Origin of the sequence: Corynebacterium neomassiliense (assembly GCF_900626215.1) — a bacterium.
GTDB classification, from domain to species: Bacteria; Actinomycetota; Actinomycetes; order Mycobacteriales; family Mycobacteriaceae; genus Corynebacterium; species Corynebacterium neomassiliense.
On record NZ_LR131106.1, the window covers coordinates 802,529 to 860,199 of the forward strand.

Consider the following 57,671-nt stretch of genomic DNA (forward strand, 5'->3'; position numbering starts at 1 on the left):
GTGTCACCGCAGGGCGCCGCAAGGGCGTCGCAGGGGCGTCGCAGGGCGAAGGTCACCGGGTGAGGTCGGCGGCCAGCTCATCGAAGGCCGCGACGTAGGCGTCCACCGCCTCGTCGGTGTGGGTGACCGACAGGGTCCACTCCTCCTCCCTGCCGGGGGTCATGAAGATGCCCCGGTTGAGGTTGTAGAGCCAGGCCAGGTCCGCGAGGTCTCCACGCTGGCTGGCCTTGTAGGTCTCGTAGTCCACGACCTTCTGCTCAGAGAAGGTCACACAGCCTTTTGAACCGATGCCGAGCGCGTATCCCGGCAGCCCGTGGCGGTCGATGACCTCCTGGCATCCGGTGACGATCCGGTCGTTGAGGTGCGCCAGGTGTGCGTAGGCGGCGGGCGTGAGGACCTGCTCCAGGGACGCCCGTGCGGCGGCCATGGTCAGCGGGTTCCCCGAGTAGGTCCCGACCTGGTAGACACTGCCGTCTCCGACGACGGACATGACTTCCTCACTTCCGCCGATCGCTCCGGACGGCAGTCCACCGCCGAGGGCCTTGGCCAGCGTCACAAGATCGGGGGTGACGCCGAACTTCTCGGTGGCGCCGCCGGCCGCGATACACAGCCCTGTCTTGACCTCGTCGAAGATCAGCACGATGCCGTGCCTGCGGGTGATGTCCCTGACAGCTTCGAGGTACCCGGGTTCGGGCAGGACGACGCCGAGGTTCATCATCGCCGCCTCCATGATGACGCAGGCGGGTTTGTCGCCTTCCCGGATGAGTCTCTCGATGCGCCGTTCCATCGCCGGGGCGTCGTTGAAGGGGACGGGTACGGTCATCCGGACGGTGGCGTCCGGGATGCCGGCACCGTAGGGCAGGGAGGCGAGATTCTCGTGGTCGCCGATCTGGTCGTACTCCACTCCGATGGAGACCATCACCGTGTCGTGGTGTCCGTGGTAGGAACCGAAGATCTTCACCACGGTGTCGCGGCCGGTGTAGGCCCGGGCGATACGGATCGCGTCCATCGTGGCCTCGGAACCGGAGTTGGTGAAGCGCCACTTGGGCAGTCCCCACCGGGCGGAGAGTTCGTCGGCGACGACGATGTCGTCTTCTGTGGCGCACCCGAAGTGGGTTCCCCGGGGGTACCGGTCGGCGATCGCCTGACCGATCGCCGGGTGGGCGTGACCCTGGATCATCGATCCGAATCCGTTGTGGAAGTCCCACATTTCGTTGCCGTCGACGTCCCACACCTTCGGACCGTTCCCCCGGTCGATGTAGATCGGCCACGGGTCACGCAGCTGGTAGGAGGAGGCGACGCCGCCGCTGAGATGCTTTCCCGCGCGCTCGAACATCGCCTTCGAACCGAGGGTGCGGGCATTGAGTTTCTCTGACTCGATCGCGGTGAGTTCTGCGATGCGGTCACTACTGATGGCAGAGGCCATGACTGTCTCCAGACATCCGGTCGGCCTGGCACCGGGATCCGTGAGAGAACGCGGCGCCGACCGGCCTGGCGTCTGACTGCCGCTGAAACGGTCCGGCGAACCTGTCGACCGGGACCTTTCACCGACGATACCGCCGGGGCAGAGGGCGGTCCAGCAGTTCTTCCACTGTTCCGCCCCCGCCTCTCACCCCTGCAGGCGGGCGGCATCCACCGAATCATCGACGGCGAGATCGATGAACTCCTCGCCGTCCTCCCCCACGGTCGTGATGTTGTGGGCACGCTGTCCGACAAGTTCCCGCACGGCGGTCTGCAACCGGTCAAGCTCGGAATTGGCGAAGAGGTCCACCGCGGCGCCGGGCCGCGATCCCGGAGCGACGTCGACCTCCTCGATGTGCATCATGTACCGGTCGAGTACGTCCTCCATCGGGTACTGGGCTTCCTCCCCCAGCTCAGGCACGTATTCCAACGCGACGACGAAGTAGCCGTCATCGAGCTTCTCGTGGATGTGCGCCACCCCGCTCGGTCGGAACCGGTCGGTATCGGTGAGAAGATCAGCGTCGACGATTCTGGTGATGATCACAGGTATGCCTCCGGGGCCAAGGTCGCAGGAAGGGGCTCTTGTCAGGGTACCGCAATGATCCGGTGGTGATCTCCACAGGAAAAGCATGCGCAGATGCCCGTTCAGGACGCCGAACTGTGTCGCAGCGCATGCCTTTTTGTGCCCGCACCCCCGTACACGGCGCCCGCACCCCGCACACTGCGCCGCACCCCGCACGGAACGACAGAAGCCCTGCACCGTGGAGACGGTGCAGGGCTTCTTTTTCTGGTACCCCGTACGGGATTTGAACCCGTGTTACCGGCGTGAGAGGCCAGCGTCCTGGGCCGCTAGACGAACGGGGCAGGACTTGCACCACTTCGGGCATGACGCCGTGGTGTGCAACGGGGAGAACTATATAGGAGGCCCCGTCCGATCGCATAATCACCACGTCATCCCTACCCGACCGGGAAGTATACGCGTATACTTCCCGGCTGTGACCATCACCGGAGACCTCCGTCCTGCCCTACCCCGGCTCCTCACCGCCACCGCCCTCGCAGTCACCTCCGATCTTGCCGGGCTGGCAGCCCTGCTCGCCCTCTGCAGGGTCGTGGGAGCAACCGCCTCCGGCGACAGCGTCACCGGCCCCCTCAGCGCCACCCTGGTTCTCTGGACACTCACGGCCCTGCTCGGCCCGCTCGCGGACCTGCTCTCCCACCGTGCGGAGGCACAGTTCGAGGCCTCCCTGCGCCGGCACCTGGCACGGCACATTCTTCTGCTGCCCTGGTCCGTCAGGACCAGGTACCCCGCCGAGGTGCTGCGACGCCGCGTCACCGACGATGTCCACGCCCTCCACCACCTCGTCGCCCACGCCCCGGCCGACGTCGCGACATTCCTCGTCGTCCCGGTGGCCGGCGTCACCGTGCTGGTGGCGTCCTCCGGTCCGGCTCCCCTCGTGGCCCTCGTTCCTGCCGCTGTCGCGGCTGTGTTCCATCTGGTCCTCCTGCCCCGGATCTCTGCCGCGCTCAACGACCGCAGGGTCACCGCGGTCACCGGTGTCGTCACGGCCGCTGAGGACTACGCCCGCGGTGCTCTGGTCCAGAGGCTCTACGGGGCCGGCGCGGGGGCCGCCCGCCGTTACCGGGAACAGGTCTCCGAATTCTCCACCGCGATGGTCGCCTGGGTGAACCGGTCGGCGCCCGCCGCAGCCGTCGCCGAGGGCCTGCTCAGGGCCGCCACCACGCTCGCCCTCGCCTATGCGGTCGCCCATGACCGACCGGCAGAGGACCTGGCGCGCGTCATGCTGCTCAGTCTCGCTGTCACTGCTCCCGCCCTGAAACTGGGTCACGGGGTGGACCACATCCGGGCAGGTGCCGGCGCATTCCGGCGCTTGTCGGCGCTGCTGGGCGAACCCGCACTTCCCCGCGGCACCCTGTCCACCCCGGACGCCGCCGACGGTCACGGGGTGGACCTCCGGGTCGGGAACGTGACCGTCCGTGCAGGGGGGAGAAAGGTCCTCGACGGTCTTTCCGCCGATTTCCCGCCGGGGTCGTTCACCGTGGTCACCGGGCCCAGCGGTGCGGGGAAGTCGACACTGCTGCACACTCTCGCCGGCCTGGAGGTGCCCGAGTCAGGCTCGGTCACCCTGGACGGGGTGCCCGTCACCCGGTTCGACGCAGACACCAGACCCCGCACCGTCCTGTGCACGGGGCAGGACGCCCAGGTCGTCGACGGCACTGTCCGCGACAACCTCCTGCTCACACGGGCGCATCCGTCACCTGACGGCGCGGAACTCAACCGCGCACTGGAGCTGGCCGGAGCGCCGGAGCTTGACCTTGACCGGCAGGCCACCACCCTCTCCGGCGGGGAGCGCCAGCGTGTCGCCGTCGCCCGGGTGTTCCTGTCGGACGCCCCGGTGATCCTCCTCGACGAACCCACCAGCGCACTGGATCCGGAGCGCGCACGCCGTCTGGTCGCCTCCCTGCGCGCCCTGCCCCGCACGGTCGTCATGGTCACCCACGACCACTCCCTGACCGAACCGACCGACCACAGACTGGAACTGAAGTGAACACTGCACGCCGACTGCCGGACGCCACCGTCACCGCCACCGCCGTCATCTGTGCCCTCGTGGCCGCCGTGGAGGCTGTCGCGTACCTGGTCCTCGCCCGGGCCGTGGTCCGTGGCGGTCCCCCGGCCCCTGTCCTCCTCGCCGCCGGCGTGTCCCTGCTGGTGACGGTCCTCGGAGCTCATGCGGGCTTTCTCGGGGCGGCACGCTACGCGGGCCGTCTCTACGCGGCGCTCGGCGAAGGACTGGTCCGTGCGCGCCTGGGGTGGTTCACGACCTCCTCCCGCGCCCTTGTCACCACCGCCGCCGGCCGCTCCGTGCCCGCGCTCATGGCCCTGCCCGCCCACCACCTGCAGGTCATGGTGCCGGCGGTGGTGGTTCCGCCGGTACTCGTCGGCGGACTCCTGGTGCTGGTCTCCCCCGGCGCGGCAGGGCTTGTGGCACTGTCTCTTCTGCTGTCACTGGGCCTGCACCTGTGGTCCCAGTACAGGCTCCTGCGGGCGGACGCCGGCAGGGCCGATGCCGGGTCCGCCGCGGACGAGGCCACCCTGTCACTCGTGGACCACCTGGACCTTGCTGTGACGACTGTCGGTCCGACACGCACCCTGGCGTCACTGGAACCCGGCTGGCGCCGTGCGGAGGACGCCCTGGCCACGACGACCCGTGCAACGGTGCCCGCCGGTGTGACCGCCGCGGTCGCCAACCGGCTGCCGGTTGTCGGCGTCCTCGTCTGGTCGGTCGTCACCACTCCGACGGCGCCGGTGCTGCTCGCCGCTGTTGTCCTCGCGCTCAGGGCTGGCGCCCCACTGTCTCAGCTGGCGTTGTCCGGCCTCACTCTCGGGGAACTGTCGGCTGCCCGTCGGACACTGGAAAAGGTCGTCGGGGCGCCACGGCTGGAGTCACCGGGCACGGTTCCAGCTCCGGTACCGGCCCCGGAACGCGACCGGGACACCGCCGGGGTCCGTCACGGGCTGGTCCTGACCGGGGTGACGTCACGGGGTTCGGATCCGGTCACCGCTGTCGTGGAACCCGGGTCGGTGGTCCGGGTGACCGGCCCCTCGGGTGCAGGCAAGAGCACCCTGCTCGGACTGCTCATGCGCTTCGAGGATCCGGAGACCGGGTCGGTCACACTCGACGGCACCCCGCTGCCCGCGATCGCCCTGCCGGAGTTGATGCGACGGTTCGCTTTCGTCCCGCAGGAACCGACCCTGTTCTCCGGGTCGCTGGCGGACAACGTCACCATGGGCGCGAAGGCGTGCCCCGGTTCTGGACCCGGTTCTGATCCCGGTGACGCCCTCGCCACGGCCCTGTCGGTGGCGGCGCTGGACGACCTGGTGTCCGGCCGTCCCGACGGTGTCCTGACGGACACCGGTTCGCGAGGTTCCGCACTGTCCGGCGGTCAGCAGCAGCGGGTCGCGCTGGCCCGGGCGGTGCACCGCATCCTGACCACCGACGCCGACTACCTTGTCCTCGACGAGCCGACCGCCGCGCTCGACGGGGACACGGCGTCCCGCGTCATCGACGGTCTGCTGGGACTGCGCCGCAGTCTCGCTGCGGCGTCCGGCAGGCGGCTCGGCGTCATCGTGGTCAGTCACCGTCCGGAGGAGGACTGGCACGAGGACGCCCGGATCACCCTGGGCCGGGTCAGTGGCCCACCTTCTCCAGGGCGGGGCGCAGCTGCTCGATGAGCCACGGAACAGAGACCACGTTGGGGTCCTGGAGGGCGGTGGCCGTCTCCTTGTCCAGGGCAGTGTAGCGGTCTTCCATGACGGTCAGGCGCTTCACCGTCGCGGAGTCCTCGAAGGATCTGCGGTCGTCGTCACTCTGGAAGGTCATGAACAGGAGGTCCGCCGAGTCGACCAGGTCGATGTTCTCCATCGACAGGTCCACGGTCCCGGGGGTCCTGCCTTTCGCGTCGATGCCGGCGACCTCGGGGGCCGGGACGAGTCCCAGGGTGGACATGAACCTGGCGGTGGCGTTGTCACTGTCGGTCACTGCGGCGATGCTGGTGCCCCGGTACTGCCCGTAGACGTAGCTTCTGTCCTTCAGTCCCGGCAGTGCCGCGGTCAGTTCCTCGACCGCCCGGTGCGCCCGGTCGACGAGTTGGCCGGCCTTCTCCGGTTCGCCGAGCGCCTCACCGATCCGGAGCGCGCTGTCTTCCGGGGACGCCGCATAGAGCTGCCTGTCATAGGTGACGACGGGGGCGACCGCGGAGAGTTTGTCGTAGGTGTCCTGGTCGATGGTGAAGGCACTGGTGGCCAGGATGATGTCCGGTTTCTGACCGGCAACGGCCTCCACGTCGATGCTCATGGGGTTGAACCAGACCGGTTCCGTGTCCGGGTGCAGGTAGGGCAGCATGCGGTCTTGGGCGGTGCCGTCCTGACCGTCGCCTCCGGCGGCGCCGGATCCGCCGCCGCCGATACTCGAGTAGGTCTGGGGCGCCATGACCACGTCAGCTCCGAGTTCGGTGGCGACCGCCTGGTCGGACCATCCCAGGGCGACGACGCGCTGCGGCCGGGACTCGACGGTGGTGGTGCCGAAGGGGCTGGTGAAGGTCACGGGGAACGAGGCACTGTCGGCACCGGAGGCGCTGTCGGCACCGGAGGCTGCACCGGAGGAGCCGGACGTGCCTGCGGTGGTGCCGGAGGTGTCGTCTGAACAGGCCACGAGGGCGGCTGTCGTCGTGACGGCGAGCAACAGCGGGATGAATCTGGTTTTCACGGAGGAAAGGTCCTTTCGGGGATCAGCCGCGGAGGATTTCCGCGACCGTGGTGAGCACCTCGACAGGTCCCGTCGCCCGGTCCAGTTCCCCCCACCGTGTCGCGAGCTGTGCCGGCACGGCATCCGTGGCTTCTGCGGGGTCCGCGTCCGCCTCCGCGTTCTTCCTGGCTGTGATGGTCGCCAGTCCGAGGATCGTGGCGAACACCGTGCGGTAGAACACGAAGGCCTCGGCTTCACCGCGTCCTGCCCGGCCGGCTGCATCGAGGAACCGCCGGGCGAAGGCGAAGCCCCGGGGGCTGGCAAGGCGGGCGGTGGCGATGAGCCGGATCATCCAGGGGCGTTCCACCAGGAAGTCGTGGAGGTAGAGGGCCGTCTGCACGGTGTCCGCCACGGGGTCCTCCAGTGGTTCGGGCAGGTCGAGCTCCCGGGACTTCTCCTCGACGATATCGGCGAGCAGGGCGTCCTTTCCGGGGTAGTGCCGGTACAGGGCCATCGGTGTGACGGAGAGGCTGGACGCCAGTTTCCGCATCGACACGTCTCCGTCGGCGTCGACCATCGGCAGGGCGTGGCGGAGGATCAGTGGTCTGGTCAGTCTGGGCAAGGGGGTTCTCCTGATGAGGTGCACACGGAAGTATACGCGTACACATGATGGGCTGTACAGAGCTCGGACACGGTCTCCACCGTATCGTCGTGCGCCGAAGGTGCACCGGGAACCCGCCTCAGCGGGAGAGGATCCTCGCCTGTTCCTCGGCCTGAGCCAGCAGCTCCTCGTTGGTGAGGTAGCGCCGGTCGAAAGACTTCCAGTCCTGGACCTGCATGCGCCACTGACCGGTCTCCGGGTCACACCGGGGATGGGCGAACCTGACCCAGCGGATCTTCGACTCCTCGACCCCCGTATGAGGGTTGATCCGCGTGTAGTGCACCACCGAACAGTTGTGGATCGTCATCGACGGGTCCTTGTCGTACCGCAGGAACTGCTCGTCACTCCACCGCTCCAGCACCAGCCTGGTCGACCACATGAAATCCCCGTGGGAGACGACCAGCACATTCTGCTCACTGCTCTCCCGGTGCAGGGTACTCAGCAGATTGCGCACCCGGTTCTCCGCGACATCGGCGATCGACTCCCCCGCCGGAGGCGCCCAGTACAGCGGGTCCTTCCTCTTCAGGAGGGCATTGTGGGAGTACTGCTCCTCGAAGACGGCACGTGGAAGCGGTGAGATCTCACCCCATGAACGCTCCCGGACGACACGGTTCTCCTCCCACCTGGCGCCCCTGATCCCCAAGGACGCCGCAGTCTCCCTCGTCCGGACGAACGGAGAGGTGATGCACCGGTCGAAGGAGTCGATGTTCTCCCGGATCCACCTGCCGGCGGTGCGCGCCTGCGCCACCCCGTCCTCGGTCAACCGCCAGGAACGGTCGGCGACGAGCATGGTCTCTTCCGTGAACAGGCGTTGGTCGCCTGCCTTGTCCCGTTTCTGGATGACATTGGCCTCACTCTGTCCGTGACGGACGAGGACAAGGTTCCTGGGCATGGTCATGCCACAACATTAGTCCCGCCGCCCGACCCGTCACCGGGTACGTCGCCGGACTCCCCGCAGGACGCCTCCTCCTGCTGACCCCCAACCCAGGACGACAGGATCCCGCCGGGCACGAGGGCGCCCGACGGGATCCTGATCTGGTACTCCGTACGGGATTTGAACCCGTGTTACCGGCGTGAGAGGCCAGCGTCCTGGGCCGCTAGACGAACGGAGCATGAAACACTCCGGAGAGCATTTCCGCTGGCCTACCAGGACTCGAACCTAGAACGACGGTACCAGAAACCGCTGTGTTGCCAATTACACCATAGGCCAAAACTTCCGCATCCCCGACAGCAGATGCGTGGTACTCCGTACGGGATTTGAACCCGTGTTACCGGCGTGAGAGGCCAGCGTCCTGGGCCGCTAGACGAACGGAGCATGAAACACTCCGGAGAGCATTTCCGCTGGCCTACCAGGACTCGAACCTAGAACGACGGTACCAGAAACCGCTGTGTTGCCAATTACACCATAGGCCAATCATCACCACGGCAGGTGTGAGTCCGGAACCGGTTCCCCTGCCGCGCAACGGGGACAACTATAGGCGCGCGGCAGGATCGGGTGCAAACCTGCAGGTCGGCAGTGTCTACTGCTCGGCCACGTGCTCGGCCACGTCTACTGCTCGGCCACGGTGTACGGGGTGACCTTCCGGGCCGCCCGCAGACGCGCCAGGGTGGAGTCCCTGCCCAGCAGTTCCATCGACTCGAACAGCGGGGGCGAGACCTGTGCCCCGGTGACCGCCACCCGCAGGGCACCGTAGGCCTTGCGCGGCTTCAGCCCCATCGAGTCGATGAGACGGCCGCTGATCTTCTCCTCGACTGTCGCGGTGACGAACTGGTCGTCATCCAGTGCCTCAAGCTCCTCGACGGTCGCGTCAAGCACCTCCACGGCGTCCTCCCTGAGGTTCTTCTTCGCCGCCTTCGGGTCCAGTTCCAGCTCCTCGTCCGGGGTGACGAGGAAGCGCAGCAGAGCGTCGGCGTCACCGAGCACCTTGATGCGGGTCTGCACGAGTTCGGCGGCGAACGCGAACTTCCCGGCCGGGTAGTCGGACGGGAAGTCCTTGTACTCCTCCAGGTAGGAGCGCAGCCGTGCCGCGAAGTCGGCGGGCTCCAGCAGGCGGATGTGGTCGGCGTTGATGGCCTCGAGCTTCTTCTGGTCGAACCGGGCAGGGTTCGGCTTGACGTCCGCGACATCGAAGTTCGCCACCAGTTCCTCGCGGGAGAAGATGTCCCTGTCCGCCGACAGTGACCAGCCCAGCAGGGACAGGTAGTTGATCATGCCCTCGGGGATGATCCCGGCGTCCCGGTGGTTGAACAGGTTGGACTGCGGGTCACGCTTGGACAGTTTCCTGTTGCCCTCACCCATGACGAAGGGCAGATGACCGAACTCGGGGGTGAACCCGGCCACACCGATCCTCTCCAGCGCCTCGTAGAGAGCCAGCTGGCGGGGGGTGGAGGGCAGCAGATCTTCTCCGCGCAGCACGTGGGTGATCCGCATGAGCGCATCATCCACCGGGTTGACCAGGGTGTACAGCGGAGCCCCGTTGGACCGTGCGACGACGAAGTCCGGGACATTCTCCGGTTCGACACTGACCTCCCCACGGACCAGGTCGTTCCAGGTCCAGGTCTTCCGGGGCATCCGCAGACGCCACACAGGCCTGCGTCCCTCGGCCTCGAATGCGGCGATCTGTGCGTCGGTGAGGTCACGGTCGTAGTTGTCGTAGCCGAGCTTCGGGTCGCGCCCGGCGGCGCGGTGCCTCTCCTCGACCTCTTCCGCGGTGGAGTAGGCGGGGTAGACCTCACCGGCGTCCTTCAGCTTCTGCAGGACCTCGGCGTAGATGTCCATGCGCTGGGACTGACGGTACGGGGCGTCGGGGCCGCCTACCGGGTCCACTCCCTCGTCCCAGTCGAGGCCGAGCCAGTTCAGGGAGTCGACGATCGCCTGGTAGGACTCCTCGGAGTCACGGGCGGCGTCGGTGTCTTCGATACGGAAGACCAGCCTGCCGCCGGTGTGACGGGCGTAGGCCCAGTTGAACAGTGCGGTGCGCACCATGCCGACATGCGGGGTCCCGGTCGGTGACGGGCAGAAACGGACGCGAATGTCACTCATGGTCCCCTATTTCACCACACCCACTCTCCGGCGATGTCGCCTGTGTAGCCCGCCGCCCTCAGCGCCGACACCCAACGGCCCAGCGGAAGGACGCCACTGCCCGGTGATCCACGGCCCGGATCATCGGCCAGCTGCACGTGGGCGGGCACAGTGCCGGACTCCGCGAGGTCCCGCAGCCAGGCGTCCGCCAGCTCGGGGACATGCCAGAAGTCCATGAGCAGACCGGTGCCGGAGACCGCGCGGATGACACGGTCGGCGTCCTCCGGGGTCTGCACCGGATAGTCCGCGGGTCCCGGCCCCGGACTGCGGCTCGGTTCGATGAGCACGGTCCCCGGAATGCGGGAGGCGACAGAGTCCGCCACGGCGGCGACCCTGTCGAGCTGAGCTGCGGTGGTACGCCGGCCACCCCGGCCGACCAGGAGGTTGAACCGGTCCGCGCCGGTGGCCTCCGCCACCCTTGCGTGGATGTCCAGGTGCCGTTGCGTCAGGGCATGCCGGTGGAGGACGCCCCGGTCGCCGACGGAGGTGTCCCCGCCCCAGAAGTTGAGTGCGACCAGGGTGAGCCGACGTCGGGACAGTTCGGCGAGCAGGTCATCGACCCGGTCGTCCGGGGGTTCCGGGGTCGTCCACGGCCACCACAGTTCGATGCGGTCCAGGCCGAGGGCACCTGCCCTGTCCAGGTCCGGGTCGCCGGCCGGACGCCCCACCGAACAGTTGACGGCGGTGCAGAGACGGGCGGGGGAGGTCTCAGGCGCGGGCGGCTGGGTCATGCGCGGATTATAGGTGCCGGGGGCGGACAGGGACGGGTGCGGACAGGACAGGGACGGGGTGCGGACGGGCACTGCCGTAGAATCCGGTCGCATGAGCACCGACACCACCCCGGTCCCGCGACCGGACAGCGGCGTCCCCCGCGTGGCCGTCGTCACCGGCGCCGGCGGCGGACTCGGCCGGGCGTTCTCCACCGCCCTGGCCCGCGCCGGGTGGACGGTGGCCGCCCTCGGCCGGTCACCGTCCACTCTCGAGGCGACCGTAGCCGCCTGTGCGGCGGCGACGCACGATGACAGTCAGGGTGACAGTCACGGTGACAGTCACGGCCGCCTTCACAGCGCAGTCGTGTGCGACGTGGGCGACGAGGAGTCGGTGACCCGGGCGTTCTCCGAGGTCACGGACCGCTACGGACGGCTGGACCTGCTGGTCAACAATGCGGGTGTCCCCGGTCCGACCGGACGGATCGACGAGGTGGACCCCTCCGGGTTCACCGCCACAATGCGCACCAATGCTGCCGGGACTTTCCTGTGCACCCGGGCCGCGTTCGCGTGGATGGCGTCGCACGGCGGCGGCAGGATCATCAACAACGGTTCGGTCGCCGCCCGAGTCCCCAGGGCACATGCCGCCGCGTACGCCGCGTCGAAGGCGGCGGTGGCGTCCCTGACGGTATCCACCGCCCTGGACGGCCGTGACTGCGGGGTCACCGCCACCGAACTGGACATCGGGAACGCCCGGACGGGGTTGCTGTCGTCTTTCACCGGTGCCGAACCTGTCTTCGACGCCGCAGAGGCCGCCCGTCTCCTCGTCACGGTCGCTGACCTGCCCGCCGGCGTCAGTGTCGACAACGTCACTGTCACAGCGGCGGGCATGCCCTTCCTCGGGCGTGGATGAGCGTTCCCTCCCACAGAGGTCGACGGGTGATTTCTGTCACCCTGTAACCACTGGGTACGGTTGACAGCGTGACCAACCTCGACCGTCCTGTGACAGCACCGGATTTCCTGCTGTCGCGTCATTCCGGGAGTCTGCGCTCCAGCGGGTCCCGGTCGACATGGCCGGACCCGTTCGAGGCCGCGACGATGCTGCGTGACGGCGACGCGGAGATCCTCGTGGGGGCTGTCCCCTTCGACACCGGCAACCGTGCCGCCCTGACTGTCCCGGAGCGGTACTCCACCTCGGACTGCCCGTTGGAGCCTCCCGCCCACTACCGCGGTCAGACGGCGGCCCGGCGCGCCGAGGTTGTCTCGGTCTCACCCCTGACCACCCTGGAGGAGCACCAGTCCACCGTCGCTGCGGCGATAGGCACCATCCACGCGTCCACCCTGGAGAAGGTCGTACTGGCCCGCGCCGTGGACGTGCAGTTCGCCGACGAGGTCGACCCCCTGCTCATCGCCGCTCGCATGATCGACCTGTCCGCGGAGCGTGACGGTTTCGCCGTCGACCTCGGGGCCACCGGACGCCACGATGACCGGGGGTCGATGCTGGTCGGTTCGTCTCCCGAACTCCTGGTCCGCCGGCGGGGCACGGTCGTCGAGGCCCTGCCCCTGGCAGGATCGGCGCCCCGGTTGCGGGACAGGAACGCCGACGCCGGGGCGGGACGCCAGCTGCAGGAGTCCACCAAGAACCTTGCCGAGCACCGGTGGGTCACCGACCACTACCGCCGGGTGCTGTCGACGGTGTGCACCGAGCTCGACATCCCGGATACCCCCGGGCTGATACGGACCAACGAGATGTGGCACCTGGGGACGCGGATCCGTGGGCGGGTGCCGGCGGACGGCCCCTCGGCCCTGGACCTGGCGCTGATGCTGCATCCGACCCCGGCGGTGGGGGGCTGCCCCACAGAGGCGGCGCTGGGGATCATCGACGAGGTAGAGGAACCGCGGGACTTCTACGGGGGGGTTGTCGGATGGGGCCGGGCCGACGGCGACGGTGAGTACATGGTCTCGATCCGGTGCGCCGAGGTCGCCGGTGCCGGGGCGAGGGCCTGGGCGGGGGGCGGGATCGTGGCGTCCTCCTCGGCAGCCGAGGAGACCGCGGAGACGACCGCGAAGCTCCAGACCGCGTTGCGGGCGCTCAACGTCCCGGCGTCGATGCGGTCGGTCTAGTACCGCTCGACGGGGTTGACCAGGTGCCCCAGTCCGGGGATCTCGATGTCGATCGAGTCACCGGGGACCATCTCGGCGGTTCCTGCCGGGGAACCGGTGCAGATGACGTCTCCGGGCAGGAGGGTGAAGGCGGCGGACACCCATTCGATGATTTCCGGGATGGACTTGATCATCTGGTCGGAGTTGGAGTCCTGGCGGGTTTCGGTGGTGCCGTCGTGGGTGAGGTGCGCCTTGATCGGCAGGTTGTCGAGTTCGGCGAAGTCCAGGTCGGTCTCGATCCACGGGCCCAGCGGGCAGAAGGTGTCCAGGCCTTTGGCACGGGCCCACTGGCCGTCGGCGAACTGCAGGTCCCGGGAGGAGACATCGTTGACGATGGTGAAGCCGAGGACGACGGACTTCCAGTCGTCACGGGCGACGTCCTTGCAGGGCCGGCCGATGACGATGGCGAGTTCTCCCTCGAATTCCACGCGGGTGGCCCACTCCGGGATGCGGATCGGCGCGCCCGGGCCGATGACCGCTGTCGGCGGCTTGATGAAGATCGTCGGGGGAAGGTGCTCGGCGGACTTCTTGAAGACCTCTTTGACGTGGTCGGCGTAGTTACGCCCCACGGCGACGACCTTCGAGGGGAGGATGGGGGCCAGCAGACGGACGTCCTCGACGGGCCAGGTGCGGCCGGTGAACTCCGGCTCGCCGAAGGGGTGGCCGGCGATCTCGCGGCAGGTCGCTCCTGAACCGTCCGGCTGGCCCCCTTCCAGGACTGCGAAGGCCATGCCTTCAGGGTGGGCAATACGGGAGATACGCATGTAATGACACACTACATAGGTGCCCCTGAGCAGGTGTCACCGCCCGGCGCGGTTCGGGACGCAACGGGCGCAAATGCCCACATGATGGGACACCATGTGTGAAATATCACACCTGTGTCGAGCGCAGGGTGATGAACTTCCGGGCCCCCTCACCTCCCGCGGTGAGTGCGAGGAAGAGCTCGGCGGCCGCCAGCGCGTCAGCGGAGGCACTGTGGCTGCGGTAGGTCGGCAGACCGTATCGCTGCCGGACCCGGGCCAGACGGAGGTCCTCCCCCCGCGGATACGTGCCCATACGTTCCATGTGCCTCCGCTCCAGCTCGAGAGTGTCCACCACGGGCACATCCAGGCGCACTCCCAGCTCCCGCCTGCACGCCTCCCCGAGAAACCCGGTCTCCACCACGGCGAAGTGCGCCAGCAGGGCCCGCCCCTGCAGGGCGGCGAGAAACTCCCCCAGCGCCTCCGCCGCCGGGACCCCGGCGGCCAGGACGTCGTCGGTCAGGCCGTGCAGTGTCACCGACTCCCCCGCACCGGACGTGTCATGCAGCACCACCTCCCGTGCACCCGACAGGTCGATCACCCTCCCGTCGACCGGCACCCACCCGATCGACAGCAGCCGGTCCCTGCCCGGTCGCAGTCCGGTCGTCTCGACGTCCACGGCGAGCAGGGGCAGCCTGTCCAGTGGAGTGTCCGGGGCGGGCGGGTGCTCCGGGACCCGGACGCCGCGGCCGGCGGACAGGGGTCGCGCCAGTCCCCTGCCCAGCACCCGCAGTCTGTCCGCCAGTGCCATCAGGTGCTCCTGACCGGGTACGCCGTCGCCAGGGACGACTGGATGGACTTGATGATGCCGAAGGCGTCCCGCAGGTTCTCCCGCTCGATGCGTCCCAGGGAGTCGGGACTGACGGCGTAGTCGGCGGGCTCTCCGAGCCGCAGCTGCCTGGCCTGGTGCCGCAGCGCCAGACCCGTGAGCACCCCGAAGGCGTCGGTGAGGTCACGCGCGCCCTGCTGCGACAAGACCCCCGCCGCGGCCGCGGCGGACAGACGCTGCCCGGTCCCCACCGCCGTCACCCCGGCGACCAGCGCATACAGCCTGGCGATCTGCACGACAGCGGCGATGCCCCCTTTCTTCAGGTCGAGGGTGTTGGCGTAGTCGCCGCCACGGCGGACCACCAGCCCACGGAACACGCCGAGCGGTGGCTCCCTCCTCACGGCGAGCGCTGCGAGCTGGGCGTGGAGTCTCCCGGAGCCTTTCGCCGACGCGACCGCCGACCTGTGCACGGACTCGACCAGTTCCCGGGAACCGTGGACCACGCGCATGTCGTAGAAGGTCTGCGCGTGGAGCACCGCGTCGGGCTCCGGGGCCGTCGTCCAGGTATGGAAGGTCCGGGCCCAGTTGCCCGCCGTCATCCGCCACGCCGGGTTCGACGCCATCATGTCCCCCAGGCACCTGACCTGGCCTGCTTCCGCCAGTCCGTCGCACACCCGGTCCGACAGCGACCTGAAGTAGTCACCGTGGGCGTCCGGGTCGTAGTCGTCGGAGAGCACCAGGCAGTTGTCCTGGTCCGAGGCGAAGCCGGCGGCACGGCGTCCCTGTGACCCGACGACGGCGAAGCCGTAGGCGACCGGCGGCGGACCGAGTTCCTCCTCCGCCAGCACCAGCAGCCGGCGGGCCAGGGAATCCAGTCCTACGGTGAGCAGGCCGCTGACCTCGTCGGGCGAGGCTCCCCGTTCGATGAAGCCCGCGGCCATCTGTGCGGCGTCCTTCACGATCCGCCGCATCTGCGCGGCGGTGGTGGCCTTGGACAGGTCGGCGGCGAGGTAGATCGGGTCCGATCTCAGGGTGCGCATGACGTCCGAGGCCGCGAGCATGCCGACGGGTGCTCCCCCGGCCTCCGGGTCGGTGACGGGAAGATGGTGGATGTCCAGGTCACTCATCCGCAGCATCGCCTCGAAGACCGTCGTGTGCGGTTCCACCGTGACAGGCCCGGGGGTCATGACCTCACTCACCGGGGTTGCCGCGTCACGACCTTCAGCCAGGACGCGGTTTCTCAGATCACGGTCGGTGAGGATGCCGACCAGCCGGTCACCCACCACCACCGGCAGGCAGGAGACGCCGTGGCGTGCCATGGTCTGCGCCGCGACCGCCACCGTGACACCGGAGTCCACGGTGACCAGTGCCCTGCCTCCGTCCCTCGCTCCTGCACCGGTGCCGGCCCCGCTGCCGGTGCCGAGGTCCGCGACGGTACGCCGGAGCATGTCGGCACCGGAGCTGCTTCTCAACCGTTCCGAATCCGCGCGGATACGCACCGAAAGGCCTGAGTAGTAGCGGGCGATGTCCGGATGCCTGCCGACAAGATCGACGAGCGCTTCGCCGGGCAGGACCAGCAGGAGACTGTCCTCGACCGCGACCATCGTGTAGCGGGACGGCCCGTGGTCGTCGACGGCGGTGCCTGGGCCGCTGCCGGCACTACCGGCACTACCGGCACTGTTGCCGCCATGTTCGCCGCGGCCGGGCAGCATCGTCGAATACCCGAAGGAGTCGCCTGTGCCGCGTCGGTCGAGCAGCACCCCGCTGTCGTCCATGACGTCCACCGCCCCGGACCTGACGATGTAGAGGTGGTCATTGTCCTCTCCCGAGGTGATGACGGTCTGCCCGCGGCGGACGTAGGTCATCGTCATGGAAGACGGGAGGGAGCGCAGTTCGGCGTCCGGCAGGTGGGTGAACGGTTCCTGACCGGCGAGGAAACGGCGGACTTCGTCGAGTTCCACACTCATGGAGCCCACACTACCGGCGCATGTCTCCCCCTCTGTCCGGTTTTCACCCCCGGGTCGGGGATATGCAACTTGTTGCACATGGCCCTGTGATGTGCGTTACAGTCCAGGTATGGCGTTGGACCACGCGATCATGATCTCACTGGCTGAACGACCCGGCACCGGTTACGAGCTGGGACGGCAGTTCGCCACGTCACTCGGCCACTTCTGGCCGGCGACCCGACAGCAGATCTACCGCACCCTGTCCCGCCTGCACGCCGACGGCCTGATCACCTGCCGCGACGTCGTCCAGGAGGGACGTCCGGACAAGAAGATCTACACACTCTCCCCCGCCGGCGAGGACGCCCTGGCGTCCTGGATCGACCAGCCGACCACGGTCACCACGCTGCGTGACGAACTCGGCGTGAAACTCCGCGGTGCCGGGCACGGAGACATGGCACGTGTCCTCGACGACGTGAGACACCACCTCGAAGTCCATTCCGGACGCCTCGCCCTGTACCACCACTACGCACGGACCCAGTTCCCCGATGCAGTGGTCCCCACGGGGCAGACCCTGACCCCGGCGCAGATCCCGACCGGCCGGCGCCTGCACCAGTACCTCGTTCTCCGCGGCGGCATCCGCCTGGAGGAGGCGTTCGTCGACTGGTGCAACGAGGTGCTGACTGCACTTTCTCCTGAACCAGCCCCTGCAACGACCCCTGAGAAGAGTCCGACATGAGCTCCCTTTACCCGAATCTGTTCCGCCCGCTGGACATCGGCGGCATCACTCTTCCGAACCGGTCTGTCATGGGTTCCATGCACACCGGACTGGAGGACCGGATCCGACACGCTGACGAGCTCGGCGAGTTCTATGCCGAACGTGCCCGGGGCGGGGTCGGTCTGATCATCACCGGGGGAATCGCACCGATCCGCTCCGGAGACCTCATGGCGATGGGAGCGCGGATGGCCACGCCGTTGGCGGTCCGTCACCACCGCCGGGTCACCGACGCCGTCCACGGGGCGGGCGGGCTGATAGCCATGCAGATCCTCCACGCCGGGCGCTACGGGGTGACACCTTTCAAGGCCGCTCCCGGGTCCGAGCCTTCGCCGATCCACCCGTTCAGGCACATCCGGATGACGGAGGGGATGATCCGCCGTACGATCCGTTCCTTCGGTCGCGCCGCCCGCCTGGCCCGCCTGGCGGGGTATGACGCCGTGGAGATCATGGGGGGCGAGGGTTACCTGGTCAACCAGTTCCTCTGCCCCCACACCAACGACCGGACCGACCGCTGGGGCGGGTCCACCGTCAACCGGCAGCGCTTCCTCATCGAGGTCATCGATGAGATCCGCCGGCAGGTTCCCCGTGAGTTTCCGGTGATCCTGCGCCAGTCCGTCGCCGATTTCGTGGACGGTGGCCAGACGTTCGAGGAGATTGCACTGCTCGCCCGGCGTGCCGAGAGACACGGGGTGGACGCCGTGAACACCGACATCGGCTGGCATGAGGCGAAGGTCCCGACGATTGTCACTTCGGTTCCGCGCGCCGCTTTCGTGAAATTCACGGAGAGACTGCGTGACGAGGTTTCGATCCCGCTCATCGCGTCGAACCGGATCAACACGCCTGAGGTTGCCGAGCAGGTCCTCACCGACCACCGGGTGGACGCGGTCTCCATGGCACGCCCGTTCCTCGCCGACCCTCGTTTCATGGAGAAAGCGGCACAGGGACGTCCTGGGGAGATCAACACGTGTATCGGCTGCAACCAGGCCTGCCTCGACCACATTTTCGTCGGTAAGAGAGTTTCCTGTCTGGTCAATCCGCGGGCGGGGCGGGAGACGACTCTTGTGCTCTCCCCGACCCGTTCCGCGAAGAGGATCGCGGTGGTCGGTGCCGGGCCTGCGGGTCTGTCTGCGGCGGTGTCCGCGGCGGAGAAAGGACACCGGGTCACGCTTTTCGAGGCACGGGACCATGTGGGCGGGCAGTTCGCTATTGCTGCCCGTATTCCGGGGAAGGAGGAGTTCCACGAGTCCATCCGGTATTTCCGTACCCGGTTGGCGGTACTCGGGGTGGATGTGAGGCTGGGCACGAGGGTTTCGGCCCAGGAGTTGACGGAGGAGAACTTCGACCATGTGATCCTGGCTACCGGGGTGACCCCGCGTGTCCCACGGATCGAGGGGGCGGATCATCCGATGGTGATGACGTACGCGCAGGCTGTGCGTGGTGAGAGGGAGATAGGTCACCGGGTGGCGGTGCTCGGTGCCGGGGGGATCGGCTTCGATGTCTCGGAGTTTCTCACCACTCCCTCGGGCCCGGATTCCCCTTCCCTGCACCTCAAGGAGTGGGAGCAGGAGTGGGGGGTCACCGAGGATCTGGACACCCCGGGCTTCCTGACGACCCCGCGGCCGGAGGCTCCCCTGCGCGAGGTGTACATGGTGCAGCGTAAGCCGACCCGTCAGGGAAGGACGCTGGGGAAGACCACCGGCTGGGTCCACCGCGCCGCGGTGAAGGCGAAGAAGGTCGAGCAGATCAGCGGGGCGACCTACGAGAGGATCGACGACGACGGACTGCACCTGGCCTTTTACGAGGAGAAGAAGGACAGGAAAGGAAGGGTGGTGTCGAAGGTGCTCACGGGTCGTCGTGTCCTCGCCGTCGACAACATCGTCCTGTGCACCGGACAGGAGTCCGTCAATGATCTGGCGGAGCCGCTGGCTGCCGCGGGAGTCACCTTCGACATCGTCGGTGGCGCGGACCTTGCCGCAGAGTTGGACGCCAAACGTGCGATCCGTCAGGGCACGGAGGCCGCGGCACGTATCGCGTGACGCTGTCGCCCTGTTTCCGGGCGTGCCGGCGTCCCGGTGGGTCGGATGACCACCGGGGTGCGAGGACCGGCTAACTGGAACGCAGGGGCGCCAGGGGCCCGTCGGCTTCGGTGGAGTCGGTGTAGCCGTCGGGTCCTGTCCGGTCCACCGTCACTCCGTCGTCCGGAGTTGACGCTGACCACAGTCCTGCGGTTTTCAGGGCGTGGTGGGTGCGGCACAACAGCATGCAGTTTGAGACGGAGGTCGGACCGTCAGATTCCGGGGTGGTGTGCGGGGAGCTGATGATGTGGTCGTGTTCGCATCTGCCGGCCGGCACGGCGCAGTGGGGGAACCTGCAGTGTCCGTCCCTGCCTTGCACTGTCGCTTTCTGGAGCGTGGTGAAGGTGTACCCACGCGCCTGCCGGTGATTGATCTCCTTCCGGGACGGGAGTTCGCGAACCAGGGTCGCCACACCTTCAAGTGCGCTGGCGGTGAGGTCGGAGACATATCCGACTCCGGGAATGAACGCACCTCCGACACCGTGTCTGCCGTCGAGTGTCGGGCGGTAGAAGTTCACCGTGATCTTCATGGTGGCCGGAGTGTCACCCAGAAGGTCGAGCAGGACCCTCGCCCTGCACTGGGCCATCGAGGGGAGTCCGGAGAACGCGGCATTCTCATCGGAGCACAGGGCCTCCTCAGTGCCGTCGTGTTCCGCCCGACGGGCTTCCCTCAGCAGGTCCAGGGCACGGTCCCCCACCGTGGACCAGACGGCGTCTGCCGTCACGGCAGATCCGCAGTCGAGGATCAACCGGTTCTCCCGCCGGTACAGCCGTTGTGTGTCCTGTTCACGCTGTTCCGTGGCGGACACGATGTTCCCTGCGACTGCCGCCAGAGTCTCATCCGTCACCTGGGAGAATGCCTCCAGAGTGGCGGGTCCGCCCTCTCTGATCCAGTCCGAGAGAGCCTCAGAGACTGCCGCGTCAATCAACGGGCGGACCGATTCGGCCACACGGGTCTTGAGCCCCACCAGGTGCCTGTTGATTCTCAGCCACACCGTGTCCAGGTGATCCACAGTGATTCTTCCGTCATCGAACAGAAGTTCAAACAGTGCCGGCATACGTTCGGCGATTCCCGCCCCGTGGACGTAACGGTAGGCCTCCGACCGGGACCGTCCGCGTGCCGCCAGCACGCTCGAGGCCCGCAGCTCCGGCACCACCGTCACCAACCATGACACGAGTGAAAGCTCCCGCCTGTTCAGGTCAGTCACGAGCTGCCGGGCCGGATTCTCCACCCCCACAACGGATTCCGGATACAGAGCATCCATCTTCGCCCCCCCCCGTCCAATCTCGCCCGGCCCCCTGCCGGCTCCCCAACTTCCTGGTATGTACGTTAGCAATACTACCCGAACCAATCCACGGAGTCAAACATATGTTTGACTCCGCCAGCCGACCGGGCCAGCCGGCCGGGCCCCACAGTCCCGCACCGCCAACCGCCCCTCCCCCCGCGCCTACACTCCCACCGCAGCGGCGATCCGGTCACCGACCTCGGCAGTACGGATCTGGGATCCGTCCCGTCCCGCAACTTCAGCGAGCACTGCAGCCTCGATCTTCTCGGCCTGAAGGTTACGCAGGGTGGCGTCCTCCCCCTCGTTGCCCGCGAGATGCCGCAGCAGCAGTGCCGTGGACAGGATCGCCGCACACGGGTCGGCGATGCCCTTGCCGGCGATGTCCGGCGCGGAGCCGTGGACCGGCTCGAACATCGAGGGATTCTTCCGGGACGGGTCGATGTTGCCGGACGCCGCCAGACCGATTCCACCGGTGACGGCCCCGGCCAGGTCGGTGAGGATGTCGCCGAACAGGTTGTCGGTGACGATCACGTCGAAACGGCCCGGATCCGTGACCATGTAGATGGTCGCCGCGTCGATGTGACAGTAGTCAACCTCCACGTCCGGGTATTCACCGCCGACGGTCTCCACGGCCCGAGACCACAGGCCGCCGGCGTTGACCAGCACATTGGTCTTGTGGACGAGGGTCAGCCTGCGGGACCGTGCCCGTGCCCGGGAGAAGGCGTCCCGGACGACCCGTTCGACCCCGTACCACGTGTTCTGACTGACCTCACTGGCGACTTCGTGGTCGGTCCCCTCGCGCAGGGTACCGCCGTTACCGCAGTAGAGCCCCTCCGTCCCTTCACGGACCACCACGAAGTCGATGTCCCCGGGTTCCGCCAGAGGTGAGGACGCCCCGGGGAAGAGTTTCGCCGGGCGCAGGTTCACGGCGTGGCCCAGCCGGAACCGCAGCGGCAGCAGCAGACCCCGTTCGAGAACGCCGGCGGGGACCGACCTGGGATCGCCGACGGCGCCGAGGAGGATCGCGTCATGGTCGCGCAGGGACTCGAGGTCGGCGTCGGTGAGGAGCTCCCCGTTGCGCAGGTAGCGCCGTGCCCCGAGGTCGTAGTCGGTGGTGTCGACGGCCCCGCCGCCGGTCGCCGATGTCACCGAGCGCAGGACTTTCAGTGCTTCGGCGGTGACCTCGGTTCCGATACCGTCTCCGGCAATAACCGCAAGTTTCATTCTGTGGACCCTTTCGCGTTATCGCGTCTCACATAGTTGGAAATCTCCAGTCAGACTACCATGTGCCCGGCTCTCGCCCTGCGGACATCATCCACCCCCGCAGACCTACCCCGGGGGTGCATGAAGGGGTATACACATACGTCGATCTTGTGTGGTCCGGCACCGTCGGGGACTAACATCCATTCTCCCCGGACACTTCGGTGAGGCTCACCTCTGGTAAGTGGCCGGGCACCGGCCGCGCCCGACCGGTCAACAGTCAGCACACCGTGTCAGAAAGCAGCGTCCGTGTTCTACACCAACGCCCTCATCGGGCTCCGCGAGGGACTCGAGGCCACCATGGTGGTCATCATCCTCGCCGCATACCTCCGGAAGACGGACCAACGTCGTTCCTACCCCTGGCTCTGGGGAGGTGTCCTCGCCGCACTCCTGGTCACCGTGGGAGTCTTCCTCGTCATCCACTTCGGCACCAGAACACTCACCACCACCGGTCAGGAACTCATCGGAGGTATCGCCTCACTGGTCACCGTGGCGCTGGTCGTGTGGATGCTGCTCTGGATGAAGGGCGCCGACAGGAACATGACCGCCGAACTCGAGGGGAAGATGGGGCACGCCGTGTCCACAGGCCCCCTCGCAGTCGCGACGGTGGCCTTCATCGCCGTCGCCAGGGAAGGCATCGAAACAGCCCTCCTGGTCTTCGACTCCTTCAGCCGTGCCCTCGGCGTCCCCTTCGCAGGGCTCGTCACCGGGGTCGCGGCTTCCGTCGCCATCGGTGTGGCCGTGTACATCGGAGCAGTCAACGTCAACCTGAGGATCTTCTTCCGGGTCACCGGGGCCCTCCTCATCCTCGTGGCCGCAGGCATCCTCCGCTACGGGATCACCGACCTCCAGGAGGCCAATGTGCTTCCCGGACTGACCGACTACGCCTTCGACATCTCCGGCGTCCTCGTGCCCGGTACCTGGTACGCCACCCTTCTCGAGGGAATGTTCAACATCGTCGCAGCGCCGACCGTGCTCGCGTTCACCGCATGGGCACTGTTCCTCCTCATCACCGTTCCCACCTACTTCCGCCCCGTAAAGGACAAGAAATGATGTTCTCCCGTGTCACCCGCGCAGCCGTGGTCACCCCGGTCGTGCTGGCCCTCCCCCTGGCCGTGGCCTCCTGCACGGAGAAGGACGATGACGCCCCGGCGTTCACCGTCACCGCCACCGACGACTCCTGCGACGTCGACTCCTACGACGCGACCACCGGAAACAACAGTTTCGAGGTCACCAACAACGGCAGGAAGATCACCGAGTTCTACGTCTACACCTCCGGTGACCGCGTCGTCGGCGAGGTCGAGAACATCGGCCCCGGGGCGACACGCAAGCTGCTGGTGTCCATCCCCGAGGCCGGAACATACAAGGTGACCTGCAAGCCCGGCATGGTCGGCGACGGTATCAGCCATGATCTCACCGTCACCGGAGACGCCGTCGACCTCGCCGAGGGGGACGACAAACTCAGCGCAGCCGTCGACGGCTACCTGCGCTACGTTCGCTCGCAGACAACCGCCCTGCGGGAGTCCGTCGACACCTTCGCCGACGCCGTCCGCGCCGGTGACGTCGACACCGCCAAATCACTGTTCGCCCCGACGAGGACGTACTACGAGCGCATCGAGCCGATCGCCGAAGCCTTCCCCGATGACCTCGACCCGCGGATCGACCTGCGCGAGGCAGACCTCGAGGACGGCCAGAAATGGACCGGGTTCCACAAGATCGAGAAGGCCCTGTGGGTGGACGGCCGGATCAACGACGAGACGAAGGCTGACGCCGACCAGCTGGTCAAGGATGTCGCCGAACTGGCGGACGGGGTCGACGCCACCGACTTCACCGTCGCACCCGACGCCATCGCCAACGGTGCCCACGGCCTCCTCGACGAGATCTCCACCTCGAAGATCACCGGTGAAGAGGACACGTTCTCCCACACCGACCTGTGGGACTTCCAGGCCAACCTCGACGGCTCCAAGGCCGCCGTCGCCGCCCTCGAGGAGACCATCGACGAGAAGGACCCCAACCTGCTCGCCGACATCAACGCCAAGTTCGACAACGTCCAGAAACTGCTCGACGGTTTCCGTCAGGGCGACGGCTTCATCTCCTACGACAAGGTCGGGGAAGATGACCGCAGGAAACTCTCCACCGCCCTTGACCAGCTCAACGAACAGGTCGCCAAGGTCACCGGCGTCATCACCGGAGCGGAGGCGAAGTAAAATGCCCCGCGGGTCAGTCTCCCGACGCGGATTCCTCACCGGCCTGGGCCTCACAGGGCTCGGCGCCGCCGCAGCAGGCACCGCCGGAGCGGCGTCCCTGGCGTCCTGCTCTTCAGGAGAAGACGACCGGAACGCCGGACAGACCGTCCCGTTCCGGGGCGACCACCAGGCAGGCGTCACCACCGCCCAGCAGGAGCACCTGCACATCGTCGCCTTCAACGTCCTCACCGACGACCGTGACGAGCTTCGGGACATGCTCGCGACCTGGACAACCATGGCCGAACGGATGACCCGGGGCGAACAGACCACCGACGGAGGTGCCCTGACGGGGACGGACGCGGACGCCAACACCGATCCCGACGGCACCCTCAACCTCGTCCCGGAGGACACCGGCGAAGCGGTCGACCTGTCCGCAGGACGCCTGACAGTCACCGTCGGCTACGGCCCCTCCCTGTTCGACGGACGTTTCGGCCTGCAGGACCGCCGACCTGCGGAACTCGAAACGCTGCCGAAATTCCCCGGAGACCAGCTGGTGCCGGACCTGTGCGACGGGGACATCGTCATCCAGGCATGCTCCGACGATCCCCAGGTGGCCGTCCACGCGGTACGCAACCTCACCCGCGCCGGCTCCGGGGTGGTCGAAGTCAGGTGGTCGCAGCTGGGGTACGGGGCCGCGTCAAGGACCACGAAGGAGGGTGACACCCCGCGCAACCTCTTCGGGTTCAAGGACGGCACCCGCAACATCACCGCCGACGAGACCGATGACATCAACAACATGGTGTGGGTCTCCGCGGACCGGCCCGACAGTGCCGGACCGGGCGGGTGGATGACCGGCGGCACCTACATGTGCGTCCGCAGGATACGGATGCTTCTGGAAGTCTGGGACCGTCAGATCCTCGACGACCAGCAGCACACCTTCGCCAGGTACAAGGGCTCGGGAGCCCCCATCGGCGCCCACGACGAGTTCGACGACCTGCCCTTCGACCTCTACCTGGGTACCGGCGGGCCTGCGATTCCCCGGGACTCCCATGTCTATCTGGCGCACCCTGACCAGAACAACGGGCAGCGGATGCTGCGACGCGCCTACAACTTCATCGAAGGCTCCGACTCGATGGGGCACCTGTCAGGCGGGCTGTTCTTCATCGCCTACGTCGCCGCACCGTCGGTGAACTTCACACCGGTCCAGATGAAGCTGGCGCACGAGGACAAGATGAACGAGTACGTCAGATACGAGTCCAAGGCGGTGTTCGCCTGTCCGCCCGGGCTGGCTGAAGGATCCTCCGCGAACTGGGGCACCGCACTGTTCGGCGGTTAGGCGACCGGCCCGATGTCGCCTCCGGGTCGGCGACAGGCCAGGTCAGACGGCGTGCGGGCCGTGCACCTCCACCGCACTGCGTGTGAACAGCATCACCGTGACCGCGACCACCGCGGCGGCCGCGGCCGTGAAATACGGGACGGAGGGATCGAACTTCTCCGCCAGTTCCGTCGACGCGAACGGGGCGATGACGCCTCCCATCCACCGCACGAAGTTGTACGCGGCCGAAGCGACAGGCTGGGGGTTGTCGGACACGCTCATCGCCATCTCCGTGTACATGGTGTTGTTGACACCCAGCAGGGCACCGGAGACGACAACCAGCACGGTGACCACCCACGGTGTGCCGTGGAAGACACCGAGCAGGACGTACACGGCGACCAGACCACAGAGGGTGAGCATCGTGGTGTTCGCGGCTCCGACACGGTTCTGGAACACCGGGGCGATGAAGACCGAGAAGACCGCAAGAGCGGAACCCCAGCCGAAGAACACGAGGCCGATCCCGTACTCCCCCGAGTCCAGGAGGAACGGGGTATAGGCCAGCACGGTGAAGAATCCGAAGTTGTAGAACAGAGCGGAAAATGACACCCCGAAAAGACCGCCGTGCCGCAGTGCCCGCAGCGGAGCAGCGAAACTGGTCCTCTCCCCGGTCACCGGTGTGGAGGGAAGTTTGACCACCAGCACCAGCAGTGCGATGAGCATGAGGACGGCAGTGCCGAAGAAGGGGCCGCGCCAGTTCAGGTCCCCCAGGACGGCACCCACCAGCGGGCCGCAGGCCATGCCCAGCCCGAGTGCCGCCTCGTAGAGGATGATCGCGACGGCACGACCCCCGGAGGCGACGGCGACGATGACCGCCAGGGCGGTCGCCACGAACAGTGCGTTGCCCAGACCCCACCCGGCACGGAAGGCGACGAGTTCTCCGACACTTCCGGAGGTTCCGGCGAGGGCGGCGAAGATCACGATGAGCGTCAACCCGGTCAGAAGCGTTCGCTTTCCTCCCACCCGGCTCGACACCGCCCCGGTGACCAGCATCATCACGGCCGTGACCGCGAAGTAGCTGGTGAACAGCAGTGAGACCTGGGACGGGCCGGCATCCAGATTCTCGGCGATCGCCGGCAGGATGGGGTCGACCAGTCCGATACCCATGAAGGCGAAGACGCAGGCCAGGGCAGTCGCCCACACCGCAACAGGTTGGCGGAGCATCGACTCCTTCTCGGACTCCAGTGTCGCGGCGTCAGGTGCCACGGGGGTGACGCCACCGGCACTGCTGTCATCTGTCGAGGTCGTTTTCACCCGGTCATCTCCCTGCTTCTGTGTCTGCTGCTGTGGTTGCTTCTGAGTCTGCTGCTGGGGTTGCTTCTGCCATTCCGGCGTCCCTGCGTTCCCGGCGGGCGTCGGAACCGGCACCCTGCCTCTCCTGTCTGACGATCTCGGCGGCGAGCCGTGACAAAGGTCCCAGACCTGCGCGGACCTTCTCCCGGTCAGTGGCGTCCAGACGGTCCAGATAGAAGGACAGGACGCCGTTACGCTGTCTGTTCGCTTCGGCGAGCGCCTCACGTCCCGCTTCCGTCATGTCGACGAGAGTCACGCGGGCGTCACCTGCCGAGGTGCGGCGCCTGACCAGCCCCGCAGCACCCAGTCGGGAGACGAGCTGGCTCATCCCCGGCTGGGTGACTCCGCTGAGCCTGGCGAGGTCGCCGATCCTGGCCGGACCTTCGGCCAGCGTGTTGAGCACACTGACCTGGGCGGTGGAGAGCTCCCCGGGGTACTCGAGGACACGGACCATCTGGATGGCCACCCGCAGGGAGTCGCGGATCTCCTGGGCGATGTCCCGGAGGTCGGAACTGTCGGAACTGCGGGGGACGTCAGAGACGTCAGAGGAGGTACCGGAATCGGAAAGAGCCATGTCGCATAACGGTATTATATAAGCTCGTTATGTACAAGTCCGGTCTTTCTGCCACGGCACTGCCCCAGGGTCACACGCAGAAAACCCGGAAGCCACCGCCTGCACGGCGGTGGCTTCCGGGTCGGTACGACAGTGTCCGGAGTCCGGGGGGGGACAGTTCCCTGTCCAGCTGGTGGACTGCCCCGGACTCCCTGACTCGGGCGGGTGCCTACCCGAGGTCCAGCTGGACGGCGCGGGACGCGGACAGCGCTTCCCCGATCTGGTCGATGAGCGGGGCCGGGATCTCCTTCTCCACGCGCAGCACCAGGGTCGCGGAACCCTCGGTGAGGTCCTGGGACAGGGCCGCCGCGTTGATGTTGATGCCTTCGCGACCCAGGAAGGTGCCGACCTTACCGAGGGCACCGGGCTGGTCGGTGTAGGTCAGGAACAGGTTGAGGCCTTCGGCCCGCAGGTCAAGGCCACGGTCGTTGATCCGGACGATCTTCTCCACGTGGTCGAGGCCGGTGAGCGCACCGATGACGGATACCGCGGTCCCGTCACCGGCGACGGCCTTCACCTCCAGTACGGAGCGGTGGGTGACGGATTCGTCGGCGGTGGTGACAGTCAGCTCCACTCCCCGCTCTTCGGCGATCTGCGGCGTGTTGACGAAGGTGACCTGCTCGTCCACGACACCGGCGAAGACACCGCGGAGAGCTGCCAGGCCGAGTGCGTCGACCGATTCGGTCGACAGCTCACCGCGGGCCTCCACGGACACGGCCGACACCGGCGCCGCCAGCAGGGCCGAGGCAACCTTGCCCAGCTTGGTGGCGAGGTTGAGCCACAGTGCGACTTCCTCGGAGACTCTGCCACCGGTGACGTTGACGGCGTCCGGGACGAAATCACCGGCGAGAGCCTTGAGCACGGACGCCGCGACATCAGTTCCCGCCCGGTCCTGGGCCTCCACGGTGGACGCGCCGAGGTGCGGGGTCACGACGACCTGGGGAAGCTCGAACAGCGGCGAGTCGGTGCAGGGCTCCTTCGAGTAGACGTCGAATCCGGCACCCCGGATCCGACCTTCCTTGATCGCGTCCGCGAGAGCCTGCTCGTCGACCAGGCCACCGCGGGCGGCGTTGATGATGATCTGACCCTTTTTGGCGCCTGCGAGGAGCTCGGCGTTGAACATTCCCGCCGTTTCCTTGGTCTTCGGCAGGTGGATGGTGACGAAATCTGCCCTGGCCATCAGTTCCGCCAGATCAACCAGCTCCACCCCGAGCTGTGCGGCGCGGGCGGGGTTTGCGTACGGGTCGTAGGCGATGATCTCGGTCTCGAAGGCCGCCAGACGTTGTGCGAACAGCTGGCCGATGTGCCCGAAGCCGACGATTCCGACGGTCTTTCCGAAGACCTCGACCCCCTTGAAGGAGGACCGCTTCCATTCGCCGTCACGCAGGGTCTTGTCCGCGGCGGGAATCTGGCGCGCCGTGGACAGGAGCAGGGCGATGGCGTGTTCGCAGGCGGAGTGGATGTTCGAGGTCGGGGCGTTGGCGACCATGACGCCGCGGGCGGTGGCGGCCTCGATGTCGACATTGTCCAGACCGACGCCGGCGCGGCCGATGATCTGCAGTTTCGGTGCCGCGGAGAGAACCTCGGCGTCCACGGTGGTGGCTGAGCGTACGAGCAGGGCGTCAGCGTCTTTGACGGCCTCCAGCAGTTCCGGACGGTTCGGACCGTCGACCCACCGCACTTCCACGGAGTCACCCAGTGCGTCCACGGTGGACTGGGCGAGCTTGTCGGCGATGAGAACGACGGGACGGGAATTCTGGCTCACAGGGTCTCCTGAAAAATATGTTGTTCCTGACTCCCCCGGCACGACCGCGTCAGAGGGCAGGGCCCGCGCCTTCTGCGACCCCCGGTGGCGAACCCGGTGACGGTGGCGCACGACTACGGTCAGCTTAGTACGACCGGTTCCCTGTGTGGGACACCGGCCGGGCAGGACGCCCATTCTGTGGGACTTCAGGGGTGATGGCACCTACCCCCGGGTCATCCGCACACGGCGTCCTCATGCCCCTCGTGGCCCCTCTCCTCCACCTGGACGGTCGTGTGGGAGATGCCGTGGTCACGGAAAGCCTCCTGGACCCGGTCAAGGATTCCGCACCGGTCCTCCTCGTCAGCGGGCTCATCGGTGACCACGTGGACCGAGGCGACCGCCGTCTCCCCGTCGACACTCCAGATGTGGAGGTCATGGAGGTGGCGGACGCCCGGCAGGTCGAGCACCTCATCGTAGAGACCCGTGGCGTCCACGGACACCGGGACCTGCTCCATCAGGACCCGGCCGGCCGTTCTCAACAGTGCCCAGGAACGGGGCAGGATCAGCAGGGCGATCAACAGGGACGCCGCGGGATCCACCCACGTCCAACCTGTCACGGCGATGACCAGCGCCGCGACGATGACAGCCACAGAGCCGAGCAGGTCCGCGAGGACATGGAGGTAGGCCCCGCGCATGTTCAACGACTCACCTTGACCGCCGTTGAGGATCAGCGCGGAGATCACGTTCGCCACCAGGCCGACCACCGCGACGACGAGCATCATCCCGGTCTCCACCTCGACCCCCTCCCCCATCCGCCGGAAGGCCGAGACCGCGATCCACACCGCAATCACACACACCGCACCCGCGTTGACGGCGGCTGCCAGGACTTCCGCCCTGCGGAAGCCCCAGGTGGAGCGTCGGGTAGCCGGACGGGATCCGATGATCATCGCGAAAGCCGCCACGATGAGCCCCCCGGCATCCGAGAGCATGTGCCCCGCATCTGCGAGCAGCGCCAGTGACCCGGACACGATCCCGCCGACCACTTCCGCGAGGAAGATGACGGTGGTCATGGTTATGACGACCCACAGTCTTTTTCCCCGCACGCGGGAATGGTCGTGACCGTGACCGTAACCGTGGTCGTGACTGTGGTCGTGACTGTGACTGTCGACGTGGCCACTACCGCGCGAGTGATCCTGACTACCGTGACCCATGTGGGCACCTCTCATTTTCATTAACAGCTCACCGCCCAGAGTAGGCGTCATATCTCCACAGGTCAACGGGCATTTTAGGCAAAGGTAATCGTTTTCATCAGCGTCGCCGGCAGCTCTGTTCCGATGTGCCCGGGCAGAGTCCCCGGACACCCGAAATCGCACAGCGGGCACCCCCGTCAGACACTCCCCGTCCGGGCCGTGGGCACGATGACACCGTCCACGGAAAGGACAGACACGAACCCCCGTGCGGACGACCGCCTGGATCACGACGTGCCTGGACACTTACGAAAGGACACCAGTGATCTGCCCCCGGCGCAGCAGCGAGAACGTTCAAATCCAGATCGTGCAGACCGGAGGGAAGAACGCCCACAAGGGTGTCGGCCTGGTCTGCCACAGCAACAACTCAGCGCGTGCCCTCACTGCGGTATCCATGCTCGGAATGTCGAACCTGCTGTGGAAGAAGTCGAAGGGGACTACCCGGCAGAAGCACCAGCGGCCGGAGCGCCCTAGCTTCAGACACGCGGTCCCGACCCCGCGCATCGCCGGGTGAGGGGACAATGACGACCCTGCACCGTCCACCCCATCCGAGCGTGGAGGTAATGACACTCAAGAAGGAGCGACCATGACCACCCCAGACACGGCGAAATCCTCAACTACCACCGACCCCGATGCCAACCACTGGACGTCACAGTGATCTGGCCTTGCCCGCAAATCGTGGACAGGTAACTAAGCTGCCTCAGGTTCCTCAGCAGCAGGTTTGTTGAACAGATTCATTTCGAACTCCACCGGCGGCACATACCCCAGCGACGAGTGCAGCCGTCGTCGGTTGTAGNTTGGCCTTGCCCGCAAATCGTGGACAGGTAACTAAGCTGCCTCAGGTTCCTCAGCAGCAGGTTTGTTGAACAGATTCATTTCGAACTCCACCGGCGGCACATACCCCAGCGACGAGTGCAGCCGTCGTCGGTTGTAGACCACTTCAATCCAGCGGGCCACAGCCTGCCGAGCCTCGGCCCGGGTGTGCCAGGTGTACCGGTCGTAGAACTCGGTCTTCAGCGTCGCCCACACACTCTCGGCCATCGCATTGTCCCAACACACCCCGGTCCGGCCCATTGACTGCAGTACCTGCAGGTCCTGGCACACCCGGTGCATCTGTTCGCTGGTGAACTGGCACCCACGATCAGCGTGGAACACCACATCAACGGGCAGCTCACCGCGTATCGTGTGGGCCATACGCAGGGCTCGTTCCACCAGGTCAGTGTGCATGTGGGTGTCCATCGCCCAGCCGATGATCCGCCGGGAATGCGCGTCGGTGACCGCCGCCAGATACACCCAGCCTTCACCGGTGCGCAGATAGGTGATATCGGAAATCCAGCACCGGTCGAGCCCGCCTTTGTCCCAGCAACGTCGTGCCCGGTCGGGGATCGCGTGGGTGTTGACACCAGGCAGCGTGGTCACCGGGGAGAACTTCTTGGGACTGATCCCCTCCAAGCCCTGGCGCAGCATCGACTTCGCCACGGTCTTGCGGTCAACGACCGTCCCCTCACGAGCCAGCTGGGCATGCACCCGGGGAGCGCCGTAGACCTCGTCGGACTCGGTGAACACCGTCCGGACCTTCGCGTCGAGGTCGTCGCGCTCACGGCGTCTGGGCGATGGTTCTCTCGCTTGCCTGGCCGCCCAGGCATAGAACCCAGACCGGGACACTCCCAGCAGGCGGGCCATACGGGTGACCTCGTAATTCGCCTTCTCCTGCGCCATCAGTTCGAACCGTTCGTCGGTGGCTGCTTGGCAGCGAAGAAGGCTGCTGCTTTTCCCAGAAACTCATTGTCCTTGTGCAGATCAGCGACCTGGCGGCGCAGTCGTTTGAGTTCGGCGCGTTCATCCAGGTCCAGCTCACCGGTGGGTTCACCGGCGTCTTTAGCGCGTTCGGTGGCGACCCACTTGCCCAAGGTCTGGGCACCGACGCCGAGTTCGCGGGCGACTTCGGCGATGGTGCGTCCGGTGTCGATGACCAGTCGGGCGGCTTCGTGTTTGTATTCCGGGCTGAAGTTTCGCCGTGGTCGCCGGCCAGCGGTGTTGTCGGTCATGGTGACATCCTCTCGTGCGGGACGGATCCCGCTAAATCGGGTGTCCACTCAACGAGGGTAGGGCCAGATCAGCGGCATCCTCACCGACACCAGCCTCGCCCCCACTAACAGCCAGGTCTTCGTCGATGGCGAGAACATGTGGATCGGCGCCGCTCCCATGCGCCCGGACGGGAAGACGGAATCACACTCGGACGCGTGACTCATGAACGATGACGGGCTCTTCTCCGTCACAGGCGAAGCACACAACAGCACATGGGCGGCCCCCGCATCCGTGATCGGATACTCGGCCGGCGACAATGACGCACAGACCGTCGACAACTGCGACATCGAACTCTGAACCGTCGCGGGTGACGCTGGCATCCGCCGAAACCCACTTGCTTTAGACGATCGTCGCGGGCAGGAATGGGGCCCGATCCAAGTGATCGGCGATCTACGCCACCGTGACCGGACCGCACATCTCATGCGGGACGGGGTTGCCGAACTGGGCGCATCACCCCACTCTTGTCAGCTCAGCAAAGCCATGCTTCACTCGACAATAGTGTACAGTGCTAGCGCAGCCCTTCAAGAAGGTCCTCTGACGTAATGTTTGGCACACCTGACGCTTCTCCCCATGCACTCACCACCAGATGCACTCACCACCAAGAGGAATCAATGCGACACAAAGCACTCAGACCGCTGCTCGCGATTGCTCCGGCTTTAGGGCTGGGATCAACACTGACCCCCACCCTGGCAGCCCAGCCCAACACCACCACCGAGCCCGAAGACTCGGCCGCCGCACCACCACCGCGTCCCCACTGCGCACCCCTCCCCCACAACCGGTCCAACTCCGGACAGTGCACCCACGACCCGGACCCCATTTCGGTGAAGTTCTCGCCGCACCCGTGCCGGCTCAACGCATCGCGGTGCAGACTCGCGTCCTGATCCGGCGTTAACACTCAAGCATGCCCGAATACTTCATCAGTCAAACCCTCTTTCACTCCGAAGTATCCGGAACTCGCTACATGCGAGCTCCGCCGGTCCACTCGGTCCGGCGTGGTACATCAGGAAGTCGCCGGTCTGGATCACCGTAGTGCAGCCGCGCGAAAAGAACTGCCCCAGCCTGTACGAGAACTTCATCTCGCTGCCGTGAATACCATCGATGAACCCGACGGTGTCCATGCGTTCATTATCGCAGTGTCGATGACCCGGATACTGAGGCCCCGGGTGGTTCATCTGGTCCGTCAGCTGGATGTGAGTACGCGTCAGCGAGAACCGTTGCAGACGAAGGCGAAATGGCGTGACATTCCTGTGGCGGAGCAGCTGAACCTGATCCTACGGCGTTTGACGCAGGACAAAGCCCCCACGGACTTGATCTTCAGTGGGGGCGAGGGCCGGTCGCTCCGGTCATCTCGGGCGACGGTTGCTGTTGAACGCATTGCCGTAGCTGCAGGTGCGGTGCAGCCGATGCGGACCGGGGCCGCGTCCACGCACTGCGGCACTTCTCAGCGTCGAGTCTGATCCACTACAGGCCGTCCGAACCATGTGGTGTCGGCGGTCACGGGGCACTCGTCGGCAGCGATGACGCTGAACGTGGACACCCGTGTCCTCGACCGGTCGGGGGCGGGAACACGGGATGCGATCGGGAGCACGATCGGGTACGGGATTTCTGCGGGATCACGGCACCTGCGGGTGGTGCCTGATTCCGGCTTCTAACTGGTCAGACTACGCGGTCTCGTCGAGCGGGTTCTTCACCCAGCTCATCATGTCGCGGAGCTTGGCACCGGTCTTCTCGATCGGGTGTTCCGCGATTCCGGCGCGCAGGCCCTCGAGCTCCTTGTTGCCGCCTTCAACGTTGGCAATGAGACGCTTGACGAAGGTGCCGTCCTGGATGTCGGTCAGGACCTCGCGCATACGGTTTTTGGCACCGGCGTCGATGATCCTGGGGCCGGAAAGGTACCCGCCGAACTCAGCGGTGTCAGACACCGAGTAGTTCATGTTGCCGATGCCGCCTTCGTAGATGAGGTCGACGATCAGCTTCATCTCGTGGAGGACCTCGAAGTACGCCATCTCCGGCGCGTAACCGGCCTCCGTGAGGACCTCGAAGCCGTTCATGATGAGGTACTCGAGGCCGCCGCACAGGACCGCCTGCTCACCGAAGAGATCGGTTTCGGTCTCTTCCTTGAAGGTGGTGGCGATGACCCCTGCCCGGGCCCCGCCGATGGCGGCGGCGTAGGACAGTGCCAGCTCGCGGCCCTCACCCTTCGGATCCTGGTCGACTGCGATGAGGCAGGGGACACCCTTGCCGTCGACGTACTGGCGGCGGACCAGGTGTCCCGGGCCCTTGGGGGCAGCCATGGCGACAGTGATGCCGGGAGCAGGCTTGATGAGGTCGAAGTGGATGTTGAGACCGTGGCCGAAGAAGATGGCGTTACCGTCCACCAGGTTCGGGGCGATGTCCTCGGAGTAGATCTTGGCCTGCGAGGTGTCAGGGGCGAGGATCATGACCACATCAGCCCACTTCGCCGCTTCTGCGTTCGAGAGCACCGTGAAACCGGCCTCTTCGGCCTTGGCACGCGACCGTGAGCCTTCGCGGAGCCCGATGACGACCTCCACACCCGAGTCCCTCAGGTTCTGGGAGTGGGCGTGCCCCTGGGAGCCGTAGCCGATGACGGCGACTTTGCGTCCCTGGATGATCGACAGGTCGGCGTCGTCGTCGTAGAAAACCTCAATTGCCATGGAGGATCTTGCCTTTCGTGGAAAATCGGACTGAGAAACCCGGACTGGGAAACCGGGCTTGAGAAATCGGACTCTGGGGTGAATTCTAGCAGATTACGTACCAGAGTGTGAGACGCACCGTCTCACTCGATGGGGTAACTGACCGGGGACGTCGGGTGCATGCACCCGATGCGCCTGTCAGAGTTTTGCCGGGTACATCGCCTTCGGCCCCCTGCTCACCGCGGTGAGGCTGGACTCGACCAGCTCGCGGATCCCGAAGGGCTCGAGGACGTCCAGCAGCGCCTTCAACTTGGTGGGGGTGCCGGTGGCCTCGATGACGAGGGACTCAGGTCCCACATCGACGACATGGGCACGGAAGAGCTTCGCCGCTTCGACCACCTGGGTGCGGTTGGAGTTGTCGGCACTGACCTTCACCAGCATCAGCCCCCGGCACACGATACTGTCCGGGGCGTGCCTGCTGACCTTGATCACCGGGATCAGCTTGTTGAGCTGCTTGGTGATCTGTTCGATGACATGGTCCTCCCCCTCCACCTGGATGGTGAAGCGGTTGACACCGTCGACCTCGGTGCGCCCCGAGGAGATGGAGATGATGCTGAAGGCACGTCGGGTGAACATCCCGGTGATCCGGGACGCGATACCGTCGACGTCCTCACACAGCACGCTGAGGGTGTGGATCTGCGACATTAGTTCTGCTCCCCTTCCTGGATGGTGGACCGGATCTCCTCCGGTGACTCCGCCGCGGAATTGTCGTCGTCGAACAGGGGACGCAGGTCGCGGGCGTACTGGAGTTCGTCATTGGAGGAACCGGCGGCGATCATCGGCCAGACCTGGGCGTCCTCACCGACTATGAAGTCGATGACGACCGGCCGGTCGTTGATCTCACGGGCCCTGCGGATGACCTCGGCAACCTGGTCCTTTTCGGTGACCCGGAACGCCGCACATCCCATGGACTCCGCCAGACCGACGAAGTCGGGGAGGTAGGTCTCCCCCGGCTTGAGATTGGTGTTGGAGTAGTGCTTGTCGAAGAACAGGGTCTGCCACTGGCGGACCATGCCCAGGTTCCCGTTGTTGATCAGCGCAACTTTGATGGGCAGGCCTTCGACGGCGCAGGTGACGAGTTCCTGGTTGGTCATCTGGAAACAGCCGTCACCGTCGACCGCCCACACCTCGGTGTCCGGGCAGGCGGCCTTCGCACCCATGGCGGCGGGCACCGCGTAGCCCATGGTGCCGAGCCCACCCGAGTTGAGCCATGTCCGGGGCTTCTCGTAGTCGATGAACTGCGCGGCCCACATCTGGTGCTGCCCCACCCCGGCGACGTAGATGGCGTCCGGGCCCACGATCTCCGAGAGAGTCTCCAGCACGAACTGCGGCGCGAGCTTGCCGTCCGCCGGCCACTCATACCCGCGGGGGAAGTCGGCACGGAGACCGTCAAGATAGGTCCGCCAGTCCGCCACGTCAGGGGCGGGCAGGGACGCCATGGCCTCCGTGAGCGCCAGGAGAACCTCACGGGCGTCACCGACGATCGGAACCTGCGCCTCACGGATCTTGCCGATCTCCGCCGGGTCGATGTCAGCGTGGATCACCGCGGCACCGGGTGCGAAGGACTCGACGTCACCGGTGACACGGTCATCGAACCGTGCCCCGACTGCGAGGATGAGATCCGCCTTCTGCAGGGCTGCGACCGCGGGAACGGTGCCGTGCATCCCGGGCATTCCGAGGAACTGCGGGTGGGACTCCGGGAAAGTGCCCAGAGCCATGAGCGTCGTGGTCACCGGGATCCCCGTGGCTTCGGCGAAAGCCAGCAGTGCGTCCGACGCCTCCGCCTTGAGGACGCCGCCACCGGCGTAGACGACCGGCCGCCTGGCCTCAGACAGCATTCGCGCCGCCTCGTCGATCTGACGGGAGTGCGGGGTGGTCACCGGGTGGTAGCCGGGCAGTCGGTAGGTCGGGGGCCAGACGAAGTCCAGTTCGGCGTTCTGGACATTCTTGGGGATGTCGACGAGCACGGCACCGGGGCGTCCGGTGCTGGCGACGTGGAAAGCCTCGGCGATGGCGGCGGGGATGTCCTCGGCCCTGGTCACCATGAAACTGTGCTTGGTGATGGGCATGGTGATCCCGCGGATGTCAGCCTCCTGGAACCCGTCGGTACCCAGCAGCTGGGTTCCCACCTGGCCGGTGATCGCGACCACGGGGACGGAATCCATGTTCGCGTCAGCCAGGGGGGTGACGAGGTTGGTGGCACCCGGACCCGAGGTGGCGATGCACACCCCGACCCGGCCGTTGGCCTGGGCGTAGCCGGTCGCTGCATGACCTGCACCCTGCTCATGCCGGACAAGAATGTGGTTGAGCTTCTCCGACCCGTAGATCGCGTCGTACAGCGGCAGGACAGCGCCGCCCGGGAGCCCGAACACCACATCGGTTCCTAGCTCCTCGAGGGACCGGACGACAGCCTGGGCGCCGTTGATGCGCTCAGGCCGTCGACCACGTCCGGTGGCGGCGACGGTGGCGGGACTGGGGTGTGAGCGTGAGGTGTCGGTCACAGTCCGTGCACTCCTTTTCGGGTCAATTGTCGTGGAAGTCGGATGGTCCGGTCCTCCGCGTCCACTCGGTGCCGGCGGGACCGGAGAACCGGTCTGAACCGACTGACGCCCCCGGTCCCGGCGAGTCGTACGCCGGGCGGGGGCGCCAGAGTGTTCCGCGAAGTAACCGCAGGGGCTCTAGCGCCCGGCGGGTACGAGAATTCGGAACATCGTCATGGCGGTGAGAATAGTCCATACGGCCCCCTCCGGTCAACGCGTTGGCCATATCGTTCCCACCCGCTGATACCTCAGGTCTCATTCTGTGGTCTTCCTGCAGGGGTGTGTCCGGGCCTGTGGTCGAGGTCGCGGCGCCCTCTTCCCGGCTCCGCGGACAGTCCCCACCCCCGGCCGGCAGGACACCCCCGGTGACGGACAGCGAACTTCAAGGACCGGCGACTACGGTCGGTCCCATGCCTGATGTGAAGTACCTCCTCATCAACCTGTGGACGTGGATCGTCCAGCACGGCCTCACCCTCGCCGCACTGGTCATCGTCGGCATCCTGATACCTCGGGCCGGCCGCCTCATCGTCAGGATCATCACCGCCCGGATGACCCGCGGTGAAGAACAGACGAAGAGTCACCTGGCCCTCGTCGGGGCCCTGGTCTACCTGCTCGAGATCGTCGCCTACTTCTTCCTCGTGTACACCGCACTGACGAACCTCGGTGTGTCGACGGTCGGGGCCGCCGTGCCCGCCACCGTGATCTCCGCCGCCATCGGCTTCGGCGCCCAGAGAGTCATCGGCGACTTCCTCGCCGGCTTCTTCATCATTTCCGAGCACCAGTACGGGGTGGGCGACTTCGTCTCCTTCGACAGCACCAGTGACCAGGTCAAAGGGACGGTAGTCCGGCTGACCCTGAGATCCACGCAGATCAGGACAGGTAACGGCGAACTCGTCACCGTTCCCAACAGCTCCGCCAGCGTCACCATCAACTACTCGCAGGAATGGTCCCGTGCAGTGGTCGACCTGGAGATCCCCATGACCGGGGACGACACAATGTCCTCCCTGTCCAGGACAGTTTCAGAGGTCACCCGGCACGCCATCGACAACAGCGGCATCAAGGACGACGTCCTCGGCGAGATCAGTGTGCTGCCGGCCATGAACATCACCCCACCCACCGCGGCAGGTCTTCCCTGGACAGTCGGAATCCAGGTCACAGTGGACGTCAACCCCGCCACCCAGTGGGAGGTGCAGCGGACCATCCGGGCCGCGCTCGTCAACGAGTTCTGGGACCGGTTCCAGGCACCCGGGGAACGCGCGGCAGCCTACGCCGGGGCCCCCACACAGGCATTCCCCGTGGTCTCCGCGCCGGTGCACACCGCAGGGTCAAACAGCACAGGATCAGACAGCACAGGGGCAGACCGCGCAGGGTCAGACCTCACGGGCACGACGGGTACCGCCCACGCCGTCGAATCCGGCGAACCCCGTCGGACCACCGCCCCCGCACCGACAGGCGCAGACACTGCTGGGACACAGGCCTCCCACAGGGCACACACCGGTGCGAAGGACGCCGGGGAGACGACGGATGCCGGGACCGACACCACGGTCGAGACGACGCCGGCAGCCTCCGACGTCGACGGACTCGCCGCCGACGTCGCACGCAACGGAATATGGCGCAACCTGGACACCAGCTCGCGGATCTCCCGGATCCTCTCCGTCGGCGGCCGCATCCGCCCCTCCTCCGGCGCCCTCATCCTGACCATGGGCCTGCTGGCACTGATCGGACTGTTCTCGGCGACACCCCAGGGCGGCAACCCTGCATGGCTGGCCCCTGACCGCCTGGCCCCGTCAACCCGGACGGCCGACCCTGACACCGGGGTGGCGCCCACCACTCAGGACACCGGAACCCCGGACAGTGACGGGGTCACCACCGCCCCGTCGTCCCCGACCACCCCGCAGGAGGACACCGGTGACTCCGGCGGAAGCGGCGACACCACCGGAAACCAGGACGGTACCGGGACAGGAACCGGCGGCCGGACCGGCGGACAGGGCAGCGGGGCGTCCTCCCCGTCCACCCCGACCTCGATCTTCGACAGATTCGGCGGAGACACCGGAACCGGAGGTGACAACGGCACCGGCGGTGACGGTGGGAACAGCACCGGCGGAGGTGCAGGCGGTACCGGAGGCACCGGGCAGAACCAGGAGCCGGACTCCGGAGGCACCACACCGGACGCCCGCGGCGACGGCACCACCTCGACGACGACCGGTGCGACGGCCGGGTAGCCGCCCACCGACCGCAGGACGGCGGCCGATGCGGGTTGACAGGGGTGGTGCTGATTAAATGGGTGACCATGAGCTCCCGGGACAACACCGACACTTCCCCGCACGCTTCCCGCCTTCCCTACCAGGTCCGGGTCGACCAGGGGAACCTCGTGGCCGCCGGAGTCATGTTCGCCATGAGCCTCATCGCCGTCGCCTACGCTCCCCGGGTACTTTTCTGGGCGCCACTGCTCCCGCTGGTCTTCGTCATCGGCATCCTGCGCTCCCGTACGGTGTTCACCACCGGGGGAATCGTGGCACACTACCTGTTCCGTCGGTCGGCCTCGTTGGCGTGGGAGGACTTCGACGCACTACGATTCAGCCGTGGAGGTAGAGCCCTCGCAGTCAGGAAGGACGGGACATCGTTCCCGCTGCCTGGCGTCAGCTTCAATTCGCTGGTTGACCTCAGCGAAGCGACGGAGGGCAGGATCCCGGACCCGGTGACCCCGAGTCTCACCGCCTTCGACGAATCGGTCAAGGTGGTCAACCGTGATTCCGGAATCGCCGTTCTCATGGACAAGGACGAGTACGACGAATACGAAGCCTCCCGCCGGACCAGCCGCATGGCCCGGGAGGAACTCCAGCGTCGTGACGAGGCGCGGCGGAGATCCGGCTCCGATACCCGGGACTGAGACGACACAACTGCATTTTCTGCGCTTTAAGGACTGCCCACATGAACAAGATCCCGTTCCGTTCCTCGGTGACCACCCAGGGACGCAACGCCTCCGGCGCACGCTCCCTGTGGCGTGCCACGGGTATGACCGACGGTGACTTCGACAAGCCGATCATCGCGATCGCGAACTCCTACACCCAGTTCGTCCCCGGTCACGTCCACCTCAAGAACGTCGGCGACATCGTCGCCGAGGCAGTGAAAGAGGCCGGTGGTGTCGCCCGCGAGTTCAACACCATCGCGGTGGACGACGGTATCGCCATGGGCCACTCCGGGATGCTGTACTCCCTTCCGAGCCGGGAGATCATCTCCGACTCCGTCGAATACATGGTCAACGCCCACCAGGCGGACGCCCTGGTGTGCATCTCCAACTGCGACAAGATCACCCCCGGGATGCTCAACGCCGCCCTGCGGCTCAACATCCCCGTCGTCTTCGTCTCTGGTGGTCCCATGGAGGCGGGCAAGGCCGTCGTCGTCGACGGTGTCGCACACGCCCCCACCGACCTCATCTCCTCGATCTCGGCGTCCGCCAACGACCAGGTCACCCAGCAGGGCCTCCTCACCGTGGAGCAGGCCGCCTGCCCCACCTGCGGGTCCTGCTCCGGAATGTTCACGGCGAACTCCATGAACTGCCTCACCGAGGCACTCGGACTGTCGCTCCCCGGCAACGGGTCGACACTGGCCACCCACCACGCCCGGCGCGCCCTGTTCTCCGAGGCGGGCCGACTCATCGTCGACCTGTGCCACCGCTACTACGGGGAAGGGGACGCCTCGGTCCTGCCCCGGAGTATCGCCACCAGGGAGGCGTTCGAGAACTCCATGGCCCTCGACATGGCGATGGGCGGGTCCACCAACACCGTGCTGCACATCCTCGCCGCGGCACAGGAGGGCGGGGTGGACTTCAACCTCCAGGACATCGACAACCTGTCCAAGAGGGTCCCCTGCCTGTCCAAGGTCGCCCCGAACTCCAACTACCACATGGAGGACGTGCACCGGGCCGGAGGAATTCCGCGGATCCTCGGCGAACTGTGGCGAGGCGGCAAGCTCAACGAGAACGTCCACACAGTGCACTCGGCGACACTCGCGGAATGGCTGGAGCGCTGGGACATCTCCGCGGCCCACCCGGCTCCCGAGGCAGTGGCCCTCTACCACGCCGCCCCCGGCGGGGTGCGCACCACCGAACCGTTCTCCACCGACAACGTCTGGGATGAACTGGACACCGATGACGAACACGGCTGCATCCACTCCGTGGAGCACGCCATCACCGCCGACGGTGGACTGGTGATCCTGCGGGGCAACCTCGCCCCCGACGGCGCGGTGATCAAGTCCGCCGGCATCGACGAATCCCTCTGGCACTTCTCGGGCCCGGCACTCGTGGTCGAGTCACAGGAGGAGGCGGTGGACGTCATCCTGAAGCGGAAGGTCCGCCCGGGCAATGTCATCGTCGTGCGCTACGAGGGTCCCGCCGGTGGTCCCGGCATGCAGGAGATGCTCCACCCCACAGCTTTCCTCAAGGGGTCCGGTCTGGGCAAGAAGTGTGCACTGATCACCGACGGCCGGTTCTCCGGCGGATCCTCCGGAATCTCGGTCGGGCACATCTCCCCCGAGGCCGCCGCAGGTGGACTCATCGGCCTGGTGCGAAACGGGGACACCGTCACCATTGACGTCCACAACCGTCAGCTGAACCTGGAACTCTCCGACGAGGAGATCGCCTCCCGGAGGGCGGAGATGGAGGCGTCACCGCGTCCCTGGAAACCGGTCTCGCGCAAGCGGAAGGTCACCAAGGCACTGCGCGCCTACGCCTCCATGGCCTCCAGTGCGGACAAGGGAGCCGTCCGCATCGTCGAAGAGGACTGAGCCGGCCCGGTCAGGCCGGTCAGGCCCCTCAGCATCAGACCCAGAAGACCCAGAAGATTCAGAAGGTGCCCGGGTACGCCCCGCCGTCGAGCAGAAGATTCTGGCCGGTGATGTAGCCCGCCTGTTCCGAGCAGAGGAAGGCGCAGGCCGCCCCGAACTCCCCGGGGCGTCCGAAACGGCCTGCAGGAATACCCGTCGGTTCCGGCAACACCCCGTCCGAGAGTCTCCTGATCCGGTCGGTGTCGAACCTGCCCGGGAGCAGGTTGTTCAGGGTGACGCCGCGCGAGGCGAGCTGCGGCTGGCGCGCCACACCGGCGATGAAGCCGGTGAGCCCCGACCTGGCACCGTTGGACAGCCCGAGACCGGGAAGCGGTGACTTCACCGACGCCGAGGTGATGTTCACCACCCTGCCGTAGCCACGGGACGCCATGTCGTCCACCGTGGCCCTGACCAGGTCGACCGCGGTGAGCATGTTGGCTTTCAGGGCCCCGGTCCAGTCGTCCTCGCCCCAGTCGCGGAAGTCGCCGGGAGTCGGGCCACCGGCATTGTTGACGAGGATGTCGACACGGGGAGCCGCCGCAAGCATCCTCTCCCGCACCCCGGGGTCGGTCACGTCACCGGAGACCTCCTCCACCTGAACTCCCCTGCCCCGCAGACGGGACGCCGCCTGCGCCAGTGACGCGGCGTCCCGCCCGTTCACCACAAGGTTGACGCCCTCGCCGGCCAGGGCGTCAGCACAACCGAAACCGAGGCCCCTGCTGGAGGCGCACACCAGAGCCCAACGTCCTGCTATCCCCAGATCCATGACTCCCAGCCTAGCCGGACCGGAGGACGGACATCCGGTTCAGGTGGGCGTCCCTCCCGTGGACGCCTACACTGGGCCCCCATGACAGACCGGGCGCCCCTGACAGAGCACAGCAGCACAGGCCGGATCACCGTCGAGGACGCCCACCTGCGCAATCTTCGCCATGTCGACGTCAGTCTGCCGCGCAACGCCCTTGTCGCGGTGACCGGGGTGTCCGGTTCCGGGAAGTCCTCACTGGCCTTCGGCACCATCCACGGTGAAGCACAGCGCCGCTACCTCGAGTCGGTCGCCCCGTTCGCCCGACGTCTCATCGCCGGCGCCGTGGACCCGCAGGTCACCGCCATCCACGGCCTGCCGCCCACGGTCGCCCTGGAGCAGAACCGTACCGGCGCCTCCGCCCGGTCGACGGTGGGCACGATCTCCACGATCTCGAACTCGGTTCGGCTGCTTTTCTCCCGCTGCGGTGACTACCCCGCGGAACTCCGCAGAAGGGTGGGACGCCTGGACTCCGACAGTTTCTCGCCGAACACCGCCGCCGGCATGTGTCCCACCTGCCAGGGAACCGGGACCGTCCACACCCCGACGGAACGGACCATGGTGCCGGACCCTGACCTCTCCATCGACGACGGTGCCGTAGCCGCATGGCCCGGGGCCTGGCAGGGGAAGAACTTCCACGACATCCTCGTCACCCTGGGCTACCGTACCGACGTGCCCTGGCGGGAGCTGCCCGCCGCCCAACGGGAGTGGATCCTGTTCACCGACGAGACCCCCGTGGTCACCGTGCACCCTGTCCGTGGCGCCCACCAGGTTCAGCGCACCTACCGGGGTACCTGGCGCTCGGTGTCCGCGTACCTGCGTGAGACACTCGCGTCCACCGGGTCGGAGAGCACCCGCAGGCGTGTGCTGTCGTTCATGGAGCACGCGGTCTGCCCTGCGTGCGGTGGGCGCCGTCTCATCCCCGACGCCCTGAAAGTCACCTGGCAGGGACTCACCGTCGACCGGCTCAACGCCCTGTCTCTGGAGGATCTGTGTGACAGGGTCACCGGTACCGGGACAGCCGGTACCGGTACGACCGGTACGACCGGTACCGCCGGGCCTGCGTCGGCAGAGGCGGAGCGGCTGCTGCTCAACCAGCTGACCCCCACCCTCACCGCCGCAGTCGACCTGGGACTGGGCCACCTCAGCCTGGACCGGGCCGCCACCACACTGTCCGCGGGGGAACTTCAGCGTCTGCGGCTGGCGTCCCAGCTGCACTCCGGCCTCTTCGGTGTGGTCTACGTCCTCGACGAACCGTCGGCCGGCCTGCACCCCACCGAACGGGAGGCGGTCCTCGACCTCGTGCGGCGTTTCATCCGGGCCGGGAACAGTGTCATCCTGGTGGAGCACGACATGTCCCTGGTGGCGGCGGCCGACCATGTCATCGACGTCGGACCCGGAGCCGGGGAGCTCGGCGGTGAGGTGCTCTGGTCAGGCCCGGTCGAGGGACTTGCCGGGGCCGACACCCCCACCGGCCGTGCCCTCGCCGCTCCCCTGCCCCGCCGGTGCGCGGATCCACGGCCCGCGACCGGTTCGCTGCGGGTGCGGGGAACCCGGCGAAACCTCGACGTCGACATCACGCTCGGACTGGGCCAGTTCACCGTCGTCACCGGAGTGTCCGGCTCCGGCAAGTCCACTCTCGTCACCGGAGTGCTCCCCGAGGTGGCGGCAGCGGCCGGGCTGCGCACCGACCTCATCACGCAGAAACCCATCGGGAGGACGCCCCGGTCCACCCTCGCCACCTACACCGGACTGTTCGACCACGTCCGTCGACTGTTCGCCCGCACCCCCGACGCACAGCAGCGAGGGTGGACCGTCTCCCGGTTCTCCTACAACGTCGCCGAGGGGCAGTGCCCGACCTGCCACGGTGAGGGAACCATCGAGGTTGAGCTGGTCTTCCTGCCCGGCAGCTACACTGTCTGCCCCGACTGTCGTGGAGCGCGCTACCGGCCGGAGACCCTGGAGGTCACCTGGCACGGTCACACGGTCGCCGACATTCTGGGCCTCACCGTCGCCCAGGCCCGGGAAGTGTTCGCCGACCAGCCCCGGATCGCCGCGGCACTGGAGACCCTGCACGCCGTGGGCCTGGACTACCTCCGCCTCGGTCAGGGTGCACCGGAACTGTCCGGCGGTGAGGCACAGCGGATCAAACTGGCCACCGAACTGCAACGCACCCCCACCACCCGTCGCAGGACACCGACCGTCCACCTGCTCGATGAGCCCACCACAGGCCTGCACCCTGCTGATGTCGACCTCCTGGTCACCGAACTGTGCAGACTCGTCGACGCCGGTGACACGGTCGTCGTCGTCGAGCACGACATGAGGGTCGCGGCGCAGGCCGACCGGGTGGTGGACCTGGGCCCCGGGGCCGGCGCCGAGGGTGGCCGGGTCGTCGCCGACGGGACACCGGCCGAGGTGGCCGGGGCGGCGACGGCGACCGGGCGTGCTCTCGCGGCGTCCTCCCGAGTCTGAGGGTCAGTCCAGTCCCACCGCCGCCGCTGCATGGACCGCGTCGGTGAGCACGGCGAGGGTCTCCGACTCCAGGCGCCACCGCTGCCAGTACAGCGGTACTTCCGTCACATCGTCGCTGAGACGCACCATCGTCCCTTCGGCGACGAACGGTGCGGCCGCCGGAACAGGGACGACCGTCCAGCCGAGACCTGCGGTGACGGCGTCGTTGAGGCCTTCGAAGCTGGGGATGCGCGACACCCGGCGGCCGGGGTCGGGCCGGACCCCGTGGAGTTGCAGGACAGTGTCCGTCATCCGGTCGTGGTCGCTGATCACCAGGGCCGGCAGGTGCGCCCATCCGGTCTCGGAGAGCTGGCGTGCCAGTCCGGGGGACCCCACCGGCCAGTAGCGCAGGGTACCGAGGGTCTCCGCCACACAACCGGGGACCGGGGTCTTCTCGGCGGTGACCACACCCATCACGTCGCCGCGCCGGAGCATCTCCAGGGAATGCTGCTCATCTTCGACCAGGAGCTGCAGTCCGATTCCACCGTGCCGGGCCACCTCCGCGAGCACGGGCCGGAACCAGGTTCCCAGGGAGTCGGCGTTCACCCCCACCGTGACCGGACGTTCGCTGACCCGGTGACGCAGCCGGTCGCCGGTCTCCGCCTCGAGCAGACGCATCTTCCGGGCCGCCTGGACGAGTACCTCCCCGGTGTCCGTCACACCGACCGGCGTGGTACGCCTCACGACCACCCGGCCCACGTCCGATTCCAGTGCCCTGATCCGCTGGCTGACCGCCGAGGGGCTGATCCCCAGTCGTGCTGCGGCTCCCTCGAAGGTCCCCTCGTCGACGACCATCAGCAGAGTATCCATGTGACGTGCAATCATGAAGTTGATCTTACTCATGTTCAGATCCACTTGTTTGTCTTCAGACAGGGGGCTTCCTAGGCTTCCCGACGTGACCACCGAATTCATCCGCATCGCACTCGCAGGCCTGCTCTTCCAGCTCACGGTCGTCGTCGGCGTAGGACCGCAGAACCTGGTCCTGCTGCGGCAGGGTGCCCGCCGGTGGGGCGTGGGACTGGTCGTCACGGTGTGCGTCCTCGGCGATCTCATCCTCCTGCCCGCGGGAACCGCAGGCATCGGGGTGGTCGTCGAACGGATGCCGGTACTGCTCGACATTCTGCGGTGGGCAGGCGTCGCCTATCTCCTGTGGTTCGCGGCGACCTGTCTGCACGGCGTCAGGCACCCCCGGCCGATCGACGCCACCGTCGCCGTCGCCGGAGACCCGCCGGTGCCCCTGACGGCGACCGGTCCCGCGAGCGCTCCTGCGTCTGCTCCCGCACCGGGGTCGGGGCCGGGCGGCACCACGGTCGCGACACTGCCCGCCCGCAGCCGGAGCAGAGAACAGACCCGCCGCACCGGAGCTCGCATGCCTGCCCTCGCGGCGCTGCCGACGGCCCTCGCGGTGACCTTCCTCAACCCTGCGGCGTACGTCGACGGCATGGTGGTGTTCGGGTCCATGGCCAACCAGTACACGGACGCCGGGAAGTGGGCCTTCACCGTCGGAGCGGTGGCCGGGTCCACCCTGTTCTTCATCGTGGTCGGCTACGGTGCCCGCTACCTCGCCCGTCCACTGTCCAGGGCGGTGGTCTGGCGGTGGCTCAACCTCGGCATCGCGGTGGTGATGGTCGCGATGGCCGCACGGCTCGCACAGGCCGTCTGACCGGTCGACCGGTCAGACGTCCATGGTCGCCACGGCCGCGGCGGGCACAGTGGTCTCAGAGCGGGTTTCCGCCGCCGACCAGGATCCACAGTGCCGCGGCACCCGCCACCCCGATGACGGCGAACAACCAGGCGGACAGACGAGGGCGCGTCGCCCAGCCACGAGAACCGTCGACGGCGTAGCGTCCCGGTCCGGTCAAGATGAGCACCAGTCCCCCCAGCGCGAGGAACCCCCAGGCCTGGGCGTTGACGTCCAGCTGGTAGGGCCAGTGACCCGCCGCCGATGACGCCAGGAAGTGCAGCGCCATGAAACCGGCGGACACCACAGCCACCGCGCCACCGAAGGGGGTCAGCAGTCCCAGCAGGAGGAGCGCACCTCCCACCAGTTCGGCAACAGGAAGGGCAAGTGCGAGTACGGCCGCGGCGTCGTAGCCGCCGAGAACCTGCTCAAGCGTGTCGATACCGGGGTCGCCCCCGACGGCGAAGAGGGTCTGCACCCCCCTGAGCCCCAGGAGGACACCGACGACGGCGCGCAGGAGCAGCAGTCCGAGGTCCAGGGTCCCGCGGCGTACCGGGGCGACAACATCGTCCGACTGCCCGTCGTCCCTGGCCGTACTGTCCACTCCGTACTCCGTGTCCCCGCCGGGGACACCGGCGGCACCGGCAGGGGCGTAGCCCTGTGCCCCGTACTCGCGGGTGGCGTAATCTCCCCCGTCTCCCTCGTACCCGTCCACCGCACCGGCCCCTGCATCCGCACTTCCACGGTAGAGGTCAGCGTCATAGGAACTGTCGTCGTAGGCACCGTCGACAGGACCGGCAGGGGCGAAAACCCTGGTGGCACTGTCGGCAGAGCCGGTGTCGTCCGTGGTACCGGGGAACACCGTGGTTTCGGTGCTCTCCGTGTCCGAAGGACGCCCCGAGCGAACGCCCGAAGGCCCGTAGGGTTCTGCTCCCTCATCCGGGCTGCCGGTGGCGTCCTGCCCGGCGGAAGCCGGTACAGGAGCGGCCGCAGGTTTCACGGGCTCGATCTTCTGCGGTCTGGCCCGGCCCACGACGTCGTAGATGTCGCGTCGTGGCCGGGGAGCGACCACAGGTTCGGCGACCGTTCCGGCGTCATCCCTGTCGGTGTCCTCCCCGTCCCCGGCGACATCGTCGGAGACACGTGTGCTGTCCCCGTCACCACCGTCGGATGCCGGGGCGTCCTCACCGCCGGAGACGGACCGTGGGGTCCTGTCTTCGGCGTCAGGTACCGCCGCACGGGTCACCGCGTCCCCGGGCGCGTCCGGGACGTCGATGTCGTCGAACCCGTCGACATCCTCGACGCCGTCGACGTCCCCTGACTTGCCGAAGACTCCGTCGCGCTGCCTGTCCATGGCATCCACCTTCCGGTTCCGGGTGCACTGTTCACTGCCTCCAGCCTAGGCTAGGCGGCACGCCTACCCGCGCAGGAAGCCCGCCGCGCATGTCGCGACGACAACATCGCCTCCACCACCCGCCCGGGTTGCGAGGGCTGCGCGGGACACTGACTGGACCGACACAAGGAGGACGCCGTGGGATACGTCGAAGCCGGAGGATACAACCGGGACATGAACTACATCGACGACAGGGTGGTGCAGCACCCCGACGGTGACCGGCAGTGGCCCGTGGAAGCGGGCCGCTACCGGCTCATCGGCTCCAGAGCCTGCCCCTGGGCCCACCGTGCGATCATCACGCGCCGGCTCGTCGGCCTCGACACAGGGCCGGAGGCCGGACCAGACACAGCGCCGGAGGCTTCCACGGCCGGGAGTCCGGCACCACTGTCCCTGGGCCTGTGCGGACCGACCCACGACTGGAAGTCGTGGACCTTCGACCTCGACGAGGACTCGGTGGACCCGGTGCTCGGCGTCGGACGGCTACGTGACTGCTACCTTCACCGTTTCGCCGACTACCCCAAAGGGATCACCGTTCCCGCCCTCGTCGAGATCAGTTCGAAGGCGGTGGTGACCAACGACTTCCGCACCATCGTAAAAGACTTCGCCACCCAGTGGTCACCACTGCACCGGCCCGGTGCCCCCGACCTCTACCCCGTCGAACTGCGCGCAGAGATCGACTCGATGGCGGACATCAACTTCCGCACCGTCAACAACGGCGTGTACCGGTGCGGTTTCGCCGGTGACCAGGGCTCCTACGAAACCGCGTTCGCGGCACTGTTCGCCCGGCTCGACGAGCTTGAGGAGCACCTCTCCACCCGCCGGTACCTTGTCGGCGGGCAGCTGACCCTGGCCGACATCTACCTGTTCGCCACCCTCGTGCGCTTCGACCACGTCTACCACGGCCACTTCAAGTGCAACCGGAACCGGATCGCCGACATGCCGAACCTCTGGGGGTACCTGCGGGACCTGTTCCAGACCCCCGGGTTCGGGGACACCGTGAACTTCGACCAGATCAAACAGCACTACTACCGGGTCCACACGGACATCAACCCCACCGGGATCGTCGCCGTGGGCCCCGACCCCGCGACGTTCTACACCCCGCACGACCGGGAGCGGCTCGGCGGAACGCCGTTCCGGAACGCCGCCGGAGACGCGACAGCCCCGGCGGCGCCACGCCCCGAGGATGTCCGGGACGGTGACGAGGCCGGGGCGTTCGCCTGAGCAGAGCGGTACTGACCGGTAATCACCGGCCCAGCAGCCGCCCCCTGCTACAGGGCTGCCGTGATCTTCTCCACGGACTGCTTGGCGTCCCCCAGGAGCATGTCGGTGTTGTCCATGAAGAACAGGGGATTCTGGACACCGGCGTAACCGGCACCCATCGACCTCTTGAACACAATGACATGGTGGGCGTTCCACACCTTGAGAACCGGCATACCGGCGATAGGTGACCCGGGCTCCTCGGCGATGGGGTTGACCGTGTCATTCGCACCGATGACGAGCACGACGTCGACGTCACCGAAGTCGTCGTTGATCTCGTCCATCTCATGGACGATGTCATAGGGAACCTTGGCCTCGGCGAGCAGCACGTTCATGTGCCCGGGCAGACGCCCGGCCACCGGGTGGATACCGAAGCTGACGTCCACGCCGTCCGCACGGAGCTTCCGGACCAGTTCGGCGACCGGGTACTGGGCCTGGGCCACAGCCATACCGTAACCGGGGGTGATCATGACCTTGTGCGCGTGACGCAGCAGGTCCGCGGTCTCCTCCGGGGTGATCTCCGTGTGGGCACCGTAGTCGTGGTCGTCACCGCCAGCGGTGGTCTCTGAACCGAACCCGCCGAGGATCACCGAGATGAACGACCGGTTCATCGCCTTGCACATGATGAACGACAGGTACGCACCCGACGACCCGACCAGGGCACCGGTGATGATCAGCAGCGGATTGGCCAGCATGAAACCGGCGGCGGCAGCCGCCCAACCGGAGTACGAGTTCAGCATCGAGACCACGACCGGCATGTCACCGCCGCCGATGGCGGCGACAAGGTGGAGGCCCAGCGCCAGAGCGAGGACCAGCATCACACCGAGAATCGTCCAGGCGACAGGCTTGTTGTCAGCCTCTTCGGTGCCGGTCAGGATGAAGAAGACCATGCCCACCAGGGTGATGACGATGATCGCCAGGTTCAGCAGGTTTCTTCCGGGCAGCGCGAGGGGCGCCCCCTTCATCTTCCCGGACAGTTTGAGGTAGGCGATGATCGATCCGGTGAAGGTCACCGCACCGATGAAGATGCCGAGATAGACCTCGCCGAGGTGGAACTTCTCGTATCCGGCCTCTGCCGAGCTTCCGGCGTGGATGAACGAATTGACGCCGATGAGCACGGCGGCCAGGCCGACGAAGCAGTGCAGCATCGCGATGAGCTCCGGCATGCCGGTCATCTCGACGCGGCGGGCCCGGGCGACACCGATGACGGCGCCGATGAGCATGGCCACCGCGACAAGGAGCACCGTGACCCAGGCGTCATTGTAGTGGTCAGGGTCGGCGTGGGACTGCACCGCAGCCTTGAAGACCGTCGCCACCAGGGCGATGGCCATACCTGCGATCCCGAAGTAGTTTCCGCGGGCCGCCGACTGCTGCCGTGACAGTCCCGCCAGCGCGAGGATGAACAGCAGCGCCGCGACGAGGTAGGCGAGTGTGGTGATCCGGTCGGTCCAGTCCTGGAGATCCTGGGACACCCCGGAGCCCGTCGCCACGGTGGCGGCGGCGAATGTCAGACTCTGCATCAGTTACCTCCCTGGAACATGGCGAGCATACGGCGGGTGACCGCGAAGCCACCGAAGATATTGACCGAGGCGACCACGATAGCGACGAACGCGAGCACCGCGATCGCGATGTTCGAGGAACCGACCTGCAGAACCGCACCCACGAGAATGATCCCCGAGATCGCATTGGTCTCACTCATCAGCGGTGTGTGCAGCGAGTGGGTGACCGCGGTGATGACGTAGAAGCCGACGACCACGGCGAGCATGAGGATCATGTAGTTCGTCGTCACAGACAAGGGGCTGACCAGGACGAGAGCGACGCCCAGTACAGCGGCCGCGGCCTTCCACCACAGTCCCGACCCAGACTTCTCCTCACCGGGAGAGGACGCCGTGGCGTCCTGTGCCGGTGGTGCCGGGGTGGCGGGTGCGGCGGAGACCTTCACCGGTGGCGGGGGCCACAGGATGTCGGTCCCTGACGCCGTGGCGTGGGTGACCGTGATACCGCGGATGATCTCGTCGTCGAAGTCGAGGACCGGCGTCCCGTCCTTGTCCGGGGTGATCAGCTTGAACAGGTTGACGATGTTCTGGCCGTAAAGCTGGGAGGACTGGGCGGGCAGGCGTCCTGCGAGGTCCGTGTACCCGATGACGGTCACACCGTTGTCCGTGGTCGTGACCTCACCGGGGACCGTCAGCTCACAGTTGCCGCCGTTGGCAGCGGCCATGTCGACGATCACCGAGCCTGGCTTCATCGCTGCCACGTCGGCCGCTGTGAGCAGGACCGGGGACTTTCTGCCGGGAATGTTCGCGGTGGTGATGACGATGTCCGCCAGGGCCGCCTGCTCGGCGTAGAGTTTCGCCGCCGCGGCCGCCTGGTCCTGGGTCATCTCCCTGGCGTAACCGTCATCCGACTTCTCTGCCGCGGTCGGGATCGCGACGAACTCGGCGCCCATGGACTCGACCTGTTCGGCGGTCTCAGGCCTCAGGTCGGTGGCCTTGACCACCGCACCCAGTGAGTTGGCGGTGCCGATCGCCGCCAGCCCGGCGACTCCGGTACCGATGACGTACACCGTTGCCGGGGGAACCTTGCCCGCGGCGGTGACCTGCCCGGTGAACAACCGGCCGAAGGCGTTGGCCGCTTCGATGACGGCACGGTAGCCGCCCACGTTCGCCTGAGAGCTGAGGACGTCCATCGCCTGGGCCCGGCTGATACGCGGGACGGTGTCCATCGCCATCGCCGTGATGTTGAGGGAGGCGAGTTTGTCGACCAGTTCACTGTGACGCCCCGGGGCCAGACGCGAAATGAGCGTCGACTGCGGCTTCATGGATTCGAGCTGGTCCGCGGACGGGGTGTCCACGGTGATGAGGATGTCGGCGGTGGACCAGACATCCTCGCCGACGATCTGTGCGCCGGCGGTCTCGTACTGACTGTCGGGGTAGTTCGCCCGGCCACCTGCCCCCGACTGCACGGCGACGTCATAGCCCAGTTTCCTGAGCTTGCCGACCGTGTCGGGGGTTGCTGCGACCAGTGTCTGCTGTTCCCGTGGAATGCCGATAAGCAACGGAGAGCTCCTCTGGAGCGGTTTCGGCCGTCACGGACCCGACGAAACCGGCACACTGTTGGGAGGCCGGCCGCGTCGGGCGCTCATGACGGACCGGTCTTTTAGGGTCACGTCTGTAGACGTCAACCCCAGTATGCCCACCAGTCTGACGGGAGTCACCGATTTCCGGGTGAAGTTCGCCGTGACGTTGACGACACCACCCCCGGGAACCCCCCGCAACGTCTGAGACCCCCCGGGCGCCGCCCCTAGCCCAGCCGGGCCGCGATGAGCTTGTTCACCTGGGCAGGGTCCGCCTTGCCACGGGTGGCCTTCATCACCGCACCGACAATGGCACCGGTGACCTTGTGGTTGCCCGCCCGGTACTTTTCGACGATGTCGGGGTTGGCGGCGAGGGCGTCATCGACTGCCTTCTCGATCGCACCGTCGTCCCTGACGACCTCCAGGCCTCGGGCTGCGACGACCTCGTCGACGTCCCCCTCCCCCGCCAGGACACCGTCGACCGCCTGCCGGGCAAGCTTGTTGGTCAGCTTTCCTTCACCGATGAGGGCCACGACCCGGGCGACCTGTCCGGGGGTGATCGCCAGCCCCTCGAGATCGGTACCCGCCTCATTGGCCTTCTGCGCCAGGTAGGCGACCCACCAGCTGCGGGCCTCCGCCGGTGAGGCCCCGGCCTCGACGGTGGCGATGATGAGGTCCAGGGCGCCGGCGTTGACCAGGTCCCGCATCTCCTCGTCCCGCAGAGACCACTCCTCCTGGATGCGGGCACGCCGGACCCAGGGCATCTCCGGCAGGGTCGCGCGGATCTCCTCGACCCACTCCGCCGGAGCAAGCACGGGAGGAAGGTCGGGGTCGTTGAAGTAGCGGTAGTCCGCCATGGTCTCCTTCGGACGCCCCTTCGCCGTGGTGCCGTCGGTCTCCTGGTAGTGACGGGTCTCCTGGATGATCTCGACGCCGTTGACCAGGCAGGCAGCCTGCCGCTGCATCTCGAAACGCACCGCCTGCTCGACGGACTTCAGGGAGTTGATGTTCTTTGTCTCGGTACGGGTTCCGAACTCCTCGGTACCGACCGGACGCAGGGACAGGTTGGAGTCCACCCGCATGGAACCCTGGTCCATGCGCACGTCGGAGACGCCCAGAGCCTTGACCAGTTCACGCAGTGCGGTGACATATGCCCTGGCGACCTCGGGCGCACGCGCTCCCGCGCCCTCGATCGGCTTCGTCACGATCTCGATGAGGGGAATGCCCGCACGGTTGGCGTCCACCAGTGACGCCGTGGCCCCGTGGATACGGCCGTCCGCCCCGCCGAGGTGGGTCAGCTTGGCGGTGTCCTCCTCCATGTGAGCACGTTCGATCTCGATGCGCCACGGGGTGCCGTCGTCGAGGACGATGTCGAGCCAGCCGTCATGGGCGATGGGCTCGTCGTACTGGGAGATCTGGTAGTTCTTCGGCTGGTCCGGGTAGAAGTAGTTCTTCCGGGCGAACCGGGAGTACGGGGCGATCTCGCAGTTCAGGGCCAGTCCGATCTTGATGGCCCATTCCACACCCTGCCGGTTCACCACCGGCAGGGCTCCCGGAAGTCCGAGGCACACCGGGTCCACGTTGCTGTTCGGCTCGTCACCGAATTCAGCGGAGGAGGTCGAGAACATCTTGGACCGGGTCAGGAGCTCGACGTGGACCTCCATGCCCATCACCGGGTCGAAGTGCTCGAGGACCTCGTCGAAGTCCATAACGTCATCGGAGTAATCGTTCACCACGGCAGTCATGGTCACCCATCCTAGTTGGCTGCGCCGAGGCGGCCACCGACAGGCCGGCCGGACGCCCCGGAACCCCCTCCGCAGTCACCCGAGCAGGGACAGCGCGCTCTCCCACCGGTGGTCCGGAACCACCTTGAGCGAACCCACCGCGTCATCGAAGGAGACCAGGCTGACCGCCTCACCCCGCAACGCCACGACAGTGCCGAACTCGCCCCTCAGCGCCGCCTTGGTGGCGTGCACCCCGTAGCGGGTGGCGAGCACCCGGTCGAATGCGGTCGGCGTCCCGCCCCTCTGCACGTGCCCCAGGACCGTCGACCGGACATCGGCGTCCAACCGGTTCTGGATCTCGTGCGCGATGAGCGCACCGATGTTGCCGAACTTCTCGTGACCGTACTGGTCCACCTCACGTTCGGCCATCTCCAGGGTCCCCTCGGCGGGCACCGCGCCCTCGGCGACGACGATGATGCCGTACTTCTCCCCCATCTGGAACCTGCGGGCCATCCTGGTGCACACGTCCTCGATGTCGAAGGGGTGCTCGGGGATGAGAATGTCGTGGGCTCCCCCTGCCATTCCGGCGTGCAGGGCGATCCAGCCGACGTGGCGGCCCATCACCTCCACGATCATCACCCTGTCGTGGGACTCCGCCGTGGTGTGCAGCCGGTCGATCGCATCCGTGGCGACCGCCACCGCAGAATCGAAACCGAAGGTGTAGTCGGTGGCGTTGACGTCGTTGTCGATGGTCTTGGGTACCCCGACGACAGGCACACCGTGCATGTGCAGGAACCTGCCGCCCTTGAGCGTGCCTTCCCCTCCGATGACGACCAGGGCGTCGATCCCGGCGTCCGACAGGTTCGCCTTCACCCGGTTCACAGCGCCGGTGAATTCGTCGACCGGCATCCGACCGGTACCGAGGACGGTTCCGCCGCGGGTGAGGATACGGTCGATGTCCTCGTCGTCGTAGAGCTGGACTCTGCGGTCCTCCACCAGGCCCTGCCAGCCGTCCTCGTACCCCACGACGGTCGCGCCGTGGCCCGCCGCGGTTCGGACCACGGCCCGGATGACGGCGTTGAGGCCGGGGCAGTCCCCGCCACTGGTCAGAGTCGCGATGCGCATGGCACCCAGACTAGCGGGCGGTCCCCGTGTCCGCCCGCCCGTCCGCCCGCCGGTCGTCCCGGCCGGCCGGAACCCGCCGGTCCCCGGACACGCCGTAGGTGTCCCGGGACATCAGTGAGGTGACGGTTCCCACGAGGATGACACCGGCGGCGAGGAGTATCGCCTGGCCGAACGCGGACCCGGGATCGGTGACCGTGAGCCGCCACTGCATGACCGCGCCCACTCCCGCGGTACCCAGCACCGACCCCAGCTGCCGGGTCTGGTTGTACACCCCGGACCCCACACCCATCTGGTGCGGGGACAGGTCGCGCATCGTCGACGCGGAGTTAGGTGCCCAGACGAAGGAGTTGCCCACACCCAGGCCCACGAGAGCGACGACGGTCCAGTAATGGCTGACCCCGGTGGACATGACCACCGTCATGCCCACGATGGACGCCGCGAGCACGGTGAAGCCGAAGGCGCCGAACCTGCGGGCACTGTACCTGTCGCTGAGCCGGCCGACCAGGGGGGAGAGCACCAGGGACGTCGCGGCCTGCGGGATCATCATCAGGCCCGCGCCCAGCGGACTGAGACCGTGGACCTGCTGGTAGTACATGGTGATCGGCAGGGGGATGGACGCCACGGCAAACCCCATCGCCGTGATACCTATATTTCCCAGGGTGAAGTTCCTCACCTCGAACAGGCTCAACGGCATCAGCGGATCCCGGCCGGCCGATTCAGCGACCACCTGCTGGCGTACGAAGGCCGCGAACAGCAGCACGGCCACAGCGACCATGATCCAGATCCACCAGGTCCAGTGCTCTTTCTCGCCCTGCTGCAGGGCGAAGACGAGAAGGAACACCGACACCATCGACAACAGGACCGAAAGCGGGTCGATCCGCCGGGAGCTGGTACGTATCGCCGGTACCCAGACCATCACCGCGATCACGGAGAGGACCCCGATGGGCACGTTCACGAAGAAGATCCACTCCCACCCGACGTACTCGGTGATCACCCCGCCCAGTACCGGGCCTGTCAGGGTGGACAGGCTCGCCGTCGCACCCCACGCACCCATCGCCGCGCCCCGGCGCTCCCGGGCGAAGACCCGGTTGATCACCGCCATCGTCTGGGGTGTCAGCAGGGCCGCACCGAGTCCCTGCACGGCACGGGCGGCGATGAGCTGCCCGACGTTCTCCGACAGACCGCACCACAACGACGACAGCGTGAAGACCACCATCCCCACGCAGTACACGT

Annotated in this window: 46 protein-coding genes and 5 tRNA genes (1 of these 51 cut by a window edge); 17 read left to right on the top strand and 34 right to left on the bottom strand. The window is 67.0% G+C overall.

Translation table 11 applies throughout. The features are described 5' to 3' along the window. Positions 1-52 precede the first annotated feature (52 nt). From E0E18_RS03490 to E0E18_RS03500, 3 genes are all read right to left on the bottom strand, one after another. Complete coding sequence (locus E0E18_RS03490; protein ID WP_130839345.1) at positions 53-1,426, bottom strand: aspartate aminotransferase family protein; 1,374 nt, start codon at positions 1,424-1,426, stop codon at positions 53-55. A gap of 183 nt (positions 1,427-1,609) precedes the next feature. Next, complete coding sequence (locus tag E0E18_RS03495) at positions 1,610-2,005, bottom strand: hypothetical protein (RefSeq protein WP_130839346.1); 396 nt, start codon at positions 2,003-2,005, stop codon at positions 1,610-1,612. Positions 2,006-2,249: 244 nt separating this feature from the next. After that, a tRNA-Glu gene (locus E0E18_RS03500) sits at positions 2,250-2,325 on the bottom strand. A gap of 131 nt (positions 2,326-2,456) precedes the next feature. Here E0E18_RS03500 and E0E18_RS03505 point away from each other — a divergent pair. Both E0E18_RS03505 and E0E18_RS03510 read left to right on the top strand, forming a co-directional pair. After that, entirely contained in the window at positions 2,457-4,028 is a 1,572-nt protein-coding gene (locus E0E18_RS03505) for an ATP-binding cassette domain-containing protein (RefSeq protein WP_161972239.1), read from the top strand. Then, positions 4,025-5,713 (top strand): ATP-binding cassette domain-containing protein, encoded by a 1,689-nt coding sequence (locus E0E18_RS03510; RefSeq protein ID WP_130839348.1) that lies wholly within the window; start codon positions 4,025-4,027, stop codon positions 5,711-5,713. Before E0E18_RS03505 ends, E0E18_RS03510 begins: the two co-directional genes overlap by 4 nt. Here E0E18_RS03510 and E0E18_RS03515 read toward each other — a convergent pair. From E0E18_RS03515 to E0E18_RS03555, 9 genes are all read right to left on the bottom strand, one after another. Beyond that, positions 5,670-6,746 carry an ABC transporter substrate-binding protein gene (locus E0E18_RS03515; RefSeq protein WP_130839349.1) on the bottom strand — a complete coding sequence of 359 codons (1,077 nt, stop codon included), beginning with the start codon at positions 6,744-6,746 and terminating at the stop codon, positions 5,670-5,672. The two genes, E0E18_RS03510 and E0E18_RS03515, sit on opposite strands and share 44 nt — an antisense overlap. A gap of 22 nt (positions 6,747-6,768) precedes the next feature. Then, positions 6,769-7,347: a TetR/AcrR family transcriptional regulator gene (locus E0E18_RS03520; protein ID WP_110481266.1), complete on the bottom strand. Its 579-nt coding sequence runs from the start codon at positions 7,345-7,347 to the stop codon at positions 6,769-6,771. Between the two features lie 118 nt (positions 7,348-7,465). Further along, positions 7,466-8,284 (bottom strand): histidine phosphatase family protein, encoded by an 819-nt coding sequence (locus E0E18_RS03525; RefSeq protein ID WP_066583035.1) that lies wholly within the window; start codon positions 8,282-8,284, stop codon positions 7,466-7,468. Between the two features lie 138 nt (positions 8,285-8,422). Beyond that, positions 8,423-8,498, bottom strand: a tRNA-Glu gene (locus E0E18_RS03530). A gap of 26 nt (positions 8,499-8,524) precedes the next feature. Next, positions 8,525-8,596, bottom strand: a tRNA-Gln gene (locus E0E18_RS03535). 29 nt (positions 8,597-8,625) lie between these two features. Further along, a tRNA-Glu gene (locus E0E18_RS03540) sits at positions 8,626-8,701 on the bottom strand. A gap of 26 nt (positions 8,702-8,727) precedes the next feature. After that, positions 8,728-8,799 (bottom strand) — tRNA-Gln (locus tag E0E18_RS03545). A 136-nt stretch (positions 8,800-8,935) separates the two neighbouring features. After that, on the bottom strand, positions 8,936-10,429 hold the full coding sequence (gene gltX, locus E0E18_RS03550; RefSeq protein WP_066583036.1) for a glutamate--tRNA ligase: 1,494 nt from the start codon (positions 10,427-10,429) through the stop codon (positions 8,936-8,938). Between the two features lie 11 nt (positions 10,430-10,440). Next, the gene (locus E0E18_RS03555) at positions 10,441-11,199 is read right to left on the bottom strand and encodes a TIM barrel protein (RefSeq protein ID WP_130839350.1); all 759 of its coding nucleotides are present in this window, start codon (positions 11,197-11,199) and stop codon (positions 10,441-10,443) included. Positions 11,200-11,290: 91 nt separating this feature from the next. Here E0E18_RS03555 and E0E18_RS03560 point away from each other — a divergent pair, with 91 nt between their 5' ends. Together E0E18_RS03560 and E0E18_RS03565 are read left to right on the top strand one after the other, a co-directional pair. Beyond that, complete coding sequence (locus E0E18_RS03560) at positions 11,291-12,088, top strand: SDR family oxidoreductase (RefSeq protein WP_130839351.1); 798 nt, start codon at positions 11,291-11,293, stop codon at positions 12,086-12,088. A 68-nt stretch (positions 12,089-12,156) separates the two neighbouring features. Further along, a complete protein-coding gene (locus E0E18_RS03565; protein ID WP_130839352.1) occupies positions 12,157-13,299 on the top strand; it encodes an isochorismate synthase in 1,143 nt (380 codons plus the stop codon). Here E0E18_RS03565 and E0E18_RS03570 read toward each other — a convergent pair. The 3 genes from E0E18_RS03570 to E0E18_RS03580 form a co-directional block, all read right to left on the bottom strand. Then, a complete protein-coding gene (locus tag E0E18_RS03570) occupies positions 13,296-14,102 on the bottom strand; it encodes a fumarylacetoacetate hydrolase family protein (RefSeq protein WP_066583038.1) in 807 nt (268 codons plus the stop codon). The genes E0E18_RS03565 and E0E18_RS03570 overlap by 4 nt on opposite strands. A 106-nt stretch (positions 14,103-14,208) precedes the next feature. Then, the gene (locus tag E0E18_RS03575; RefSeq protein WP_130839353.1) at positions 14,209-14,889 is read right to left on the bottom strand and encodes an exonuclease domain-containing protein; all 681 of its coding nucleotides are present in this window, start codon (positions 14,887-14,889) and stop codon (positions 14,209-14,211) included. Further along, on the bottom strand, positions 14,889-16,874 hold the full coding sequence (locus E0E18_RS03580; protein ID WP_130839354.1) for a putative nucleotidyltransferase substrate binding domain-containing protein: 1,986 nt from the start codon (positions 16,872-16,874) through the stop codon (positions 14,889-14,891). Before E0E18_RS03580 ends, E0E18_RS03575 begins: the two co-directional genes overlap by 1 nt. Positions 16,875-16,983: 109 nt before the next feature. Between E0E18_RS03580 and E0E18_RS03585 the strand changes: the two genes are divergently transcribed. Both E0E18_RS03585 and E0E18_RS03590 read left to right on the top strand, forming a co-directional pair. Further along, entirely contained in the window at positions 16,984-17,589 is a 606-nt protein-coding gene (locus E0E18_RS03585; RefSeq protein WP_130839355.1) for a PadR family transcriptional regulator, read from the top strand. After that, a complete protein-coding gene (locus E0E18_RS03590) occupies positions 17,586-19,664 on the top strand; it encodes an NADPH-dependent 2,4-dienoyl-CoA reductase (protein WP_066583041.1) in 2,079 nt (692 codons plus the stop codon). Before E0E18_RS03585 ends, E0E18_RS03590 begins: the two co-directional genes overlap by 4 nt. Before the next feature lie 70 nt (positions 19,665-19,734). On the opposite strand, the gene E0E18_RS03595 is transcribed toward E0E18_RS03590, so the two are convergent. Together E0E18_RS03595 and E0E18_RS03600 are read right to left on the bottom strand one after the other, a co-directional pair. Then, complete coding sequence (locus E0E18_RS03595) at positions 19,735-20,967, bottom strand: HNH endonuclease signature motif containing protein (RefSeq protein WP_237559617.1); 1,233 nt, start codon at positions 20,965-20,967, stop codon at positions 19,735-19,737. A 183-nt stretch (positions 20,968-21,150) separates the two neighbouring features. After that, positions 21,151-22,212, bottom strand: a complete 1,062-nt coding sequence (locus tag E0E18_RS03600; protein ID WP_066583044.1) for a 3-isopropylmalate dehydrogenase — start codon at positions 22,210-22,212, stop codon at positions 21,151-21,153. Between the two features lie 285 nt (positions 22,213-22,497). On the opposite strand from E0E18_RS03600, the gene efeU reads away from it, so the two are divergent. From efeU to efeB, 3 genes are read left to right on the top strand one after another with little or no spacing between them, the layout of a single operon-like run. After that, positions 22,498-23,301 (top strand): iron uptake transporter permease EfeU, encoded by an 804-nt coding sequence (efeU, locus tag E0E18_RS03605; RefSeq protein ID WP_066583047.1) that lies wholly within the window; start codon positions 22,498-22,500, stop codon positions 23,299-23,301. Then, positions 23,298-24,455 (top strand): iron uptake system protein EfeO, encoded by a 1,158-nt coding sequence (efeO, locus tag E0E18_RS03610; protein ID WP_110481263.1) that lies wholly within the window; start codon positions 23,298-23,300, stop codon positions 24,453-24,455. Before efeU ends, efeO begins: the two co-directional genes overlap by 4 nt. A gap of 1 nt (position 24,456) precedes the next feature. Next, a complete protein-coding gene (gene efeB, locus E0E18_RS03615) occupies positions 24,457-25,770 on the top strand; it encodes an iron uptake transporter deferrochelatase/peroxidase subunit (RefSeq protein WP_130839356.1) in 1,314 nt (437 codons plus the stop codon). Positions 25,771-25,812: 42 nt separating this feature from the next. On the opposite strand, the gene E0E18_RS03620 is transcribed toward efeB, so the two are convergent. The 4 genes from E0E18_RS03620 to E0E18_RS03635 all read right to left on the bottom strand — a co-directional run bounded on the left by E0E18_RS03620 (position 25,813) and on the right by E0E18_RS03635 (position 30,526). Further along, complete coding sequence (locus E0E18_RS03620) at positions 25,813-26,970, bottom strand: MFS transporter (protein WP_110482472.1); 1,158 nt, start codon at positions 26,968-26,970, stop codon at positions 25,813-25,815. A 94-nt stretch (positions 26,971-27,064) separates the two neighbouring features. Continuing rightward, the gene (locus tag E0E18_RS03625; RefSeq protein WP_130839357.1) at positions 27,065-27,673 is read right to left on the bottom strand and encodes a MarR family winged helix-turn-helix transcriptional regulator; all 609 of its coding nucleotides are present in this window, start codon (positions 27,671-27,673) and stop codon (positions 27,065-27,067) included. Positions 27,674-27,881: 208 nt separating this feature from the next. Then, positions 27,882-29,477 (bottom strand): phosphoglycerate dehydrogenase, encoded by a 1,596-nt coding sequence (serA, locus tag E0E18_RS03630; protein WP_066583056.1) that lies wholly within the window; start codon positions 29,475-29,477, stop codon positions 27,882-27,884. A 212-nt stretch (positions 29,478-29,689) separates the two neighbouring features. Further along, the gene (locus E0E18_RS03635) at positions 29,690-30,526 is read right to left on the bottom strand and encodes a cation diffusion facilitator family transporter (protein ID WP_237559619.1); all 837 of its coding nucleotides are present in this window, start codon (positions 30,524-30,526) and stop codon (positions 29,690-29,692) included. 484 nt (positions 30,527-31,010) lie between these two features. Here E0E18_RS03635 and E0E18_RS13965 point away from each other — a divergent pair, with 484 nt between their 5' ends. Next, entirely contained in the window at positions 31,011-31,217 is a 207-nt protein-coding gene (locus E0E18_RS13965; RefSeq protein WP_202616690.1) for a hypothetical protein, read from the top strand. A 314-nt stretch (positions 31,218-31,531) separates the two neighbouring features. On the opposite strand, the gene E0E18_RS03645 is transcribed toward E0E18_RS13965, so the two are convergent. Beyond that, positions 31,532-32,751, bottom strand: a protein-coding gene (locus E0E18_RS03645; RefSeq protein WP_130839360.1) for an IS3 family transposase whose coding sequence is annotated in 2 segments (ribosomal slippage) — positions 31,532-32,481 and positions 32,481-32,751 — 1,221 coding nt in all. Because the reading frame shifts where the segments join, the coding sequence is not laid out codon by codon here. Between the two features lie 202 nt (positions 32,752-32,953). On the opposite strand from E0E18_RS03645, the gene E0E18_RS14305 reads away from it, so the two are divergent. Next, positions 32,954-33,088, top strand: coding sequence for a hypothetical protein (locus E0E18_RS14305; RefSeq protein WP_265415829.1), 135 nt, complete (start codon positions 32,954-32,956; stop codon positions 33,086-33,088). 620 nt (positions 33,089-33,708) lie between these two features. Here E0E18_RS14305 and E0E18_RS03650 read toward each other — a convergent pair. From E0E18_RS03650 to E0E18_RS03665, 4 genes are all read right to left on the bottom strand, one after another. After that, positions 33,709-33,909, bottom strand: coding sequence for a hypothetical protein (locus tag E0E18_RS03650; RefSeq protein ID WP_130839361.1), 201 nt, complete (start codon positions 33,907-33,909; stop codon positions 33,709-33,711). A gap of 543 nt (positions 33,910-34,452) precedes the next feature. Continuing rightward, positions 34,453-35,466 carry a ketol-acid reductoisomerase gene (ilvC, locus tag E0E18_RS03655; RefSeq protein WP_130839362.1) on the bottom strand — a complete coding sequence of 338 codons (1,014 nt, stop codon included), beginning with the start codon at positions 35,464-35,466 and terminating at the stop codon, positions 34,453-34,455. Between the two features lie 177 nt (positions 35,467-35,643). Next, complete coding sequence (gene ilvN / locus E0E18_RS03660) at positions 35,644-36,150, bottom strand: acetolactate synthase small subunit (protein ID WP_066583067.1); 507 nt, start codon at positions 36,148-36,150, stop codon at positions 35,644-35,646. Then, the gene (locus E0E18_RS03665; RefSeq protein WP_066583069.1) at positions 36,150-38,006 is read right to left on the bottom strand and encodes an acetolactate synthase large subunit; all 1,857 of its coding nucleotides are present in this window, start codon (positions 38,004-38,006) and stop codon (positions 36,150-36,152) included. Before E0E18_RS03665 ends, ilvN begins: the two co-directional genes overlap by 1 nt. Positions 38,007-38,455: 449 nt before the next feature. On the opposite strand from E0E18_RS03665, the gene E0E18_RS14310 reads away from it, so the two are divergent. From E0E18_RS14310 to ilvD, 3 genes are all read left to right on the top strand, one after another. Then, the gene (locus tag E0E18_RS14310; RefSeq protein ID WP_130839363.1) at positions 38,456-40,267 is read left to right on the top strand and encodes a mechanosensitive ion channel domain-containing protein; all 1,812 of its coding nucleotides are present in this window, start codon (positions 38,456-38,458) and stop codon (positions 40,265-40,267) included. 68 nt (positions 40,268-40,335) lie between these two features. Continuing rightward, a complete protein-coding gene (locus E0E18_RS03675) occupies positions 40,336-40,935 on the top strand; it encodes a PH domain-containing protein (RefSeq protein WP_130839364.1) in 600 nt (199 codons plus the stop codon). A gap of 41 nt (positions 40,936-40,976) precedes the next feature. Then, positions 40,977-42,830, top strand: a complete 1,854-nt coding sequence (ilvD, locus tag E0E18_RS03680) for a dihydroxy-acid dehydratase (RefSeq protein ID WP_130839365.1) — start codon at positions 40,977-40,979, stop codon at positions 42,828-42,830. A gap of 58 nt (positions 42,831-42,888) precedes the next feature. Here ilvD and E0E18_RS03685 read toward each other — a convergent pair whose 3' ends face one another. Continuing rightward, positions 42,889-43,635 (bottom strand): SDR family oxidoreductase, encoded by a 747-nt coding sequence (locus tag E0E18_RS03685; RefSeq protein ID WP_130839366.1) that lies wholly within the window; start codon positions 43,633-43,635, stop codon positions 42,889-42,891. A gap of 81 nt (positions 43,636-43,716) precedes the next feature. On the opposite strand from E0E18_RS03685, the gene E0E18_RS03690 reads away from it, so the two are divergent. Next, the gene (locus tag E0E18_RS03690) at positions 43,717-46,143 is read left to right on the top strand and encodes an ATP-binding cassette domain-containing protein (protein ID WP_130839367.1); all 2,427 of its coding nucleotides are present in this window, start codon (positions 43,717-43,719) and stop codon (positions 46,141-46,143) included. A gap of 3 nt (positions 46,144-46,146) precedes the next feature. On the opposite strand, the gene E0E18_RS03695 is transcribed toward E0E18_RS03690, so the two are convergent. Next, positions 46,147-47,007 carry an ArgP/LysG family DNA-binding transcriptional regulator gene (locus tag E0E18_RS03695; RefSeq protein ID WP_110482470.1) on the bottom strand — a complete coding sequence of 287 codons (861 nt, stop codon included), beginning with the start codon at positions 47,005-47,007 and terminating at the stop codon, positions 46,147-46,149. A 70-nt stretch (positions 47,008-47,077) separates the two neighbouring features. On the opposite strand from E0E18_RS03695, the gene E0E18_RS03700 reads away from it, so the two are divergent. Next, positions 47,078-47,845, top strand: a complete 768-nt coding sequence (locus E0E18_RS03700; protein ID WP_130839368.1) for a LysE/ArgO family amino acid transporter — start codon at positions 47,078-47,080, stop codon at positions 47,843-47,845. A 55-nt stretch (positions 47,846-47,900) separates the two neighbouring features. Here E0E18_RS03700 and E0E18_RS03705 read toward each other — a convergent pair whose 3' ends face one another. Beyond that, positions 47,901-49,217, bottom strand: coding sequence for a DoxX family membrane protein (locus E0E18_RS03705; protein WP_130839369.1), 1,317 nt, complete (start codon positions 49,215-49,217; stop codon positions 47,901-47,903). 177 nt (positions 49,218-49,394) lie between these two features. On the opposite strand from E0E18_RS03705, the gene E0E18_RS03710 reads away from it, so the two are divergent. Continuing rightward, positions 49,395-50,477 carry a glutathione S-transferase family protein gene (locus E0E18_RS03710; protein WP_130839370.1) on the top strand — a complete coding sequence of 361 codons (1,083 nt, stop codon included), beginning with the start codon at positions 49,395-49,397 and terminating at the stop codon, positions 50,475-50,477. Positions 50,478-50,524: 47 nt separating this feature from the next. Here E0E18_RS03710 and pntB read toward each other — a convergent pair whose 3' ends face one another. The 5 genes from pntB to E0E18_RS03735 form a co-directional block, all read right to left on the bottom strand. Then, positions 50,525-52,033, bottom strand: coding sequence for a Re/Si-specific NAD(P)(+) transhydrogenase subunit beta (gene pntB, locus E0E18_RS03715; RefSeq protein WP_066583077.1), 1,509 nt, complete (start codon positions 52,031-52,033; stop codon positions 50,525-50,527). Next, a complete protein-coding gene (locus E0E18_RS03720) occupies positions 52,033-53,571 on the bottom strand; it encodes a Re/Si-specific NAD(P)(+) transhydrogenase subunit alpha (RefSeq protein WP_130839371.1) in 1,539 nt (512 codons plus the stop codon). Before E0E18_RS03720 ends, pntB begins: the two co-directional genes overlap by 1 nt. A 245-nt stretch (positions 53,572-53,816) precedes the next feature. Then, positions 53,817-55,334: an Asp-tRNA(Asn)/Glu-tRNA(Gln) amidotransferase subunit GatB gene (gatB, locus tag E0E18_RS03725; protein ID WP_130839372.1), complete on the bottom strand. Its 1,518-nt coding sequence runs from the start codon at positions 55,332-55,334 to the stop codon at positions 53,817-53,819. A 75-nt stretch (positions 55,335-55,409) separates the two neighbouring features. Next, entirely contained in the window at positions 55,410-56,438 is a 1,029-nt protein-coding gene (locus E0E18_RS03730) for an ATP-dependent 6-phosphofructokinase (protein ID WP_130839373.1), read from the bottom strand. Positions 56,439-56,448: 10 nt separating this feature from the next. Continuing rightward, positions 56,449-57,671: the 3' portion of an MFS transporter gene (locus E0E18_RS03735; protein ID WP_130839374.1), read on the bottom strand. Its footprint extends 268 nt past the window's final position; 1,223 of the gene's 1,491 nt are visible here — the last part of the coding sequence; its start codon lies off the right edge, out of view — the gene reads right to left on this strand; its stop codon occupies positions 56,449-56,451.

Excerpts from the sequence above, each read along its gene's own strand:
- E0E18_RS03635 (WP_237559619.1), bottom strand. The coding sequence starts at position 30,526 with ATGACCACCGTCATCTTCCTCGCGGAAGTGGTCGGCGGGATCGTGTCC.
- E0E18_RS03590 (WP_066583041.1), top strand. The coding sequence starts at position 17,586 with ATGAGCTCCCTTTACCCGAATCTGTTCCGCCCGCTGGACATCGGCGGC.
- E0E18_RS03625 (WP_130839357.1), bottom strand. The coding sequence starts at position 27,673 with ATGGCTCTTTCCGATTCCGGTACCTCCTCTGACGTCTCTGACGTCCCC.
- E0E18_RS03690 (WP_130839367.1), top strand. The coding sequence starts at position 43,717 with ATGACAGACCGGGCGCCCCTGACAGAGCACAGCAGCACAGGCCGGATC.
- E0E18_RS03570 (WP_066583038.1), bottom strand. The coding sequence starts at position 14,102 with ATGCGTATCTCCCGTATTGCCCACCCTGAAGGCATGGCCTTCGCAGTC.
- ilvC (WP_130839362.1), bottom strand. The coding sequence starts at position 35,466 with ATGGCAATTGAGGTTTTCTACGACGACGACGCCGACCTGTCGATCATC.
- ilvD (WP_130839365.1), top strand. The coding sequence starts at position 40,977 with ATGAACAAGATCCCGTTCCGTTCCTCGGTGACCACCCAGGGACGCAAC.
- E0E18_RS03650 (WP_130839361.1), bottom strand. The coding sequence starts at position 33,909 with ATGGACACCGTCGGGTTCATCGATGGTATTCACGGCAGCGAGATGAAG.
- E0E18_RS03730 (WP_130839373.1), bottom strand. The coding sequence starts at position 56,438 with ATGCGCATCGCGACTCTGACCAGTGGCGGGGACTGCCCCGGCCTCAAC.
- E0E18_RS03595 (WP_237559617.1), bottom strand. The coding sequence starts at position 20,967 with ATGGATGCTCTGTATCCGGAATCCGTTGTGGGGGTGGAGAATCCGGCC.
- E0E18_RS03490 (WP_130839345.1), bottom strand. The coding sequence starts at position 1,426 with ATGGCCTCTGCCATCAGTAGTGACCGCATCGCAGAACTCACCGCGATC.
- E0E18_RS03675 (WP_130839364.1), top strand. The coding sequence starts at position 40,336 with ATGAGCTCCCGGGACAACACCGACACTTCCCCGCACGCTTCCCGCCTT.
- ilvN (WP_066583067.1), bottom strand. The coding sequence starts at position 36,150 with ATGTCGCAGATCCACACCCTCAGCGTGCTGTGTGAGGACGTCGACGGT.
- E0E18_RS03620 (WP_110482472.1), bottom strand. The coding sequence starts at position 26,970 with ATGCTCCGCCAACCTGTTGCGGTGTGGGCGACTGCCCTGGCCTGCGTC.
- E0E18_RS14305 (WP_265415829.1), top strand. The coding sequence starts at position 32,954 with ATGAACGATGACGGGCTCTTCTCCGTCACAGGCGAAGCACACAACAGC.
- E0E18_RS03685 (WP_130839366.1), bottom strand. The coding sequence starts at position 43,635 with ATGGATCTGGGGATAGCAGGACGTTGGGCTCTGGTGTGCGCCTCCAGC.
- gltX (WP_066583036.1), bottom strand. The coding sequence starts at position 10,429 with ATGAGTGACATTCGCGTCCGTTTCTGCCCGTCACCGACCGGGACCCCG.
- E0E18_RS03695 (WP_110482470.1), bottom strand. The coding sequence starts at position 47,007 with ATGATTGCACGTCACATGGATACTCTGCTGATGGTCGTCGACGAGGGG.
- E0E18_RS03575 (WP_130839353.1), bottom strand. The coding sequence starts at position 14,889 with ATGGCACTGGCGGACAGACTGCGGGTGCTGGGCAGGGGACTGGCGCGA.
- efeB (WP_130839356.1), top strand. The coding sequence starts at position 24,457 with ATGCCCCGCGGGTCAGTCTCCCGACGCGGATTCCTCACCGGCCTGGGC.
- E0E18_RS14310 (WP_130839363.1), top strand. The coding sequence starts at position 38,456 with ATGCCTGATGTGAAGTACCTCCTCATCAACCTGTGGACGTGGATCGTC.
- E0E18_RS03560 (WP_130839351.1), top strand. The coding sequence starts at position 11,291 with ATGAGCACCGACACCACCCCGGTCCCGCGACCGGACAGCGGCGTCCCC.
- E0E18_RS03705 (WP_130839369.1), bottom strand. The coding sequence starts at position 49,217 with ATGGACAGGCAGCGCGACGGAGTCTTCGGCAAGTCAGGGGACGTCGAC.
- E0E18_RS03585 (WP_130839355.1), top strand. The coding sequence starts at position 16,984 with ATGGCGTTGGACCACGCGATCATGATCTCACTGGCTGAACGACCCGGC.
- efeO (WP_110481263.1), top strand. The coding sequence starts at position 23,298 with ATGATGTTCTCCCGTGTCACCCGCGCAGCCGTGGTCACCCCGGTCGTG.
- E0E18_RS03600 (WP_066583044.1), bottom strand. The coding sequence starts at position 22,212 with ATGAAACTTGCGGTTATTGCCGGAGACGGTATCGGAACCGAGGTCACC.
- E0E18_RS03525 (WP_066583035.1), bottom strand. The coding sequence starts at position 8,284 with ATGACCATGCCCAGGAACCTTGTCCTCGTCCGTCACGGACAGAGTGAG.
- pntB (WP_066583077.1), bottom strand. The coding sequence starts at position 52,033 with ATGCAGAGTCTGACATTCGCCGCCGCCACCGTGGCGACGGGCTCCGGG.
- E0E18_RS03580 (WP_130839354.1), bottom strand. The coding sequence starts at position 16,874 with ATGAGTGTGGAACTCGACGAAGTCCGCCGTTTCCTCGCCGGTCAGGAA.
- E0E18_RS03555 (WP_130839350.1), bottom strand. The coding sequence starts at position 11,199 with ATGACCCAGCCGCCCGCGCCTGAGACCTCCCCCGCCCGTCTCTGCACC.
- gatB (WP_130839372.1), bottom strand. The coding sequence starts at position 55,334 with ATGACTGCCGTGGTGAACGATTACTCCGATGACGTTATGGACTTCGAC.